This is a genomic window from Pseudomonas sp. SWRI77 (genome assembly GCF_014269105.1).
Classification (GTDB): Bacteria; Pseudomonadota; Gammaproteobacteria; order Pseudomonadales; family Pseudomonadaceae; genus Aquipseudomonas; species Aquipseudomonas capeferrum.
Genome location: NZ_JABWRV010000005.1, coordinates 1 through 52,155 on the forward strand (window position 1 = coordinate 1; position 52,155 = coordinate 52,155).

Here is a 52,155-nt window from a genome sequence, read left to right on the forward strand (position 1 = left end):
TCGGAAAGGGTAATGACGGTTGCTGGTCGGCCCATGTCGATGCCCTTGGAGAGTTGGCTTCCACAGAGCCTAGCTCAGATTTTCAGCGGTATTTGTGAAACACCACACTAGTTTCCCTGCGAATATTAGCCTCTTTCGTGAAATTTGGCTGAGACACAACGCATTGCGTAGCCGTCTGTTTGGCTTCACCCCTTACTATGTTCGGGGGATGACGGTCCCGTCCCGCGCTTGATGCCACGCGGCCCCATGATGCCCCAGATAGCCAGGCCGACGATGGGCAGTGCCAGTAGTAACAGCGCCCACAGCGCTTTGGTCGCATCGGCTTTGTCACTGCGAAAGACACTGACAATGGCCCACAGATCGACAAGTAGAATGATCACCGCCACGGCGATCCAGAAATACGTCACAGGCTCGGTCATGACCGCCTCTCCTATTCCAAATGACAGGCCACGAAAACCATGGCCTCGTATAAAAGGGAAGCCTGCGTGCCGTTCAAAGTTCAGGCAGCTTTATCCGGCGTAGATGAATGGACGCCACGCACACTGAACCAACTTTGCCCGCCACACGTCCATCGTAAAACAGCACTCGGATGGCCCACTATGTCTAAAGATCCAGTATTCGAGGCGCTTGACTACCTAAGGACCCACAATCTGGTCCTGACCACTGCCGAATCATGCACAGCTGGCGCCATGGTCTCATTGCTGGCGGCAGTACCGGGTACCGGCGAAGTACTTGAAAGCGGTTACGTCGTTTATTCGCCCAGCGCCAAAAGAAGGCTCCTAGGCGTTAGCCAACAAACCATTGAACGCTACGGGCTCACCAGCGAGGCAGTGGCCTGGGAAATGGCATTGGGTGCGTTGAAGGACGGCGACGCCACGGTTGCCATCGCCAGCACCGGTGTCGCAGGGCCAGAGCCGCAAGACGGCATTGCACCGGGCACTGTCTGCTTTGCCTGGGCATTCGCCGGCGAACCGCTTGCCGTTTTCACCCGGACGCAGCGTTTCTTTGGTGACCGCGCAGACACCATCCGCCAGGGAGCATTGTTCGGGTTGTCACACCTGGTGCACTACCACCAACGCTGGCTGCGCGGAGAGCGCGCCTGAGGGCTAAGGCCGTGCGCGAAGACGAGCTGATCTCAAGGCACCACCCGGTCGAGGAAGACATGCCCATGCAGCGCCGTGTATGGCGCTTCGAGCGGGTTGGATGGTACACGCTGGTGCTGATCGTGTTGCTTGCCCTGGCCGGATTGTTTGGCAATGGTCCGCTCAGTGACGCCCAGGCCGTGAGTAGCGACGGCCGTGTAAGGGTCGAGTATCAGCGGCTCAGCCGTACAGGCAGTACCGATAACATGCGAATCACAGTTCGCGGCGCCCCCGGGAAGCCGGTCATACTGCTGCTGGGCGGAACCTTGCTGCAGGAGGCCAGTATCGAGACCCTGCAGCCAGAGCCGCAGGTGTCGCGATCTCATGGCGAGGCACTGCTGCTGGAACTTGGCACCAGCGAAGACGGTGTGGCCACCCTCTACCTGACGCTGCGCAGCGACTATGTCGGCACCCTTGAAGGCAGTGTCAGGGCAGGCCCGAGCAGCGCGGTACATTTCACTACCTTCCTGTACCCCTAGGAGCGTGACATGGACTCCATCCTTCGTGCGGCAGGCATGTACGTTGTCCTGATGTTGCTGTTTCGTGTGGCTGGCAGGCGCTCGTTGGCCGACCTGACCACGTTCGACTTCGTGCTGTTATTGATCATTGGCGAAGCGACTCAGCAGGCTTTGTTGGGTGAAGACTTTTCCTTTACCAACGCTGTTCTGGTGATTGCCACGCTGATAGTGCTGGATGTTGGTCTGTCGTTGGCCAAGTTGAATTCCAGACCTTTGGCACGTCTGCTCGACGGCCATGCAACGCTGGTGGTGGAACACGGACGCTTTCTTCACCAACGCATGCGCCGGGCACGGCTGACCGAGGACGATATCCTCGAATCTGCACGCGACAGCCAAGGCATCGAGACCGTCGAGCAAATCAAATTTGCTATCGTCGAGAGAAACGGCAAGATCTCGATTATCCCCCAGAACTGACATCAGCTTTCGGCCGTAGCAGATATTTCGTCAGACAGCGGGGACAGGCTGTGATCCCCTCCACCAGCACCATCTCGAAACCATGGAAGTGTTCGATCGGGATATCAATACACCGAGACCTGGCAACGGTACCGGCTCTCGCACTAGGAATATCGGGCAATGGGAGGCGAGAGCGAGCGGAAGCCATCTTCACTCGAACATCCTCGAACGGCCGGCAGAGAAACGGCCTTCCGCGATAGTCGGATTTGAGATCCTGATGCAGCTTAGTCGGCCGAATGAACATAGGTCGCTGACGCTAGCGTCCGGCCAATAGTGGCAACAAGCTCGTCGATGGACCAAGGCTTGAAAAGGTAGCTGAAAGGGGGAGCGACTGTTGACGTATCAAGTTGAAAACCGGAAGTCAGGATGGCCGGCAGCCCTGGCCATTTTTCATGAACCATGGAGATAAACTCCATGCCCTTGATGCAGCCGGGCACACCATGGTCGACGATCATCAAGGAGCAGGCACCCTTTGATTCAAGAAGTCGAATCAGGGCGTCTTCGGCGTTGCCGAATGCAACACAGGTGGCCCCCATCTCAGCCAGGATTGCTACCAGCACTGTTCGAAGAGTCTCATCATCCTCGACAACTACTACAGTCATTCCTGACAAAGACGGACGATCCATGTCGAGTTTCATCAGACTCTCCAACCACGATCAGGCCATGAGTGTTTCAGCTTCAGAACAATGAGTCGATGGCGGCATTAGGCCACATCAAATTGTGGACGCCAGGGCGGATGTCGCCCTGGCAAACCACGTGCCGACTATGCACTTTAAGGAGAGGCGGAAAACTTCTTCATATCAACTGCAGGCGCCACAAATTCAGGGCCCTGCCCTGTAGGGCGCCACCGCACTTTGGAGATGCCATAGCGCTCAGCCATTGGGCGACTGACCTTCTTGATCTTGTGCTGACCGAACCTGGGAATGATGCCCACCCCAGCATCGCAGCTCGCCCAATGCCAAGCCTCAACGTTGTCCATTCGTTCCTGCCGGATGATGAAAGTACGGTAATCACCGTGAAGTTCATACTCAATTACGTAAAGTTTATGTTCTGCCATTGGACTCTCCTCCATAGAATCACCGTCAATGGAGCTACACAGTGGGTAAAAAATTCCGTTTTTTTGACCGTACGGTCACGCCCCTCCGCTCAACAGCTAAGATGGCGGTCGACGCCTTTACAGCGAGTCGTGCTCTCGCTCGCACTGCTGGCCAGCTATTTGGGCTCGGTCATAAGCTTTCGCCAATTCTCCCGCTCGAGCATCAGCCCGTGCGAACAGGTCGGAGAGCACCATGGCGGCGCGGGTGGCTGCCTGGCCTCGGGCGATAGCGGCGGTATCCGTGCCGGGGCAACTGACGGTGGCAGCGAGCTTGGCACCTTCGTCGCGCAGCCGCTGGCCAGCAGCATCGGCGCCAGCAGCGCCAGCATCAGCAATCGTTCTTTCTTCATGCGCTTTTACCCTCGCCTCTTGCTGCGCGTCTGCGCTCCGGTGTTCTTCCTGGCGTGCGGATCGTTCGCCGATTACCGCGGCCAAGCGGTCGCCACTGTCCCGTTGCGCTGATACCTGAGCGCCCTTCGCCCGCTCTACCGATATGCCGTGCTGGTACGCGCCCCAGTGGGACGCCAGAAGCACAAGCACAATGGCAGCCGTAGCAGGCCAAGCACTCATGACAGAGCCCGCCGAATACCCTCATCAATGATCATCGACGGGTAAGGGTTACCGCCGTTCTCGTGGATGATGATGCCTAGCACCATCTCGCGCAGTGTGGCCGGGTCTTTGATGTCGATAGGGTCCGTTACGCGAACGCCCAGGCGCTTGGACACGGCAGCGGCGTAGGTCTGGGTGTCGTTCTCGTTGCTCGGTGCCCAACGGTTGACGGTTTCGAGCACGGTGTCGATCCCCTTCCCGCCTACTCCCGGCATCCCGTCCTTGCCGCGGTAGTTGATCAGCAGCTTGCCCAAGGCGCGGATGCCATTCTCGGGATGGTCAAATCGGGCGAAGCGCGGGTTTGCTACACCCACCTCCAGGCCGAGCTGCCCCTGCCAGGCGTTGCGCGGGTTGTAATCGATGTTGCCGGGGTTCTTGTTGCGGACTCCGCGAGGTGTGGTCATAGGTTTCTCCAGGCACAAAAAAAGCCCGCACTAGGCGGGCTTGGGATGGTTGCAAGGGTTTAGGCAGCAGGTTCTTCAGGCGCCGGTGCGGTCTCGGGCTCTACCGGCGCCTTCGCGGTGATTGACACCTTGGCGCTGTACTCCTTCAGCACCTGGGCTGTGATCACCTGCGCGGTCGGGAACTGGTTCAGGATCGCACGAGCGCGGGCGTCGGCTTCCTCGGCAGTGGCAAAGCGGGTGTTGTTCTCAGCGTCGTAGGCGTTGCTGAGGTTGATGGCGATGTAAGGCATGGGGTTTCTCCAGGCAAAAAAATACCCGCCGAAGCAGGTGTATTGAGGTTTGGGTTGTTACTTCCACCGCCCCGTTGCGGTGAAAGACCAGCGTGTGGCATTGGCCGTTGCACTGCGATAGGAGTAGGAGTTGAGCGTGAACTGACTGGCGGTGACGTTTGTGTACGTACCGTTCATGTTCACCAAACCGACGTCGTTCTGCGCGCCGGTACCGGAGGCGCCATCACAGGAATACACCACGGTTGGCGGCGCAACGAATGGCGCAGCAAAGGGCTTGGTGTTTGATACGCCAATACTCAGGGCCTGAGCCGGAAGCGTGACGAAACCTGTGACCACCATTGTGCCATCTGGATATTTGACGTAGGAGCCGTTGGCATTCGCTCCGCTTTGAAACCCATCGACAAACTGATACAGCTCGTCGAAATTCGCATTGGCTTTGAGCCAGGCACTGCGGCGGTCATCGCCGCCCGCGCCGGTCGGAGCTGTCCCAAGACTGATAGTTTGTTTGGCCATGTGAGTCCTTGCTAAAGATTGGGTCGTGCTGCGAAGAGCGTTCGACCGTTTGGATCAACAGGATTGATGCCGTCATTGTTTTCCGTATAAGCCTGCAGCACATCCCGGCGACCGTTTAAGAAACCTCCTATTGTTGCTCGCCAGGGCCAAGCTGTGCCTGCGCCAGGAACATAGGTCGGTGTCAATAAGGCATTGCCTAAAAAATAGTCTGATGCATTGTTTGTCCAAGGCATCTGGCAACTTGTGGCGTAGTAGCCCACGTTGACAATCGGGGTGCCAGCGACAACAAAGGAATTGCTTGCCGGCTGATTATTCAGCTGAACAATGTTATTGGTTGACGTGAAGATCCTCACATTCGCTGAGTCACTCACCGTTGCGCCGTAGGAACCCGCAGGCACAGGGCTTGCGGAGTAACTTGCTACAAACCAATCTACCTTCATGGCCTCCATCCACACGGGGCCTAGATCAGGATGCGCGTACTTCGCCACTCGCCACCCGGTCCAATTTCCAGGCGTTCCCTGCACATAGAAATTCTGCAGCAGCAAATGCCCGGGACCATTGAAGAACACCAGGGGGCGCTCAACGGTCGTGATCGGCGTTGGGAAGTTAAACCCATTCAAGTACGGCTGATCGTCCCTCCACGCAGGAAAAGTAAACGACCCCTGGTACATCACATTCAGGACTCGGTTGACCGAATCAATCTGTGATTGAAAGCTGTTAGTCACCGAGCGAATGCCGTACTCACCCGACGCTGAGAATGGCGCACCACCACTGGATAGCACCAGCACCTGCCAGGTCTCATTGAAGCCGCGTCGAATGGTTAGCTGGCCAGCTGAATACCAGGCCTGGGGTGACCAATTGGTGGTGGGATCGGTCACTGGTGCCAACCGATCCACCACCACGAAAGAATCACTCTTGATCTCCGGCACCGAAAAGGTTTGCTCGAAGCTTCCATTGCATGTCACCTGCAGCATTTTCAGCGACCGGATCGGCGTAGTGCCGGTATCGAGAGTAATCCTTGCGGACGCATCCTTGGTCCGCAGCCCATAGATCGTCGCCATCAGGTCAACCTCCCCACTGCCACACGCTCGATCCCATTCACGTCATACACATACAAACCACCGTTATTCAGCAGCGTTGAACCAGCTGCATCCTGGCCGCGCAGCGTGAACGTCCCTGCGGCAAAGTTGATCTCCAATAGCGGCAAGCCTTGGGCGTTCAACGCCGAAGAGCGAATGCTCATCCCGGCGACAATCTCCTGGATGAATGCCTTGTTGATCACCGCCTGATTGATGAACACCTGCCCGTTCTGCACCACGAACGGCAGGATCGTCTGACCATTCACGCCATCGATGATCGCCAGCCGCTGAGCCATCAGCAGGATCTCGCCCTCCTCCCCGTTGCTGCCGATCGCGATGCCCGAGACGACCTTGCGGCCGTCCTGGTTCGTCTCGACCTTCAGCGTGGTCTGAGCCGACACCTTGCCGTCAACTCCTGCAAGGACCTCACTGACCTGCTGCACTGACGCATTGGTTTGGCCTACCTGGGCCTGCACCGTATCGACGCGCCTGCCCTGAGCGATATCACCCTCAACGCGAGCGGACTGCTCTGTCCAGACACCGACTAGGCTGCCCGTTGCGCCAGCTAGGCCGGAGGCATCGCCCTCAAGCTCGGGATTCACCTGGACATAGAGCCCGTCCAGGCGGGTGGCCTGAGCGGTGAGCGCCGTACCCTGCTGCTTCACCGTGGTATCCATCTGGCTGATGGCCGATGCCTGGGCGCTATTCACGCCTTCGGCATCGGTAACCCGGTTGGTCAGGCTGATCAGAGATTGCCCCTGGCTGGTCAACGCCGTGCCCTGCTGAGTAACGGTGCTGCTGAGGCTGCTGATCGCACTTGCGTTGGCAGCGTCGGCAGCCGTTACTCTGCGGGCCACCATGTTGCACCAGAGTGCCCGGCCCGTACCGTCAGCTGGCTGAATCCGAGTCAGGAAACGCGCTGATACCGCGGTGACCGGGGCGGTAATGCGACCAGAAAAGCTCTGGAAACCGCCACCGGCCGAGAACGTGAAGGCGTTGTAGTACCCGATAGACAACCCCGCCTTGTCGAAGAACTGCATCTGGAAGTTGCCGGTCTGCCCGGCAGTCATGTACCCCCGATAGATGTCGGCAGAGAGGTCGAACTGCTCACCTCCAGTGGTCAGCACGTTGGCACCGATGCCGCAGAAGCTGTTCGCCGTAAACGAAATCGCCTTGCCCGCCGAGGCATGGGCAGTCACGCCAGCAATCGTCGGGGCCGCCGTCCACGGTTCCGTCACACCGTCCTCGAAGCTGCCACGCAGCAGCAAGTTGTCAGGCTGTTGCGCGATTGACGCCTTGAGCTCGGTGAGAGCAGTACCCTGGCTGCTCAATGTGGAGCCCTGGTTGGTGACAGTCGACTGTAGTGTCTGCAGCGCCGATGCATCAGCCTTGGAAGCCAGTTGCGTCAGCGCTGACTGGGCTGCCGCCGCTGCGTCCGTGGCCACCTTGTCAGTCACCGCCACCCAGGCGCTGCCATTCCACCGTTTTGGTGTGTTGGCGTTACCTGCGGTGTCGATCCACAGATTCTCGGCCTGCCGGTCAGCAACCACCGGCGTGGCCGTCTGGTACAGCACCTTGCCCTTACTGCCCGCCAGGTCAGCAGCCGCCTGCGCCGCCTGTTGGGCGGTGCTGACGTTGCCATTCGTGGTTTGCAGGCCGTTGGTCAGGTTGGTGATGCTGCTGCCCTGACTCGACAAGGTGTTGCCCTGGTTCGTCACCGTGGTGCTGAGCGCCTGCAACGCCGAGGCATCCGCCTTGGTTTGAGCAACCGCCAAGGCGTTGGCCGCTGCCGCAGTAGCATCCGTGGCCGCCTTGTCACTGACCGCCACCCAGGTACTGCCGCTCCAGCGCTTCGGCGTATTCGCGTTGCCAGTCGTATCGATCCAGAGGTTCTGGGCCAGACGGTCGGCCACATCAGGCGCCGCCGCTTGCACGATCACTTTGCCCTTGCTGCCGGCCAGGTTCGACGCTGACTGCGCAGCCTGCTGCGCCGCAGTGACGTTCTGGTTGGTGGCCACCAGGCTGTTGCCCATGCTGGTAATCGAGCTGCTGGCCGAGGACAACCCGCTCTCGGTCTGCGTCACTCGGACATCCAGCGCCTGGTTGGCCGCCGCCAGGGCGCCAGTTGCACGCGCTGACGGCCCTGCCACGAACGGCGAAGGGACGTCACTCTCGCCCACCCGCTTCTCGACCATGATCGAGTCCACCACCATCGAGGCGCTGGCCGCGGCGTGGCGGTTCGGGTAGATCAGCAGGCCGACCTTGGTGCTGACCGTAATGGTGATCGGGAACGTAATACGCGTGCGTTCCGTGGTGTACGGCAGGGTCACCGATCGAGAGGTTACCCCGTCGTACAGGTTGGCCATCATCGAACCGGCCGTGCCGCCCTTCACATACATCGACACCAGGTAAACCCCGGGCTCGACCCGGATGTTGTAGCTGGCCTGGTTGTTGGCCGGGGCCATGACGATGTAAGAGAACAGGCTATCGGTATCAGCACGTAGGGAGTAGCCGAAACCGGAATCGGCTTCGGGCACGGACATACCCGTCTTGGTCAACAAGGCGCCGCCGGTCACCGGCAATGTGGTGGACGCCAACCAGCTGTACTCACTGTCGAGCAGGTTGGCGCCGTTGCCGGCCAGATTGCCGATCGAAGCCTGCAAACCGGTGAGCGCGTTGCCCTGGCTGGTCAGCGTATTGCCCTGACTGGTGACGGTGTTGCTCAGGGTCTGCAGCGCGGAGGCCTCGGCTTTCGTGGCCACCTGCGCCAAGGCGCTGGCTGCCGCTGCCGCTGCATCTGTTGCCGCCTTATCCGTCACTGCTACCCAGGCCGAGCCCGTCCAGCGTTTGGGGGTGTTTGCACCTCCTGTGGTGTCGATCCAAAGGTTTTGCGCCAGGCGCTTATCAGCCGCCGGCGCAGCGGTACCATAGATGACCTCGCCCTTGGCACCAGCTTTATCAGACGCCGCCTGGGCGGCCTGCTGCGCGGTCGTCACATTGCCGTTCGTGGTCTGGAGACCATTGTTCAGCTGGGTGATGCTCGCGCCCTGGCTGATCAAGGTGCTGCCCTGATTCGACACGGTGGTGCTCAGCGTCTGCAGAGCCGACGCGTCTGCCTTGGTCTGAGCGAGCGCCAGGGCAGCGGCTGCGGCGGCTGCCGCATCCGTTGCAGCCTTGTCGGTCACCGCGGCCCAGGCGGACCCGGTCCAGCGCTTAGGCGTATTTGCGTTGCCTGTTGTGTCGATCCACAGGTTCTGTGGAAGACGATCCGCTGTCGCTGGTGCCGCCGCCTGGATGATGACCTTACCCTTTCCTCCTGCAAGGGCGTTCGCAGCATCGGCGGCCTGCTGCGCCGCAGCAGCGTTGCCAGTGGTAATCGCTAGGTTGCTGTTCAGCTCGGTCAGGGCCTGGCTCTGACTAGTGAGCATGGCGCCCTGCTGGGCGACCGTGCTGGTGAGGTTGGACACCGCATCAGCGTTGGCGGTGTCGGCCGCCGTGACTCGACGAGCGATGATGTTGCACCACAGCGAACGCCCGGTACCGTCCGAAGGCTCTGTGCGGGTCACGAACCGGGCCGAGACCGCACCAGCCGGCGCCGTGATGCGCCCGGTGTTGGTCTTGAAACCTGTAGTCGATGCCGGTACCGCAAACGCGGTGAAGTAGCCCAAGCTGTTACCGGCCTTGTCCGCAAACTGCATCTGCAAACGAGTCGTCTGTCCCGCTGTCATGTAGTTCGGCCAGATGTCGGCTGATAAGTCGAACTGCTCGCCCCCGGTAGTCAGCACGCTATAGCCAATGCCGCAAAAGCTGTTGTTGAAGAACGCGATGCCTTTGCCGGCCGACGGATGGGCCGATATGTTGGTAATCACCGGCTCGGCGGACCAGGGATCGACTAAGCCATCCTCGAAGCTGCCCCGCAGGATCAGGTTGTCGGGCTGCTGGCCAATCGAGGCCTTGAGCTGGGTCAGCGCGGCGCCTTGACTGGTCAGGGTGGTGCCCTGGCTGGTCACGGTCGAGTTCAGCGCCTGGAGCGCAGAAGCATCGGCCTTGTTCGCCACCTGCGCCAGCGCGCTGGCAGCAGCTGCAGCAGCATCGGTTGCCACCTTATCGGTGACGGCCACCCAGGCACTGCCGTTCCAGCGCTTGGGCGTGTTGGCTGCACCGGTGGTGTCGATCCACAGGTTCTCGGCCTGGCGGTCGGCAACCGCCGGCGCCGCCGACTGATACAGCACCTTGCCCTTGCTACCGGCCAGACTGGCCGCTGCCTGCGCCGCCTGCTGAGCCGTGGCAACGTTACCGTTGGTGGTCTGCAGGCTGTTATTGAGCTCGGTGATGCTGCTGCCCTGGCTCGACAGCGTATTGCCGTGGTTGCTGACGGTCGTGCTGAGCGCCTGCAGTGCCGAAGCGTCGGCCTTGCCGGCCAGCTGCGACAATGCCGACTGAGCGGCCGCCGCGGCGTCGGTGGCTACCTTGTCCGTCACAGCCACCCAGGCAGTACCGTTCCACCGTTTCGGGGTGTTGGCGTTGCCGGTGGTGTCGATCCAGAGGTTCTGCGGAAGACGATCAGCAGCGGCCGGCGCAGTCGCCTGCACCAGCACCTTCCCTTTGCCACCCGCCAGCGTGGCCGCGTCCTGGGCGGCCTGCTGGGCGGCGGTGACGTTCTGGTTGGTAGTGGTCAGGCTGCTGCCCAGCGCGGTAACAGCCGAGGCGTTCGCCTCATCCCCACTGATCCGCGCGGTACGCTCATCCACGACCGAAGACACCGAGGCCGACGGCGCGATCTGGCCGACGGTAATCCAGTCGATCTCGAAAACATCCCCTGCGGTGCCGCTGATCCACAGGTAGAACCTGGTGATCGTACTGTCCGACCAGTCGCTGCCACCATTGGTGAGCTGCGACATGTCCCACTCGAGCACCATGGTCTGCCCGACTGCCAGACCAGGGTTCGGGATGATCTTGTTGTACGCGGTCGACGAGCCGTGCCCGGCCGTGGCGTAGGACACCTGGCCAGTCCAGCCGCTCCCCGCGCGCCGGGTGATCCGGCAACGGATACGGTCGTGATCCCGACCTTTGATCGAGACAACCGGAGCGTTGAGGTACGCGCCAGCGCCGTCGTTCGTGACGATCAAGCGGCCGTTTTCAACCACCAGCGTGCAGCGAGTACCAGACCAGCCCTCAGTGGTGGAGGCAAAACCGTAGTTCAACGTCGAGTCAAACCCTCCGGATTCGGCGCGCAGCGTGGCGATCTGGGAGGCCAGGGCCGAGTCAGCATTGGTCCGTGCCGTGGTCTCGTTGCCGATCGCGACCGAGTTCGACGCAGTGCTGGCCGCCACGGTGTCGATGCGTTGGCCGAGCGCATTGTCCGCATTGGTGCGAGCACTGATCTCGGTCTGAATGGCCGAGGCGTTGTTGCCAGTCGATGCGGTGACTGTATCGATGCGCTGACCCAATGCGTTGTCGGCCGACTGCCGAGTCTGCGCCTCACTGGTGATCGCCGCGCCGCGAGCCTGGGCTTCAGACAGCAGGCCCTGTGCGCGGGCTGTGGCTTCGTCGCCAATCGCCTGGGTGCGCGCTTGGGTTTCGACGGCAATCGCCTTGTTGCGGTCCACGACCTCAGCCGAGATGGCCTGGGTTCGAGCTTTCGTCTCTGCCGCAATGGCCTGGCCACGAGCGGTTGCCTCAGCTGCTATGGCCTGGCCGCGGGCCGCCGCTTCAGCGGCAAGACGTTGGGCGACAGACCCCGCCTGGGTCGGCGGGCCGGAGATCAGCGAAACCTCCTGGCGCAGCGCCGGCGCAAGCTGCCCCGCCTCGACCTTGTCCTTGAGCGCATCAAGCATGGTCTTCACGTCAGTCGACGTGGACGCCACCACCTTCAGGAAGGCGCTAACGCCATAGGCGTTCTTGGCGCGGATGAAGTAGGCGTAATTGGTGGCGAAGGCCAGGCCGGTATGGCTCAGCGTCAGGCCCTGGCCCAGGTATTCACCCTGGGTGGCCTGTGGGTTGCTCGAGTAGAAGTACTCGTAGGTGCCGCCGTTCAAGCCGTGCTGCGGGTTGCTCGGATAAAGCGTGATCGTGTCGATAGTGGCCTGTACCACGCACGCTTCCGGCACCGGTGGGCCATCGATGTTGACGGTGATGCTGGCTTCGCCCGAGCGGGTCAGCGGTCCCAGGGCGGCCACGCTCATGGTGTAGTTGCCAGATGGCAGCCCAGACAGGGGCAGTTTGAGCGTCGTCGCCGGCACCTGCTGCGCCTGCACTGCTGCCGTGCCCTGGCGCACCGTGATGGCATATGCGGTGACCACGCCATAAGGCGCGACCCATGCCAGGGTGCCTTGGACGACCTCGGCATTATCTTCGGTCGACCAGGTGACACCGGTGGGGCTGCCCAGGCCACCCGTTGGCAGGCTGATGAAGCCAATCGGGTTGTAGGGCTGGCCCACGGCGTCGTCGAAGATGGCCGGTTCGTTCTGCGCAACTGAGACACTGCAGCCGCTGTCGGCGCTCATCGACCAGTCGGTGACAATGAACTCGCCAATGATGTTCAGCGACGGCAGGTTGACCTTCACCGAACGGCCTGGACGGCAGTTGTAGCCCATGAAGTTCATGGGGATCGACAAGGTGCCGCCTGCGCGCCGACGGCGCAGCTCGATGTTGGCCAGGCGCTGGGCCTGGTAGGGATTGCTGACGTAGGAGAACGACAGGGTTTCTGCCGCTTCACCGCCGTCGGCAACCACCCACTCGTTGACCGACACCTCAGGATAATCAGTCTCGGCCCACGCCTGCGCCGGGTCCACGAAGGTACCGCGCACAGTATTGATCGCCGAGTCATTGGACGGCTCAGTGCTGCCGGTGACAGTGCCGATCACCATGTCCTCGGTGATCTCGAAGTCATACGGGCCGTAGTAGGCACCGACCTGCAGCATCCACCGGCCACCGGCACGGATCAGCTTGCCGCCGCATGCCGACTCCAGCTTCTGCATCACCTGGGTGCGCGACTCGTCCGCGCCGATGACGCAGCCGGAACGGTACCGCGCCGAGCTGCTGCCGTCTGCGTTGGCCAGCATCTCGTCGCACACGCTTGCACTGCTGGCAAAGCTCGGGAACACGATCTCATCATCCGGCACGCCGCAGCGATTACGCAGGAACCAGAGGATGTGCAGCGCGGTGTTTTCGCTGTAGCCAGTGGTGCGGGTGCGGGGATCGTAGATATCCCGGCGCCCGCGGAGCACGAAGCGCACATCCGGGATGCCGGACGGGTACTTCTCCGCGCTGTACTTGAACGACACCCGCACGAAGGACAGGCCACGGCCGATCTGCGTGTCGCGCCAGTCCGGGCTGTTGGCTTTCAGGAACGCATTCACCTGGCCCGGGTTGGTGACCAGTTCGTAGGACGCGAACTCGCCATAGGTCTGGATCTGCTCCTCGCCCAGGAAGATCTCCTCCAGGGCATCGATCTCCCCCTCCGACAGCACATAGACCATGTGCAGCCATTCGCCGTCGGTCTGATCGCCGGCCTGCTCCTGGCCCCAGGCCAAAACGCCGCCGGTGCTCACGCGCCCCAGCACATAGCGAGCGGCCGCCTTGGACGAGCGCAGGGTCTGGCTGGACGGTTCACCCGTGCGGAGTGAGCCGGTATCAAGCTGGTCCTGCTGCGAGGCGACGTAGAACGCCAGCGCAGCACCCGCCAGGGCGCCCAACGGGCCACCCTGTACGAAGCCAATCACCGCCCCGACGGCGATCTGGGCAACTTTACTGACTGCAGAACTCATTCAACTCTCCACACCGTCAACGGCTCACACTCGATACGGCACACCCCGTCAGGGGAAACCGACCAGAATTCATCTGCCCAGAACACCGCAACGCCTCGGCCATTGGGGCCGTCGTACAGGGCTATGTCGCCCCGCTGGATCAGGCCAGGCTGGATGCGGGCAAAGCAGGCGTCCCAGGCGCCCTCCAGTGAGCCGTGCAGCTTCCTCAGCAGGCGCTTGGCGCCAGCTTCGGATGCGTAGCGGTCCCGGTAGGCCTCGGCAGGATCGACGCCACACACCGCCAGGGCGCAGTCGGCGGCAAACAGGCAGCAGTCAAATTCGCCCCATGAAAAAGGCCGCTCGATGGCGGCCTTGATCGTGTTGGCAAGCTGTGTCGTCCAATCGCGCTTTCGCATGGTCACTTCTCGTAGGTGAATTTCGGCGCATCCTTGGAAGCGCCCCAATAGATGGGCCAGTCGGCGATCTGGGCGATCGCGAAGAAGAAGCGGTCGTCCTGCCGGCGCGCGCGGTGGTTCTCGTCGGTCCAGCGCTCGGTACCGGTTCGGTTCCACTCGGCCATGCGGTCGATCAGAGGCACGGTGATGCTGTTGCCCTCCTCGCCGTTGCCCGCGTAGGAGAACTTGGCGGCATCCATGCGCCCACTGAACAGAATGTCAGCGCCATAGGTGCCGTCCTGGTCGAACACGACGAACATCAACTTGCCGTTGCGCCCCCTGCATCCCTTAAGCGAAGTCTCGGTGATGATCTGGGCGTCTAGGCCGTTGAGCGTAAGGTCCACCGACATGGGCGATCCCGAGTTGCTGCTCTCCTGCGACTGCCCGACCGCGCCGAAGCTGCCGACGCCCTGATAGGTGATGCCGTCGATCACCAGGTCGCCGGTCCCGGTGTGCGCAAAGACCATCCCGTCGGGGAAGTCCAACTGGCAGGCGTAGACCGCCATGAAGTTGCCCTTGGCGATGATGTCGACAACTGTCTGGCTGAATGGGAAAACACCGGTGGCCATCAGAATGCCTCTCGAAATTGCAGGGTCGAGTTCGAGACCACCGGCTGGGTGGTCCATTCGTTGGTGTCGTCCATGCGGCGCATCTCGCAGTAGGGGTTCTTGTACTCAACCGCACTGCCGGCCGGGATCACCTTGCGAATCCGCTTGTTCACGCTGATCAGCGCCTTGCCAGCGGCGTCAGAAAATGCGTTCTCGACCACCTCAAACATCTCGCCTTTGATGGTGATGAGGTCGCCCCTACTGAACACTCGTCGGCTGGCCAGCATGCCCTGCAGCTGCATGACGCTGGCCTGAGCAATGGCCACAGCCACCGCTGGCGCGCCGATATTGTCTGTGCGCGTCCGGGTGAGATACGGGATGTGCACCGTGCCAAACATGCCGTGCAGGCGGCCAAGCAGCGATGTCAGCTGGCGTTCATCCTCTTCGTACAGGAAGCCAAAGGTCATGGTGCACTTCCAGTAGGATCCAGGCTGAGCCACGATCTGCTGGGCATTCGACAGCGAGGAAGTGAACCCCCGGTTGTTGTAGACGACGCCCCAGGTGACCTCAGTGGGCTCCAGGTCCTCGGGCCATTCCTCCGCCATTGGGTCACTCCAAAAAGAAAGCCCGCCGAAGCGGGCCGAGCCTATTTACCGCCGCTGCAGCATCTGCCGCCCGGCGCCGTTGGTCTTGAAATCTCGGAGCATCATCTCGTAGCCGCCCTTGGCGCCGTCCTGGGCAACCTGCCGGACCTCCTCCTTGGTCAGCGAGCCAGCACCTCCGCTGAAATGGAAGTGCTGCGTGATGCCGCCAAAGGAGATCGAGGACTCCCCGCCACCTCCTCCAGCGCCAGCGGCCATGACACCGAGAGAACCATCCGGCCCCCGGTGAAGAGGCAGGATTGCTTCAGGCCCGGCCTCTGCGAAGATGCCCGCGCCCTGGGCAAAGGCGAACACCTGCGGGCTGTCATACACCCCGCCGGAAAAGGCAGACAGGCTCGGAGAGTCGTACACGCCACCCTTGGCATTGGGAATGACTTCACTGAATCCGGTCATGGTTCCTTGGCCTAGCGCCGAGCTGCCGCCGCTGAGGAAGCTGAACGCCGAACTCAGGAAACCAGCAGCCGCCTGGCGCACCTGGATGCGGATCAGGTCTTCGATGATTGCGTCCGCGAAGTCCTTGAACGACGCCTTACCGGTCTTGATGAACTGGACAATGCCATCCTCAAGGTTGTTGAACGCATTGGTGAACAGATCTTCGGTCTGGCCCGCAACATCGGCAGCGCTGTCGAGGTAATTCTCAAAAGCTGCCGAGGCGCCATTACTCCAGTCAGACTGAGCAGCGTCGATCTTAGTGAAGGTGTCTTCCTGAACCTGCACCAGCTTCGCGCCATACTCCTGCCTCAAGGCGATCTGCTTTTCGAGCTCCTGTCGCTGTTTCTCGTTAGTGGCCGTGGCCAGTTCGTCGCGCAGCGCCAGGATCTTGTTGTTGTTTTCCTGCTCAAGCGCCAGGCGAGACTGAGCACGACTAGCCCGCTTGTCTCCCATTCCAACTGCAGCAGCGGCAGCGTCGCCCTGCTGCTGGGCGATCGCCAACTGACGCCCAAGGTCGGCCTGGTACTTCATCGCCCGCGACAGGCCGGTTGAGGCTTGGACCGCAGTGTTGAACTGCTCGGCGAGTGCTCCAATGGCTTTGCCGTATTCCTCAGTTGTGATTTTCTTCTGCGCCAGCAGTAGATCAAGGTTTTTGGTCTGTTTCTGAAACTCATCAGACGCAGCGCCTACAGGGTCGTAAGCCTTCTTCAACTGCTGATAAGCGGTCTCTGCTTCCTTCAGTTGCTGATTCAGCTTCGTCTGCGCAGAGGTGGCGTCTTTCGTTTCCTGCTTGGCGCCCTGGTTGGCCTTCTTCTGTGCCTCGATCGCGCTAGCTGCCGAAAGAATCGCCTGGCGGTCGGTCTCGGTGAGATCGGCGTTCTCGGCGATGTAGCGGTTGGCGATCTTCATCGCGTCGCCATTGTCCTGCAGGCCGGCCAGTTGCTTCTGCAGCGTTTCCAAATACGTCTGGCCCGCCGAACTCATACCGACCTTGGCGGCATTGTTCGCCTGGGTGGCCGAAGTGTTCGCATCGGTGACACCGGTGAGAACTCGCAGGGTTTCCGCGATCAGGCTCGATCGCTGATCGGCGTCGCTGACGGCTCCAGCCTGGGTGATCCACTGCTGCACCGTGCTGGCCGGCAGTTGAAGCCGTGTCGCTACCTCCTGCAGCACGGGCGATAAACCCTGTCCAGACGCACGCGCCTCATTGAGGCGGTCGATCAGGCCTTGGTATTCAGCCAACTGCCGGTTGTACTGGCCGCCAGAGTCGCGCGCCGGAGCCGTTACCACAGCCGACCGGATGGACTGGGCCAGGTTGCCATAGGCGTCCTTGACCTTGTCGGCGGCATTGACCTGTTCTTGCTGCCACTTCACCAGCGAGGCTTCGCGCTGGTCCTTGTTGAGCTTGGCGAACTCTTCTCGCAACTGAGCAACCGGCTTGTGCAGGTCGTCTAGGCTGACGCCCGCTTGGTCGGCGTTGTCGCTGAGTAACAGGAAGCTGGCCGCTGCGGTACCGGCGAGCAATGCCAATCCCATCGGGCCACCGAGTGCCGACAGCAAACCACCGGTGGCGGCACGTGTCAGGTTGGCCTGGGCAATGGTCAGCGCCTCGGTGGAAGCCGTGAGCGCCGCCTGTTTTGGCAAGAGCTGGGTCTGAACCAGATTGAGCCGTTGCAGGCCTGTCGCGGCAGCTACCGAGGCCTCCGCCTGCTGTACCTGCGCCTGGGCATAAATGCGCTGTGCTTCAGCGCCTCGCAGTGCTGCCTGGGCGTTCTGGACCTCCGCGATACGCTGGGCCAGGGCGGCCTTTAGCGCCATGCCAGCCTTGGCGACATAGAGGGTAAGAGCCGCAGCGCCCGCCCCCCCCATGGCGACCGCCACCAGATCAACGTTGTCGGCCAGGGCGATCAGCACGCTCGACAGGCCCGCGACTGCGCCGGTCCGCTCCTCCATGCCACCCAGAAAGGTCTGAGTGGCGTTGCTGATGTTCACCATCGCGTCCTGCACGCTGGTGGACATGTCAGCCGCAGCCTTGCGGTTGACCTCCACGGTGCGCAGTAAGCCGGTGTTGATGTCATCGAGCGACAGTTTGCCCTGGACACCGAGCTTGCGGATCTCTTCGGCACTCTTGTCGGTGGCGGTGGCGATCGCGGTGACGATGGTCGGCATGGCGTCCTGAATGGACACCCACCCATCGGCCTCAACTTTGCCGGTCTGCAGCGCCTTGGAATAGGCATCCAGCGCGGAGCCGGCCTTGTCGGCGGCCGCGGCGTTGGTCACCAGTAGAAAGCTGAAGCTGTCGGTAATGTCCAGCGTCTGCTGGGTGTTGAAGCCCAGGCTGCGCATGACGTCTGCAGTGCGGATGTACAACTCTTGCGCTTCAGCCAGTGGCCGGTAGGTTTCCTGAGCGGTGCGAAGCAAGTGCTCCTGCACGCTCTGGTACTCACCAGCGCTGCCAGCGGCGGCCTTCATGCGATCGGACATCTGCCCATAAGCATCGACCTGCTGAATGATGCCGCCAATCAGCCCAGCGCCAGCAACCGCAGCGAAGGCTCCACGCATTAGCGCGCCAGCGCTATCAGCCGCTGCACCCGCCCTGTCAAAAGCCGAATCGACAGTGGCCAAGTTGCGGTCGATCGCCTGCGTGCTGCGCGCCACCATCTGGTCAGCACTGGCCAACTCGCGGCGTAGCTGGGCGGTGGTCGCCTCGATCTGAACAAGCATCCCCTGGACTTGTTGGTCTGCCATGCTTTTCTCCGGGCAATAAAAAACCCGCCGAAGCGGGTGGTAAAACGGGAAAACTAACGACAGTGCGTCAACCAGGCTGCCTCAAAATCGCGTGGGCTCATGCGGCCATCATTTTCGAGAACTACCATTTCCTTGGTTGCTGCGATAAATCTCCTGAAACCAACGTAGCCCCCAAACGAATTCTTGGAATTCACCTCGCCACAAAGCCCGTGCTGATTACGAAACTCAGCGCTGCCTGGATCTTTTAAGACTCCGCCCACAAATTCTCTAGCAACGCGCTGGTTTCTTATCTCAGCCATTGCGGCTGCACTTTCTGCCTTCTTCGCATCCGATTGCCCGCATGCTGCCATCAGCAGAAAAGCAGGAAGCATCAGTATCATTTTCTGCATTGGTCATTCCCTCGCACTCGAACAGGGAAGACTAACAAAACGCTAATTGGCCCGTCTTCCCGTCAGCGCCTGCCGCAGCTTATCCGCCACATTAGAGGCCTTCGGCTTGCCCTGCTGGCCCGAGGCCTTACCGCTGCCGAACGGGTTGGTCATCTGCGCCCACTCGATCCTGGCATCCATCGCCATGAACAGCTCAGGGAGCGGCGTAGACCAGGCCACATCAGGCGCCCAGCCCAGCCAGCCGGTGGCGATCCCATACAGCCGGTCGACGTAGCTGCCGTCTTCGACAGCGCTTACGCCGTCCCGGCTTGGTCGTTTCCCGGGTCACCGCCTCGCGGATTGTAGAGAGCGCCAAGGTACCTAGTGACTGACGGTGTCAGCCCTGCCACGCCTTCCTGCCAGACCTTCTCGGGCAGTGCTTCGGCAGCCTTTCCTTCCAGGCCAGCACCAGCGGCAATGATGAAGGCCACTGCATCCACGCCTACTGCATGCAGGGCTCCAGATGCCCCGCGCAGGCCGCCAAAGCGGCCCTCGATTGCGCGAACGGCCTTGAGGGTGGGCTGCAGGGTGAATTCCTCGTCACCCAGTTTCACGGTGACGGTACCGTGCAACGTATTGTTCATGGAACAGATCCTGCGTTGCGGGGCAGAAGCCCCAGGCGATTATGGGGTGACCGGTGCTGGCAGCAGCTCGAGGATGTCCGAGTTGATGCCGATGGTAACGTTGCGACGGACCACGTTGTCAGCAGCGCCAGGCGCCACCGTGTTGTTCATCACCTTCCCGCGCATGTAGAACGTGGTCGGGCTGATCGCCGGGGAGGCATCCGGGTCGCCGTCGTTGAGGGTGATTTTGATGTTGTAATCGCCCTTGCTGCGATCCTTGTGCGCAGTCTTGATGGCATTCTGGCCAGCATCGCCGTTGTCCAGACCGACGGTCAGTGTCAGGTCGCCAGCGTCGGCAGTGCCCTTGTACTTCCGCACGCGGCCGTTTTTCAGTGACGTGAAGTTCACGCTGCTGAAGGTATCGCCGAACTCGCCCAGATCCTCGATCTCGCCCACTTCGACGTAGGTGTCGGTCTTGTACTTGGTTTCGGTGTCTGCGCCGGTCTTGCTGCCGATGAAGAAGCGGCAGCCGGCGGCTGTGTTGAGGTTGTCGTCGGCCATGGGGGTTCCTCCAAAGGCACATTGGATAAAAGCCGCGGCGCGGCCGGTGGGTGATTCAGTGGGTGGTGATCACGCGGACGGTGATCGAGCCCTGGTAAGTGATACCGTCCGCGTCGCGCTGGGCGTCGGACTGCTCAACCCGGACGGAGACCGCGCGGCCCACCTCCAGCGGCAGCCGGCGCTCGTCGAGGGCCGCGATGACCTCGCCATTGATGCGTTTGACCTCGGCCTGGCCCACGGCATCGGACCAGACCGACAAGTACAGCAGGCGCGTTTCGCGCTTGCGGCCCGAGATCGGGCTGCTGTTGACCGATACCTCGCGGTCAATGGATACGTACGGCATGTCAGCGTTCAGCGGTGCGCCGTCGTAGATCGGACAGCTGACTTCAGCCTGAAGCCTGGCGAAAATGGCCTCCTGCAGGGCCAGTGATGGATCAGCCATTCCCTACTCCCAGGCTTGCCTTGCGCAGTGTGCGGCGTACTGCAGCTTCGATGTCAGCCATGACGTACTCCCGATTGACCTGCATTGAGGGGCGCAGCCATGGGTGGGCTGGCCTGGCCGGAATCGCTGGGTACTTGCCGAAGAAGTGCGTACCGTCGCTCTTGTTGGTGGCACTGCGGTTGCGATTCCCAGCGCGCTTGCCGCCGAGGTAGCCCTTGGTCCCGTACTCGATGAAGCGCAGGTAGAAGAACTTCCTGTTGTCGCGCTTGCCGCGGATGCCGATTTGAGCATCCAGGCCGTTGGGCGAAACATAAACCCGCAACGCGGCGGCGGCCGCCCCGGTGTCCTCGGGGATCAGCTGCCGCTGGGTCTCCAAGATCCGGTTCGCCGCCTCCAGCATCGCTGGCTGCAGCTCGTTATCCATCGTCTTGTGGATATTGCGCAGCGTCCTGCGCAGCCGGATGTCGCCGCGAATGCTCGACCGGCGCGCCATACGCTACTCCTTGGCTGGGTCAGCCTTCGCTGGCTTCGCGGCCTTGTCGTTTACTGCTTCGGCGTAGCCCCGAGCAATCAGGCCTTCGCCATAGGCATTGTCGACCTCGAACTCTTCGCCCTTCTCCCGCTCACCCGATGCGCCCGTCAGCGGGCCCAGTGCTCGAATTTTCATTGTTCACCTCATGGATTTGGGACCGATGAGCAAAGGAGCCTCATCAGCGAATTGTCGTTGTCAGGCAGAACTGCTTCGACTTTGTAGGTGACCCCGCGCCTTGTGATCCGCCAGCCGGCAGCTATGTCGGGGCGCGGCCTGGCGATAATCTCGGCGGTAACTACAGACGCCAGCTTCTCAGCTACTGGTGCCACCCTTCCGGTGGGGGTGCGAATCTCAGCCCACATGATTGGAGGGGTCGCCGGCAGCCATGTCACCGTCGCACCGCCAGACTTGTTCCGCTCTTCATGAGGGAACGCCACCTGGCAGCGGTTACGCAGCGGACCGGCCCTCATACACCCCACCCGATGCGGTGCGGGGTCAGGAGTGCCTCGGAGCCTTTCGGCATTTCAGTAGCAATGGTCCCGGTCACAACATCCTCACGGTTCGCGTAAAGGTGGCCGAGAATCAGCAGGCAGGCAGCCTTGATCTGCTTGTTGATGACCATGGGGTAATCGCCAGCATCCCCGCCGGCGACAGCCTCATCCAACGCCTGCGGGTCGGCGTAGAAGCGACGATTCAGATAATCCATCGCCTGCCCTTCGGCCGCCTCGATCAGGAGTTCAAGGTAAGCGTCATCGTCGTCAGGATCCCGCAGGTGATGCCGGACGATGGTCATGCTGATGACCGGCATATCGCTACTCCCTCAGCGGCTCGAACGATGCTAGCTTCCGCTCCACCAACTCCTCTGCATGCCGACGCGGCACTACATAACCCGGGCCTCCGCGGCGACGTAGTTCGCCCTCATCCATGTAGGACCGCATCGGGTAGACCTGAAGAGTTGCTGGATTAGGGTTAGCCGCAACCTGTTCCTCGCCAACTGGCTGGGCGATATCGTCGCCACTCTCAGCCACCGCCTGCCCGTTCTGTCCTACGCCTTCCGATGCCCCCGCTTCAGAAGCGGAGGCTTCGGCACTGGTGCTCAGGTCGGTTGCTGAGACGTTCGATCCAGGCCCCGAGTTTTCCGGTGCTTCTGGCCGTGTCTGCTCTGTGCTATATCCCGAGCCCGGATCAGTTTCAGAAGCGCCCGATTCGCCAGGATTTGGCGACACTGCATCACCAGGTGAGAGGGTCAAAGCCCCATCTTCAGGCTGGCTGCCGCTCGTTTCAGCGGTCGAGGCAGTATCCTGCGGCTCAACCGTGGACTCTTGTTTTTCCTGTTTACGTGCCATATGAGTGCTCCAGTGGGGCGCTTTTACCGGCGCCTCATCGTGGGAGGTTTAGGGGGTGACGGTTGTAAGCGGGCCGGTCACGAAAGCCTCTTCGCGATAGATCGCAAAGGCCAGTCGCTCTTCTGCCCGAATGGTCGCCATGTTTTTCTCGAAGTCGTCACCGTTCTCGGTCGAGATCAGCACTTCGATTTCCATGCGGTCGAAGATCTGGGCGCCGAGTTTGAACGCACCGACGAGGAAGTCGTTCTGTGTCATGGCCTGGGTAGAAACCACAGGGCGATTCCAGAGTTTCGCGTTGGTGCCTTCCTGAGGCTGGCCGATGATGTAGCGGCCTTCCCCGTCCTTGGTCAGCTCAATGGTCGCCCAGTCAATCGGGTTGAGCACGATGCCGTCGGATGGAAACTCGGCCAGTTCGGCCTGCAGCAGCGCCAGGCGCAGGCGGTCAATGCGCTGCTCGCCCACTACAGCTACACCAGCCGGGGCGGCGTACAGTTGAGCAACGGTCATGAGGCCCTGCAGGTTCACGCCGGTGCCGTTGCCGTAAAGCAACTGAGCTTCTTCCGCCATGGTGAGGCCGTAGCGTGCACGACCGTCAATATAGCTCTGCAGTGCCTTGGCATCGTCCAGCATCTGGCGGCTGGCTTTGAACAAATGGGCGATGGTCCGCACGTTCGCAGTGGCCAGGCCGAAGGTCAGATCGGAGTACGGCTTGGCCGTGTTCTCCGCCACCGTACGGGCGTTGTTGGTGAAGCCGGTTTCACGGACGTACTCGATGGAGTTCGATTCAGTGGTTCCCGGAGCAACCAGGTCGCGGACGGTCAATCGGCGTTGAGGCGGGGCAATGATCCCCGGCAAGCGCTGAGTCTGCACCAGGTCACCACCGGTTGCGGTGGTGATGGCCGCGCGCGGCACGGAGACCCGACGAGAACCACGGAAGGACGAGTTCATATCCTTCATTTCTTCGCTTTCGATCACGAGAGCGCCGACCGATTTCTGGGGCTCTTCCTGATGGCTGCGATCCCGGCTTGCGTTGACAAGCTTCTGCTCGGCCTCGCCCAGGCGCGCCTGAAGCTCGCCTTGCTTGGTCAGCAATTCATCGACCTTGGCGCGGGTTTCGGTATTCATTTCACCGGAGGCTTTGATTTGCTTTTCGGTCGCCTCGGCCTGGCTTTTGATCTGATCGCCAATGCCCTTGAGGCTGGCGTTGAGTTCTTTGACTTGGGCTTCAAAGTCCATGGTCACTTTCCTTTCAGAGAATTGAGGAGGTTGGTTGCCGCGCTCAGAGAGGCGGAGAGGTCTGGCGCGACAGCGCGGGGCTTATCGGGCGGGGCAGCGTTATGCGTACCCCCGCCGGCAGCGCGAGGCATGCCGGACTTGAAACTGGCGAATAGTTCTCGGCGCTCGGAGCGAGGCATGCCGCCCTTGGCCAAGGCTACATCCATGGCCTTGAGTGCATTGGCTTGGGCGGCATCTTCGGTTTCGCGCTCGGTGACCTCGGTGGACGACAGCAGCCCAGTAGCCAGGCCAAGCTCCACGGCACGCTTGCCACGGATGTAGGTTTCGTCGTCCATCAGTTCGGCCATGTCCTCTGCCGACTGCCCGCTAGTCTCGGCATAGAGATCGGCCATCGCGGCATCGAACTCCTCCATGTCGGCGGCGATATCGCGCAGGTAGTTGCGATTTCCGGCGAGCCAGGTCCAGCAGTTGTGGATCATGAGAAAGGCGCTACTGGCCACCTCTCGCTTTTTGCCAGCCAGGAAGACAATCGAAGCAGCGCTGGCCGCCATGCCGAGCACCTTGGTGGTGACCTCATGACTGTGCTCTTGCAGGCGGTTGTATATAGCAATGCCTTCGAACATGTCGCCGCCGGGCGAATTGATGTAAACGGTGACGTCGCGCTCGCCGATAGCACGCAGCGCGGCATCGATTCGTTTCAGCGTGACCCCCTCGCCGTACCAGTCTTCACCGATCACTCCGTACACCGTGATGGTGTCCGATGTGTTCTCAACGGCCGCCTGGATCGCGGGATTCCACTTGTCGAGCGCGCGCGGGCTCATCTCGCTGCGCAGGCCGCGAGACTGGATCTTGTGTTTCATGGATTACTCCCGAGATTTGCTTTCCGGCTCTTGCAGCCAGTTCATCAGTGCGGCCCGTGCGGCCTGACCATCGTTTTGCTTGCCCAACTGGTCCAGCGGCACCAGGTTCGATTGCACGGTCAGTACATCGCCACCAGGCATGCTGGGAAGATTCTCTTTCCGCCGCCCCTCGTTTCGGGTCAGGTAGCCGTTCTGCCCCATCGTACTGAGATAGGCCGCACGGCCCGCGCTATCCGCACGCAGGAATGCTTCAAGCGAGTACTCGGCATAAAACTTGATCCGGTCAACCGCCGTCATGCACCACTTGTTCACGCACTGCTCGATTGGCGCTGTGAAGGACATGATGCAGTAGGTGAGAAACGCGATCTGCTGCTGCTCCAGTCCTGTGCCCCAGTTGCTGCCCTTGTCGGTCTTCATCACCATCCAAGGTGGGACCCCGAACCAGCGGCAAATTTCCTCGATGCTGTGCCCTCTCGACTCCAGCAGTTGCGCATCGGCGGGGTTGATGCCGATCATTTCCGGCTTCACACCCTGCTCGAGCACGGGGCTCTTGCCGGCATTCAATGCTCCGGAGATCGTCTTCACGTATTCACGAAACTCAACGCGCTGAGCGGGGTTCAGCGTCTTGTCCACCGAAAACGCGACAGTGGGCATCATGCCGTTGCGGAAGGTACTGTTAGCGGCATCGTCTGCCGACATCGCCGAACCGAACACATCCGCGCCGTATCGAATAGCTGAAAGGCCGACTCGGCCATCCAGGGTAAAGGCCGGAATGTGCAGCATGTCCTGCCGCTGGATTTCTCGGCGGGCGCCCTTTCGGGGCCTGAAGAAATACCTGAGTCGTCCATCATCGTCGAACTCGAGGTCGACTCTCGATGGCATCAGAAAATCCAGGGCGATGACGCGACCAGCAGAGCGGTGGATCTCGCAATAGGCGTTGCCCCAGAGCAGCATCGAAGCGACGACTGCCTGCCAAAAGTGGAAGGCGGCCATGTCTTCGTTGGGGCTGTTGTGCACCACGTCGTACAACGGGAAGTCGCGAGCGCTCTCTCGGCTGCCATCCGGCATGCGCCGGTAGATGCTCAGCGGCAAGCCAGCCACCGAGGTCGAAATGATGCGGACGCATGCCCACACCGTGGACAGACGCATGGCCTTATCGACGCTGACTGACTTTCCACTACTGGACTGGGCGCCGTTAAAAGCACTCCAGAAACCTCCATCGGACAGCTTGATAGTCTTGCCCAGCCATTCACTCATACTGGCTGAAGGCTTGGTGGCAGCAGCCCCCAACGCCTGCGATAGGGTTCTAATCACTGACAAGCCCTCTGCGGATGAAGCCGGCGATGCAGAAGAAGCTCAGTGATCCCGCCAGCAAAGCCCAGCCGGTACCGGCCAGCATCCAGACCCCGCCGCATGCCAGGCAGAAAGCGATCACTGCGCAGGCGATGAAAATATGAAATGCGTTCATGCGATCAGTGGATCCCGAATGCCTGCCATGAAATTGTCCATTCCGCCCCTGCCCTCTGGATTCAGGCTCAGCAGCGAAACGGCGTTGAATGTAGCCATCAGCGGGTCAATCTTTGCGGTGCCCGATGCTTGCTTGGTGATCAAGAAGGCGTTGGCTGAAGGCACGCCCTTGGCATTTCCGCAGGACCAGGCCATGAGCGGCTGACCACAATGGAGCAGCGTGCCCTCGGCAAGCTTGCGTTCCGTCGTTTTGATTGCGCCGGTGAGCTTCCAGCCTTGAGAGATCCCCACGATCTTGTCTTCCTCAACGCCTGCATCCGCAAGCGCGTCGAGTACTGCACCGATGCCGGCCGGGTCGAGACCGACTTTGTCGAGTAGCCCGGTGTCGTTGACGCGGGCCACGATGGCCGCGAATTGCTCAACGTCATCACCTATTCGATCCACAATGGTGATGTCGCCAGCCTTTTCTAGATCCCTCAAGCGCGGCGCTTCTGACTTGCGGCGCTCCAGCACCGAAGGGTGCGCCCAGGCGTGAGCCCAGTGGAACCACCTGCGGGTTCCCGCCTCCCGACCCATCACGGCAAGACCGAGCAGGTCATCAAGACCACCGCCGTCACCGCCAACATCAATGACCTCGCATCGCGTGAGGATTTCATCGAGATTGAGCCACGCTGAAGCTTGCGCCTCCCAAAACTCCGCCCCGACCCAAGCGTCGGACATCAGCGCAAGGCCGATCTCGATGTTGAGGTGTTTGGCCAAGAAGCCGCGCAGCTCAGCCTCGCCGTCCAGCTCAGCCTGCATAAACAGGCGCTCAAGCGTAGGCCGGTCAACGGAGTAATCGATGTTCGGATTGACCAGGTGGAAGTTCTCAGGCTTCCGCGCCTCGCCGCTCTTGATCATCTCCTGAGAGAACTCATAGATGATCGGCAAGAAGCGGTTGTCGTCGATCCGGCCATCACGCACGCCGCGTGCATAGTTGAGCTTGGAGCGGAACACACCGGCCGGCGGTTCGTTCGATTGGGTCGTCAGCCAGATGATGAAGCCTTCAGGTCGCGACAGCAGACCGCCAGTAGCCTCGCGAATCATGTCAGCGGCTTTCGGGTTCTTCCCGAACAGCCAGGCCTCATCGATCAGGACGCCGACCGCCTTCTTGCCGCCAACCACGTCGCTATCCGCAGCCACCACCTTCAAGGTGGCGCCGGTCTCGCGATGGGTGATCAACCGCAGGTGCGGCTGCACATGCAGCAGCGCTTTCAGCTCGTCATCGTTGTTGACCATGTCTTTGGCCGGGATGAACGAGTTGTCGGCAATCTCTTTGGTCGGCGCGAGGATGATGAACTCAGCAGAGAGGCGCCAGTTGCGGATCAGCGCCGTCAGCATGATCCCGGCGGCGATCGTCGATTTACTATTTTTCTTGGGGATGCAAAGCATCACCTCCCGAATCAGGCGCTCGCCGGTCTCGCTGTTGTAGCTGCCGAAGATGGCCCCGGCGAATGCCAAGACCCACGGTGCGCAGGCGGCCTCAATGGTGGGGCTGCCCGGGGCATCGACGATTTTCAGCCCCTTGAACACATCGAGGCCGGCTTCAGCTTCTTCTGGAAACAGCGGCTCAGGGATGATTGATTCGCCCGCAGCCAGGCACCTCCACCAATCCGGGCAGGCTGTTGTCCATTGCATAGGTCAATTCTTCACTACGGAGAGGGGTGGCTTGCCCTGGGAGTACTTGCCTTTACCGACCTGTTTGGCGGCCTCCGCCTTCTGCTCTTTCTTGCCCTGGTCGGCGACCTTGCCATGCACATAAGGCATCAGCGTCTTGGCCGCTTCCAGTCGCATACGCAGGTCGGCGCCTTCGGCGTTCATTAGCTCAGTCAGGAAGGCGCGCGGATCGTCGGTCTCGGTTAGCGACAGGTCATCAGCCTGCTGAACCTGCGGCTGTTCAGCTTTAACTTTTCGAGAGGGTTTAACCTCGGTGCTGGAAGCCTGCTTTTGCTTCAACCGGCGTCCGACTTCAGCAAGGACATCGGGGTCCTTCGCAAGCTTGGAGCCCGCTTGCGACGCGGTCTTCTCGGAATATTCAGCGGCGAGCGCCGCCTCGCGATTTGTGGCCCCCGACAGCAAAGCGTCAACAAACCGCCGCTTCTTGTCGGTTAAAGCCATGGTTAACTTTTCCTGAAACGGGAAAAAATGTGTACGTGGGGTCGGTGGCGGTCTAGCTAGATGAGAATCCCTAGCTTTTGCCCCCCCTACCCCTTTTGAAGCACGTCACTGACGTACCTCATGAGTCGCCCTGCCGCCTCGCGAGGATCCGCTGACGCCTCAGCCACCCAGGCCGGCAGCCTCCTCGGCCTGCTTGACCGAGTCGTGGCAGGGCTTACAGAGCGGCTGCCAGTTGGCCTGATTCCAGAAGAGATCCTTGTCGCCTCGGTGCGCCACGATGTGGTCGACGACGCTGGCCGCTGCCGTTCGCCCCTGCCGGGCGCAGTAAGCGCACAGCGGGTTATCACGCAGGTACTGCTCTCGCGCCTTCTGCCACCGGTAGTCGTAGCCACGTTGGGAGCTGGTCATGCCGCTCCGCCAGCTGCCAGGTGTGACCACCTTGACCCGCGACCCTGCGCTCTCCTTGATGCGCGATCCGAGCGTCTTGAGCCTGGCCATTACTGCGTCACTCGGTTCAGCGCTTCGTCAGCTTTGTCGGCTGCTTGAGTCGCGGTGGTTGCTGCCTTCGACGCCTTGGTAGCGGCGCTCTCGGCTTTGCTGGTCAGCTCATCCAGGCGCTTGTCGCGCTCGGTCATGGCAGCGTCGTAAGCTTGGCGAATCTCGTCGACCTGGCGTGCCTGAGTGCTCGCCATGGCCCAATAAGCCGACTGCCAACCCAGTACAGCGCCACCTGCGATAAGCAGTATGGCGATGACCCATACCTCAGCCCGTCGCCACCAGCGTCTGGCTATGAATTCCAATGCGCATTTGTCCATCACTCGGCACCTCCAAGCTGAGCGCGAAGTCGTGAGATCTCCTCGCTTTGGGTGGTGACCTTGTCGGTCAGCTGCTCAACCTGCCTGGTCAAGGCGAGGATATTGCCCTCCAGGCGACCGACCGATATCGCCAGATCATTGCGCTCCTTGGCGAACTGATCAGCGCGGGCTTCTGCCAGCTTGCGGGCTTCGCGCTCGGAGTCGAGCAGTTCATTCAAGCGGCGGACGGTGCCGATATCGGCATTGTCCATGGCGCGGTCTGCGGCATCTTTCGAGAGGAACTTCCTCAACCACAGGAAGCCGCCAAGCAATACAGTGCCCGTTCCGCCCAGCCAGGTGGCTGTGCCTGGGCCGAGGTCGGTCGGGTCCATTCAATACTCCAAGGAAATAAGATCGAATCCTGTGTCAGCTACGATGCAGCATCCCGCCAGGCTTCAGCTCGTCGCGGATGACTTGGCGAATGATGTTGGCCAGACCATCGTCAACACCAAAACGCTCAGCGCTCAGCAACTGCTCGCCCAGCTTCGAATCGTGGATCAGCCCGGCCATTACCTCCAGCCCGCTCTCCAGGGTGGCGGTTGGGATCGAGGTGAGTGCGCCGATGCAGCTGGCCAGCGCGACATCAGCCTCGGCCCGGGCTGACACCTCAGTTCGAATGGAGGCTGATTCGATGGCTGCTTCGTTGATGTACATCTGGGCCTGGACCCGAGTCGTATCGAGGGCAGTGTCTGCCGAAGCGGCCGCCTTGCGGCAATCGCATGGCGAATCGATCCTGCTCGTCAGGTTGCTGATCGCCTTCCCCTGAGCTGTGATCATCCCGCCTTGAGAAGTAATCGTGCCGCCCTGACTCCGGACGGTGCTCGACAGCGCCGTGACCGCAGTGCTATCCGCCTTGGTTGATAACTGGGCCTGCAATCCGCCAACCTCGGCACGTAGGCTGGCGATGGTGGTTTGTATAGCATCAAGCTTGGCGAGGATCTGCCCGGACATCTGCATGCTCCAGAAACAAAAAAGGCCCGCCGGAATGGCGAGCCCTTGGATACGTGGAATGGCGGCCCCGTGCTATCGTCGCAACCCCTACCACCGCGACACAGGATGGAACCATGGCAAACTTCATCATCACCTTTGAGTTCAAGTCTGATGAAACTCGGAAAGCGCGATATGACTCGTTCGTAAAGAAAATAAACGAGCTCACTGAGTACAAGCACTGGGATGAAACCACATCGTTCTACTGCCTCCAGCTTGATACGACAGCGGAAGATCTGTGCTCAGCCCTGTACTACGGCAGTGAGTTCAATGCCAACAAGGACAAAATGGTGGTGATTGACGTGAGCAATCGGAAAAAGGCAGTGAAAGGGCAACTCGAATACCCTGCCCTGCTTGAGAAGTACCTAGGCTTCTGACGGGAAGCTGACACCTGTAGCCATCTGCGTCTCAATCTCCGAAACCCTGGACTCATATCGCGCCAGAACCTCTCGATTGAGCCGCAGCGCATCAGCTAGCTGTTTCTCTCGATCAACGGCTTCGGCATGAAGCCTTGTCAACTCGCCCAGCTTCGCTTCTTGCGCAATCACCGACTCCACAGCTTGGCGGTACGAGCTCTTCATGCTGATCTCCAAGAACAAAAAAGCCCCGGCGGACGCCTAGGCTCGGAAAGGGTGCGGAGGGCCGGCGCTTCCCGGCTTGTTGGTCTGGCTCGCTGGGTCACGTACCCCAGACTCTCATCGCGTAGCCGATCAGGGAGCGCACGGCTTTGATCGACGCCACTACCGACTTAGCCCAGCTGCCTGGGCAGGTCATCCGCAGAAGCGAAAAACCCCGACGCAATGGCCGGGGTTCGTCTGTGTCGCGTTGCTTGCAAGCTGGACACGCTGCTATGAAAACAGGTGTTTATCCGCGCGGAAAGCTTTTTATGCAGCCTCGCGCAATTGCTCCAGGGCGCAATCGATCCAGGCCACTCCAGTGTTGATCAGCTCGCGCGCCTTAGCTTCGCTCATCTTGTGCTCGCGGGCGACCCGCAGTGCCGGCCACTTAGCACCGAAGTACAGCCAGACGAAACCACCCATCTGCGGGTTGCGCTTGTTCAGCCTGGCTACAGCGCCGTCCACCGCAAGCGCTAGATCGTCCGTGATCACGTATTGCTTGAGCCCGCCTTCCGCTGGGGCGTGTTCCTTCATAAGCGCATACAGCGGGCAGACATACTGAGGCACGCCCCTGCCATCCATGAGCCACCAGCCCCATTGCTCGAGCATGTACGCGGTGTCACCAAGGGCCTTGTCTACGTAGGTTCGTTTCTTCATGTCCTTCCCCCTCAATCCCCGGTGTAATTGGTGCCGCCGGCGCCGCGCCGGTTGCTTCCCTGATATGTAGCCTCAGGCCCGGATGCCTGAGGGTTCTTCAACTGCTCGATCTGCCGGAGCGCTGCCCGAAGCCTCATGCTGAGCTGGGTCACCAGTTCATCCAGGGCCAGAGCCTCGCCGGTTGCAGCCGCCACAAAGCCCGAGGCGTTGCAGTGGTCACATGGCAGTTCGTGAAACACACCCTGAGTGACCGCTCTCCCACGGCACAAAGGGCATTTACCCAACTCGATCACGGCCTTCTTGAAGGATGGGCCGTGGATTTTGCTCATTGGCCCTCCGGTCGATCAGTGAGGGTTTCGTGCCACTGCCGGTAGCAGGGGGTCTTCCGGGCCCAATTACAGCGTCCCTCTGTGCGCCTCCAGAAACCGAGCTTGCTTCGGCTGCTGTTCGCTTCAGGCTCGCTCTCAAACCAATGCCAGTCACCCTCTTCGTCTTGAGCCAGCCAGGCAGCCCAAGCCGGCGCGTCATCCCAATGCGGAGTAGCCATCATTTCGAATCCTCGCTAATTACAAATGCGGTAAGGTCGCTCGACGCCACGCCTGCTGTGGCCTGCGGCGAATTCTGCGAATTTTCAAATAAGGTCTTGGTAAGGCGGTGAATGGCCACGAAGCCAGCCTCATCAAGCCACGCGTGCCACTTCTCCAGCGCAACCCGACGCTGCTGCATGGCTTGGGTGTGGATGTAGGTGCTGGCGATCTTGCCCAGCGTGTGATTTAGCAGCATCTCGCCGATGTGCCCGTCGATACCGAGGTCGGTCCAGGTGCTGCGAGACACCTTGCGCAGGTCGTGGCTGGTCCACTCGCCCTGCCCCAGGCGGGTGAACACGGCACTGGCCTGGGTCTCGCTCAGCGACAGGCCGCGACGGTTCGGGAACAGGTACACACCCTCGTAGCCCTGACCCTGCTGAATCGCCCGGTACCTCACCAGCAGCGCCTCGACCTGGGCAGTCAATGGCAGGCGGTGCTCGGTGCGGGTCTTGGTGTTCGCTGCCGGGATGAACCACTCGGCCGCTGCCAGCGAGATCTCACTCCAGCGCGCCATTCGGGTCTCACCGATCCGGGTGCCGTGGGCCAGCATCATCAGGGCCAGCATGGCGTCGCCCGGGGCCGTTTCGAAGGCCTGGGCCAACTGCTGCATCAGCTCGGGCAGTTGCACGTCGCGCAGGCGGGCTGCCTTGGGCAGGATCTTGGCCTTGGTGAAGTCGTTGAAGCGCATCCCTGCCATCGGGTTGCGGTCGATCAGGCCAAGCTGCTGGGCCTGGCGGAAAGCGGTCAGCAGCAGCGCGAACATCTGCCGCAGGTAGGATAGAGACACTTCGGCCTGGCACGGCCACATCAGCTGCCTGTCCAACGCGTCGGCAGTCACCTCGGCCAAGGCTAGGTCATCGAGCCGCGGCTTCAGGTGCTGGGCGATGGCGGACCGTGCGCCGGCCTTGCGCTTCGCCGACAACGATCGGTCGCGGGCCATGCGGTTACCGTACCAGTCGAGCAGTTGCCCTACGGTGGCCATGCCCGAGGCAATCGGCGCGGTGGCCGGGTCGCGCATCAGGCGCTGACGCAGCGCGGGCAGCTCGGCCAGCACGGCCGCCACGGTCAGGTCGGGCCAACGGGCGATCGGTACCCACTTCTTGCCTCGCACCAGGTGCCAGGTGCCACGCTCTCGGTTGCTCCAGAAGCGAAGGTACAGGCCCGGGTGTCTCGGGTCGCGCAAGTCGCGCACCGACTTGTCTGCGGCCTGCCGGCGCACCTCGGCCTCGCTCAGCTTCACTTCACGGGTCGCGCTCATGCAGCCACCGTGGCGGGCAGCAGCAGATAGGCGCGGATGGCCTCGACGGCGTCGATGTTCCCGCGGCACACGATGGCCAGGTAGTTCTCGTTCGTCAGCAGCTGCAGGAAGGCATCCTGACTGGGCGACACCGGGGCATCGAAGGGCGGCTTGGCCTTGAACTCGATGTACAGCCCGAAGTACCCACCACGCGCCATCGGAAGCACCAGGTCGGGCACGCCAGCTTTGACGCCCTGCCCCTTGAGCTTGGCAGCCACGGCCTTGATTCGGTGCCCGCCGTTCGGCACGTGGTAGATCAGCTTGTACGCCTGCGGGTAGCGCAACTGGAGCTCTTTCATTAGCGCGGCCTGCTCCTGCCCTTCCCTGTCGACGGGCTTGGCGCGAGCCGGTTTGGCCTTGAACGGGCGAGGGGCGGGAGCATTCATGCGACCAGAACCCCCTCGTTGATCAGCGCCGCCTGGGTGCGCATGACACCCTCGGCGTGGTACTGGCGGGCAGTGTCGCGATCCACAGCCTTGCTGCGCCCGTCGCAGGCGTCATGGCAAGCGCTGCAGCACCAGGCGCCTTGCATGTCGTGCGGTTTCTTTCCCACACCGCAGGTGCCGGCCAGGCGGTAGTGAGCGAGGACGGTGGTCTCGGGATTGCCGTTGCACACTCCAGGGATGCGCACCTGGCATTCCCGTCCGCGCGCGGCCTTGGTCAACTTCGTTTGACGCATAGATCAAGCTCCTAGCGGATGGGTTCAACGGCCTGCAAGGCGGGCGCGCATGGCCGCCAGGGCGTTGTTGCCGACCTCTGGCGTCCGACTACCGGAAACCTCGGCGGGAAGTGCCAGCGGCATCTTCTGCAGCGGTTCTGCGGCCATGATTCGGCGGACGGCGATGGTGTAGTTGCGCTCGAACAGCTTCGAGGAGGCATCGGATGGCAGTTTGTTGAGGTTCTCGAAGCCGCACTCCTTGGCCGCGTGCCACACAGCATCGTGGCTCCAGCTCCCCTGGCCAGCCATCGCAGGATGGGCGTTTCGAGTAGCTTCGCGAAATGCGGCCGCCAAGGTTGGGAGGCCAAGCATCTCCGGCGATGGTTGACACCACTCGATGAACTTGCCGGGCGCAGGAATGAACTCACGTTCTGACTGGCGGCAGCGCATCAGGCCGAACTGCAGTTGCTCGGGGGTGTTAATACCTGCCTCGAGGAACGCCGTCAGCCACTGTTGCTTGGCGGCCTTGTACGTGCTCATGTCCGGCCAGGCCTGTTTCCACGCGCTGAAGATGGTGCGCAGATCACGGAACAGCCGATTGATCACTGCAGCAGTTTTGCGATCGAGCTCGGCCTTGATCTCGGCGGGAAGCGTATCCCCAGCAGGAATGTACTGGCCGGTTTGAACTTTGGCCCAAAGGCCATGGGTGATGGTGGCTACCTGATTCATTGGTCATTCCCCCCGTTGAGCCATGACGTGTCGTCATCATCGAAAGTGCTCGATTGCTGCGCGCTCGGTTTTCCGGTGGCGGATCGAGCTGCCCGGGCCAAGTCCAATTTCACCCAGTTGACCAAGGCGGCGAGCCATTGCTTCTCGGTCTGCGCCAAGCCCTTCGCGTCGTGGTGCAGCACGAATCCGGCGATTGCGTTGGAGCCGAAGTTGTCCAGGGTGAGCCCCGAACGGAGTGCATACGCTTTTAGCAGGTCCTGATCCGGCACCCACTCCAGGAACATCTCGAATGGCTCGCGCAGAGAGTGAGTAGATTGGTTAACTGACGTATTGGGTGCAGCTGCTGCACCCCGTTCTGCGTTTTCCTGCACCCCGTTATGCTGTGAAGTGCACCCCGTGCGGTTTGCTGCACCCCGTTCTCTACGAGGTGCAGCAGATGCACCTCGCTTAAGTTGAAGGTCGTACACCGTGGGACGGCGATCACGGCGGTCGATGTAAGCAGCCGCGATAGCCTGGTTTCCAGCGACGATCCAGCCAGCCGCTTCCAGCTCGTCGAGCTTTAGGCGGATGGTGCGCTCGGACAGGCCGGTGTCCTCGGATAGCGTGGCAGCCGACGGGAAGGCGCCGCGGCCATCGCTGCCGGCATAGTTGGCTAGGCAGAGCAGGACGTGACGAGCCGCAGGGTTCTCTAGAGAGGACTTCGGAATAGCCAGGGCCCAGGTCATGGCTTGTACGCTCACAGCGAACCCCCAGCCTTTAATTCAGCAAGACGCGCAAGCCCTTTCGGGGTCACCAGAGGATCAAACGCGGCGCGCTCGATACCTGTTTCAGGGTCAGGTTTCAGGGCTGTCACCTTGTGCTTCATAAGCCCCGAGGTGATGCGAGGCTGATAAGCGATCCATCGCTTCGAGCCCTTGCGGCGGAAGATCCAGCGATTCTGCTCCAGCCAGTCGAACAACTTCGACGGGGCAACCTGCAGCTGCTTGGCCGCATCAGTGATGCAGATGGCCCCGCAAGCAGAAGCCAAACGCTTGATGGCCGCGACTTTCGGGGCTTGTTTCTGGATGACCTGCTGCAGCTGAAGGTTCTGCTCTGCTTGATCGGCAGCCAGTCGCAGCGCCTCAGCGAAGGTTTGGGGGATTCGGACCTGGGCAACTACCCTCGCCTCAAGATCCTGCCACCGGTCGATAATCCTGGCACGCAGTTGGGAGTTGTAACCGGATACCAGCACCAAGGTATCGCGCTGACTCAGCAGGAACTCTGGATAGGATTGGCCGTTTTGTGGATGGGTGTATGGGGTCTCCTCAGATTTGAGGACACCCTCTGCGACCAGGCGTCGTGCATCACGAAGCACGTTGTCATGGCTCTTGCCAGTGAGTTGCGCGATCTCGCGGGTAGACATGAACTGATGCGCCAGTTTTGGCGAATCGCCAACAGCTGACGCAACAAGCTTGGTATTGCTGGCATCGATTGCGGAGTGCATAATCGACCTCGATGTTTGTTGTAGAGAAGCCGCCCTGCCAGGCGGTTTTTTTTCGCCTGCCTTTCCAGTACTGGATGGATCCGCAGGTGTTTCAGTCATCTACTGGCGCAATGCCAGTCCTGTCACACTTCTGGCATTGCTCGGCAGACGGCTTTGCATCAGCCATGAGCTTTCCGTCTGAGAGAACTTGGAGCTGGTACTGGCGAGAGATCGGAACGAGCTCCCCCCACATGGTCACTGCGCTTGGCTGAATACCTAGCGCGTCGGCGAGCTTTTTCTTGCTGCCGAAATGGTTAGCAGCGTCACGCGTTTTCATTGCGCTTCCTCGATGGTGCGTTCGTGAATTTCAGCATGCTGAAAGAACATAGTCAATGCGGCCATTCTGTGAACTGCATACTTAAATTCAGTTAACTTAAACTCAGCGCATGGAACGACACGAACGAATAGCCAAAGCCATTGCGGTCAGCGGCATGAGAAAAGGCGAAGTTGCAGCCGCTTGCGGCGTCGCAAACTCAGCCGTAACCCAGTGGATTACAGGCGAAAGCAAAAGCATCAGGCCTGAGAACCTCTTCGCCCTCGCCAAAGCGACTGGGTTCCGAGCGGAGTGGCTGGCGATCGGCGAGGGTCCCGAAGTCGAGGAGACCAATGTCGAGGCCATACCGCAACCCAAGATGTCGTTTCGTTACCCCGTAATAAGCTGGGTGGCAGCCGGCTCATGGGCCGAAGCTGTTGAGCCATTTCCCCCGGGGTTCTCGGACCGCTACGAAGTGTCCGACTACGACTCGAAAGGCGTTGCATTTTGGCTTGAGGTCAAAGGTGACTCAATGACCTCGCCGGTAGGCACCAGCATCACCGAAGGAATGATGATCCTGGTTGATACTGAGGTGGAAGCGATCTCAGGAAAGCTAGTCGTTGCAAAGCTCGCTGACAGCAATGAAGCAACGTTCAAGAAGTTAGTTGAGGATGGCGGAAGGCGATTCTTGAAGCCGCTGAATCCTGCGTATCCAGTCGAGATGTGTGCGGAAGGTTGTCGCATTGTCGGCGTCGTTGTTCGTGCGATGATGAAGCTCTAACCTCTCCTCCCCGCGAAAAGCCTGGCCTAGAGCCGGGCTTTTTTTTGTCCTGGCAGGCTGTACCTGTGCCAATTGTTTACACGTATAGGTGGATTACGCATTGAGGAGACTTGAAAAAATACACGCGGCAAGATAACTGTATGCACATACAGTACAAGGAGTTCCAATGATGCTGCCCCTCGCATTCTCACATTCGCCCTCTCGCTCCTATGAGCGCCTCGGATATCGAATACAGCAGGCCATTTCATCGCCACATGTGCAAAAGCGTCAGTTCGTTGAGCTTACGCCCGCGCCAGAAGAGTCAAGGGCAGATTGGGCCAGGATTCTCGCTGACATCGAGGAAACGACGGGGATAAGGGTTGAGCGCTTGGAATCAGGTGTGATCCGAATCGGGTGGTGTGAATTCACTGAGATTTGATGCCACGGGCCCGCTTTGAGCGGGTCTTTTTTTGCTTGCTAATTTCAGCTTACTGAAAATATTTACTCAGCATGCTTGACCTTGGAATTTCAGCTTGCTTAAATCCCCTCAACGCCGATCACCTCGGCGGGCAGCTCCGGCAGCCACCGCTCTTTACACAACCAGACGTGACCACCTCGACGCACCCAGGCCATTACCTGGGTCGGGACAAGCTAAGTCGTCGACCACGCAGCCTCTGGATAGCTGCCGGACTCCCCTCATGGGAGGACGCCAAACCATGCAAGCCAGTCGGGAAGAACACCGAACACGAAATGTGTGACCCGGCCAGGTGGGGATAGCCGCGGCAACAAGCATGGAACGGAAATGAGATTTCACTGGCTGGCCTTGGCGACAGGGCCAGACGGGAAATCACCTGCATGAGCCGACCAAGCTCGCAACTGAAAAAGCTGAACGGTTCGACGGCAACCGAGCCGCAGTCCGTACTGGGCTGACACCCTTCCCCCCTATCACCACCAGGAGAAGTGCCAATGACCGTAAACATCAACAACCTGACGATAACCACTCCCGTAGCTACTTCCTCCACCAATCCTGTAGCACTGGAGCTCAGTGGCGCCGAGGCGATCGCTCAGCTCCCCAGTGTCGTCACTGTCCTGTCCGACGGATCAGTACAGTTTTCAGCCCCAACGAAAGGTGCTTCGAGCAAAAGCACACACCGCACCCGCTGCGAGTGGAAAGAGCCGGTGTACTGGGCTCTGGCAAGCGCGGCCGAACACATCAACATGCAGGAGATGACACTCACGAAGGTCAACTCCGCGCAGAAAGTGGTGATCTCGCAACTGCACGTGAAGGACGATGACAGCCCGCCAGTGAAGGTCTTCTGGAGCAAAGGCAACATCACCTTGGGCTTCCGCGAAACGTTTGACCAGGCCACGCCGATCAATACCACCCTGCTCAAAGGCGTGCCTCTGGGTTCGAAGTTCACCGTCACTATCCGCGTGCTCGCCTCGGGCGCTTTGACCGTGACCGCCAGTTGCAATGGCAAGGCCGGGTCGTCCGGCAGTCTCCACATGGACAGTTCCTGGCGCTCATCGCTGCTGAACTTCCACGGCGGCGTCTACAACCAGGTCGATTACACGGATGCCACTCCGGCTGAAGATGGGTCGATCTGCATTATCAGCAGCCTCTCGTTGACGCATCGCTGACCCATTACAGCCGGAAAGACGGCCCGATGCCCTGCTCCCCATCGCAGGCTGCATCGGTGATCCACATTGAACGCGAGTTGATCGCCGCGAATTGTGAGCCTGGGTAGCGTCTCGCCCTTTGGTGAGGCGTCCGGTCACCCGGTTTGCCCCGGAATGTGGATCACCGATGCAGTTTTCATCGATTTAAAGCGCATCACCGTTGACCATATGCAAATTAAGGCTCACCGCAGTAAAGATTAATCGACGTACACGCAGGCGAATCCGGGGCCCACCCGGCCAGACCAGATGCATGTGAGGTAGCGCTCACCGCCTGCACCCTTTCCCTTCACATCGACCGCATTAGGCAGGCGCCAGGCCACCTTTCACGGTGGGTTTGGTCACCCGCGCTTGGCGCCTGACCAATGCGGTTGCTGAGGACAATCATGGAAACGATCACTTGCGGCTCATGGATTGGCCAGCTCGGCAAGGCGCTGGCTCCGCGCGAGCTTGAAGCATTGCTTTGGGTGGCCCAGGGCCTCACCACTAAGGAAATCGCCCGCCAGATGGCGGTAAGCCCCGGCACCGTGGCCAACCGCATCGAGGCCGCGCTGTTCAAGCTGGAAGCCGGCCGCCGCATCGAAGCAGTCACCAAGGCCATGCGCCAGCAAATCATCAGCCCGCTATGCATCGCCCTCGCCGGCCTCATCGCTATGCATGCGGTGATCAATGACAGCGACCCCATGCGCCGCGACCGTCGCGCACCGGAGCGCCGCACCGCCCAAGTTCGAATCGTTCGCAAGGCAGAAGCCTTGGAACTCCATGCCTGACCAACAAGGACCAACTCATGAACGCAGCCATCCGCAACAGCCGTGTGCAATACCAGCAGGTGCAGCAGCAGGCAGAAGCCGCAGCCGCCCATTTCCGCAGCAATTCCCGCTTCTTTGTCCAGCCGGGCGCGAACAACAGCTGGGCAATCGTGGGCTCCGACGACAACCGACTGTACGGCCAGCGCCGGCGCTACTTCGACGCGGTGACCTACGCCGAGAGCCTGGAGCGCGCGGTGAACGCAAAGTCGGTACCGGTGCTGAAGGTCAGTCCGCCTGACGACGCCCGCACTCGCTGGGCGGCCTTGTGGGCACTGGTGCTGATCGTCATGGCCGGAGCTTTTTCGTCATGAGCCGAGGGGTAAACAAGGTCATCCTGGTTGGCATGCTCGGCCAGGATCCGGAGGTGCGCTATCTGCCAAACGGCCAGGCGGTGACCAACCTCAGCCTGGCTACCAGCGAGCAGTGGACCGACAAGCAGTCCGGCCAAAAGGTCGAGCGCACCGAGTGGCACCGGGTGGTGATGTTCGGGAAAGTGGCGGAGATCGCCGGCGAGTACGCCCGAAAGGGCTCCCAGATCTACATCGAGGGCAAGCTACAGACTCGCGAGTGGGAGAAGGACGGCATCAAGCGATACGCCACGGAGGTGCACGTCGACATGCGCGGCACCATGCAGTTGCTCGGCGGCAAACCGCAGGGTCAGCAGCCAGGCCAGGCCCCCGACCGGCAGCCCCGGCAACATCGCCCCGCGCCCCAACAGCAAAACCAGCAGGCCGCGCCGCCTGACCACGACAGCTTCGACGACGACATACCGTTCGCGCCGATGCATCACCTCGCCGGGGCTTAGCCATGAAGCGCAGGCAGAGGGTCTACCCCATCGCGTACTACCTAGGCCGCGACTGCCGCGACAACAACAAGTCACGCGACGCCCAGCCCTATGCCTTGATGACGGTCAACTGCGGTTGGTGGCTTGCTGGCTGGCACGACCGAGACATGGAGCTTTCAGCTTGAAACGCATCACCGCGCGCGTCCGGCACGGCCGGCGCCAGCAGCACATCAATCTGCCGCCCAGCGGCATCGTTCACCAGGAGACGCAGCAATGTCCAAGCCCACTGACACCACCGAGTTCCTGCAGGAGCTCAATGGCGGCGCCTTCGCCAGCCAGATTGGCCACGCCCTCTCCGAGGTAGCCGCGGGCGTCGTCGATCACGGCAAAACCGGAAAGATCACCATCACCTTGGACTTCAGCCAGATCGGCGACTCCCACCAGGTAAAGATCAAGCACAAGCTCGACTACAAGGTGCCTACCAAGCGCGGCACGCGCAGCGAGAACACAAGCCTCGACACGCCGATGTACGTCGGTACCGGCGGCAACATCTCTCTGTTCCCCGAAAAGCACGACCAGCTCTTCACCCGTGACGAAGCACCTGTACACCCACGCTCGTAACTCACTGCACCCACAAGGAAAAGCGAATGTCCCTCAGCAAAGAAGCTCTCGAACTGATTCAAGAAAATGCCGTCGCCGCCGCTGGCATTCAGCTGCCAGCCCTCGGCCAGGTGGCCGTCCTCCCGCAGAACTTCAATGTGGTTGACCTGGAGCGCTTCCAGGCCGGTCGCAACCGCTTCCGCGGCACCTTCGCCACTCACTCGCTGGCTGACTACAGCGCCTACGTCGTCGAGCGCGCCGCGCCAGCAGCGCGAGGCTTCATTGATCAGGACAACATGAGCTGCATCGTGCTGTTCAACATCGGCACCGCCGAAGATCCAGGCCATGCCGATGACCGCGCCGTACTGAGCCTAAAGGCTTCCGCGGCGTTCGCCGCCGTTCAGGCGGTGTGCGGTCAGAGCCTGGTGCAGAAGACCATGAGCGACTGGATCGAAGACTGGAACCAGCACCTGGCGGCCACCGATGAAAACGGCCAGACCATGACCATCGCCAAAGCGATTGCCGCGGTTCGCACCATCACCGTGAAGGCATCGTCCGAGAGCGACCACGCCGTCGGTGAGACCCGCGCCAGTCGCAGCACCATGGACCAGATCGAGGCCAGCAGCAAAGAAACTCTGCCGGCTTGGCTCGACTTCAAGGTCATCCCGTTCGAAGGCCTGGGCGAGCAAGTGATCCGCCTGCGTGTGTCCGTCATCACCGGCGGCTCGCAACCCGTGCTGAAGCTGCGCTGGATCGGCGAGGAAGCCCAGCGAGAGGCCATCGCTCAGGAGTTCAAAGCCGTTCTCGACGACAAGGTCGGCACCGCTGCAAAGCTGTCCTTGGGCACGTTCGACGCGAAGTGATAAAACCTCTGCGCACGAAATCACGGTGTCACCGGCTGTGGCGCGGAGGCTTCAGCAGTTCAGCGCGGCACAAGCGCTTCGTCTTGGCCGCGAGCAAGCCTTACTCGGGGTCGATCACGAATAGGCAGTTGTTATTGCTGTCCATGACCATTGCGCTACCCGAACCGGTCTCGACTATCGCCCCCACATAATTGCCCTTCAGGTCATAGAACTCGTCACCGTCAACACGGTAGAGAAGATCTGGGCCTGAGAACGATCGCACGAACTCGTCTTCGTCAATTCTGCCAATCGGCAACTGTCCGGGAATGCGCCCCTTAAACACGTTATACCGCCCCTTGCTGAAATCGGTAGCCACAAGAACCTCCTTAGCTCGGCACATTGCCGGTGACTTCTAATACCGCATCCAAGTCAGCTAAGCCAGTCCGACCATTAACTCGAACAACCATGCCGCATCCGGCCACGGAGGGCGGCGCATGCATGGAGTACCGCAATGCAAGTCGAGACCTCGACAGTCACCAAGCTGCTGATCACCGGCGCCGAAGGCCTTGACCCGATCAGCGTCTACCTCGAAGACTTCGAGCCCTGCAAAGGCAAGATCACCGTCAGTTGCTACGACAAGACCTGGCACGCCTACTGGGGTGGCATGTGGGATGGTCTGAACATCGGCCAGTTCTTCTGCAAGCTGCACGACGCCTACATCATCGGCTACTTCGACCGAGCCCTGAGCTCTCGCCGGTTCAGTGCTGAAGCGCTGGCCGACAAAGCGCGGAAGGTGATCGTGCAAATGCGGCGTGATCGGGATCTGGACGCAGAAGACGCCCGGAGCCTGATCGACGAGGCCGAGGATGTTCGCCACACCAGCTCGCTAGATGAGTGCGGCGGCGCCCACCGCGAGTTCATGCATCGCGTGTTCGGTGACGACTGGTGGAACCTGCCGGCCGATGCCATGGAGCGAAACCCTGACTGGGACTACCTCTGCCGCATCATCGCGGCAGTTCAGCAGGCCTTGGCGAAACAGTACCCCGTCGCCGCATGATCCCGCGCTGCCCGCCAGCGCCTTCCCCTATTCAACGATAACGCCTCCCCGGCGAGGATCGCCCATGAACATCTATCGCCACACATTCACCGCGGTCTGCCCGAACGACGCCGAGGTGATCGTCTACAGCCTGGAGATCCGTAGCCCGCAGATGATCCTCGTCGAGCACATCAAGACGGCCATCGCGCTCATCAAAAAAGGCTATCAGGAGCAGATCGCCGACGAGCTAGCCGAGCGCTTCGACGGTGACTTGGTGATCAAGGCACTGCACCAGGGCGTCGAGATCGAATCGGTGAGGCTGAGCGGATGATCCATTACCACGGCACGCCCATCGGCGGATCACGGCAGGACGCGGCGCGGTTGCTTGCCGGCAGGCACGCCTTGGTGCCATTCCCTCGACAGGATGACATGGGCATCGTCGCCGAGGCCTGCCAATCCTTCGTCTTCGACAACGGCGCGTTCACAGTCTGGAAGAAGGGCGGCCAGGTCGACGTGCACGGCTACACCCGCTGGGTGGATGACTGGCACCGGCACCCCGGCTTCGACTGGGCATTGATCCCTGATGTTATTGATGGGGACGAAGACACCAACGATAGGCTGCTCGAGCAATGGCCTGGCCAACTGCCCGGGGTGCCGGTCTGGCACATGCATGAGTCGATAGAGCGCCTGCAGCGCTTGGCCAAGGCCTGGCGCATGGTTGCCCTAGGCAGTTCCGGACAATGGCGCTCATCGGGCACAGCCGCGTGGTGGAAGCGCATGGGCGCCGCAATGGACGCCATTTGCGATGACCAAGGCCGGCCACTCTGTCGCCTGCACGGGCTGCGAATGCTTGATCCAGCAATCTTCCAAGGCCTGCCGCTGGCATCGGCTGACAGCACGAACGCCGCGGTGAACGGCGGCAGCATCAGCCGGTTCGGCATGTACACCCCGCCATCGGCTGGGCAGCGCGCCAGCGTGATCGCAGACCGAATCGAGGCTCACAATAGCGCGCCGATCTGGCAGCGAAATTCCCAGGCGGAAATGGCGTTGTAAGCCCACGCCTCGCGGGCCTCGATCATTCCCGCAGAGCGTCGTTAAGCACTCAACGGATATCCATCGTGGTCTTTGCAACTACCACGTCAGAATCGTCGAACCAGACAACGCACCACTTCGTTTGGTCCATGAAGTAGAAGCTCTTTTGTCTTTCGGGCCTACCCATGAGTCCGCGCTTCCCCCAACCTCCAAGCGCTTCTTCGCCAACAATTTCCGTAACCTCATCAAGAGTCATGCCGACCTTGATCATGCTGTCACTCAAGTTGTAACGCACCAGCTTCTCCTTAATACGGCTCCATGCCGTGTCACACGAATAACCCACTTCAACGAATCACGCCACCCCGGCGAGGGCGGCGCCTGCACGCAAGGACAACGACATGACCGAACAACAGCACGACGAAAGCAAGCTCGAGCGGGTCATCCGCAAGATCAAGCGCTGCCTGGCCCTCTCCAAAAGCTCGAATGAGAACGAGGCAGCTACGGCCATGCGCCAAGCCCAGTCGCTGATGCGCGAGTATCGCCTCACTGAAATGGACGTGCGACTCAGTGGTGTTGGAGAGGTGGAGTCGGAAAAGAGCAGGGCCAACCGGAGACCGACATGGGACCGTCACCTCGGCGCCATTATCGCTGAGGCCTTCGGGGTACGGCCACTGTCCCGTAGGCACTGGTGCGACGCCACTAGCCGTGTAGTCGAACGTGCAATATTCGTTGGTGTAACCCCGGCACCGCAGATCGCGATGTACGCCTACGAAACACTGCTGAACCAGTTGACCATTGCACGGCGCGCCTATGTATCGCAGGTTCGCACCGGCAAGCGTAGGAGCGCCTACTCACCGGATACCGCTGGGGATCACTTTGCGCTGGCCTGGGTTTCGGCAGTCCACGGCAAGATTCACGAGCTGGTCCCGCGGGGTGAAGAGGATCCTGCAATCAGCCAGCACTCCAACGGGCGGGATCTGGTAGCAGTTGAATCGCATGACAAAGCGTTGATCGAGCAGTTCTTGGCAGATCGCGAGATCGGAAAAGCCCGAAAGGTTAGAGAACTTGACCTCGATCTGAATGCACAAATCGCCGGCCTGCTGGCCGGTCAGCGCGTTGAACTGAATCCCGGCCTGGCTACAGGCGGGGAAGCCCAGCTCCAACTGGCCAGAGCATGAGGATTACATGACCACAGCAATCGACCTGTTTGCCGGCCTCGGCGGATGGAGCACCGGCGCGCGCGCCGCGGGCGTCCAGGTTCTCTGGGCGGCAAACCACTGGCCGGTGGCCGTTGAATGGCACAGCGCCAACCACCCCGGCACGCAGCACGTCTGCCAAGATCTGCACCAGGCGCGCTGGGAGCAGGTACCGGCGCACGACATCCTACTCGCCTCGCCCTGCTGCCAGGGCCACGCCAAAGCACGCGGCAAGAAGTCGGGTAACCCTGAGCATGACGCATCGCGCTCGACGGCCTGGGCCCCGGTATCGGCGCTGGAGTTTCACCGGCCGGAGGCGGCAGTGATTGAGAACGTGCCGGAGTTCACCGACTGGGTGCTGTACCCGGCTTGGCTGCAGGCTGTACAGGCGCTTGGGTATCAGGCCGCGCCGCACATTGTGGACTGCGCCGACCTTGGCGTGCCGCAGCACAGGGTGCGCCTGTTCATGGTGCTGACGCGCAGCAAGGCCCCGCTGATGTTGCAACTGGCGCAGGAACGACATGTACCAGCCGCCAGCTTCCTCGACTTCGAAGCCGGGCGCTGGTCGCAGATCGAAAAGCCAGGCCGGGCCCAGGCCACGCTTGACCGGGTGAGCAACGGGCGCCAGCGCTTTGGCGACCGATTCATCATGCCCTACTACGGCAAGGGTTCTGGCACCACCGGCCGCGACATCAATCGGCCAATCGGCACCATCACCACCCTGGACCGCTGGGCACTGGTCGACGGTTGCCGCATGCGGATGCTCAGCGCCAGCGAGGCCCTGGCCGCCATGTCGTTCCCTGCCGACACCCTGCGCCCGAACAGCCACCGGCTGACCATGCACATGGCCGGCAACACGGGGTACCACCGCTGGCTGGCCAGCGCGTAATCGAAGCCCTTTTGAAAGCCGCTTGAGCCGATCACAGCAGCCAAATACGCAAGAGCCAGTAGAGAGCTCGCAGAAAGGCAGCAATGAAATTGAAAAGGTTGGTGAGTCGATTCATGGCGTGACGCCTCTGATATGGAAGAGCGCCAATCTTCTTGTCACGACACTTTTCATAGCGACGGGTGAAAGCTGTAGGAAGCGTTCCTACAGGGAAAAACTCTCTCGCAGCCCCTACCCCCTTGACAGCCATTTCGGTCCTGATGACCGTGAGGTATCCCCATGCCCACAGAAAACCGATCCGGCAGTACTGAAATAGCCAAATGCGAAAGCGCCATTCCCAGCTATCAGGCAATCCCCCCAGGTGGCAATGCAAGACGCTCAATCCTCCGACCTAGCATCCGCGATTAGGGATTTGCTCGGGATTATTGCGGTAAAGCTACCGGTGAAACTGTGCCTTAGCTCCCTCGGCATCTCAAAAGAGAAATGGACAAGCCACGAGCCATCACCAAGTTCGAGCGTATCCGTGCGGTACCGCTCCACTTGAGCTTCATCAATACCCACTTCCTCGGCGACTTCTTGATTTGTCGGCACGGGATCCATTGGTTTACGTCTCCTTGCTGTGGATCGGGGTTTAATGAGCTCAAGCGTGCAAAGCGTTTCCAGCAGGATTACGTCCCTCGCCCTGGCGAAACAACAGAGGATAGTCGGCTGGTTAGCCGGAGCACTGTTGTACTCCCTCTAGACTCAGGAAACTTTTATTCGCACTGCGAGCGCGAAGACACGGCACCAACCGCACGATTCAAAACTGCGATTGTCCCGGGGGTTTGGTAAGGATCAATCCACTGCCAGCTATTGCTGGCCAAAAGACCGCCTATAGCGATCAACCTCAGGTTTTCCGGATCCAAACCTAGTTGGTCTGCTGCAGCAAGCACTGAAAGCAATGCTTGCTCCAATTGAATTTCCAATTCGTTAACTGAAGACATGGGTCTGTCCTCCAAACGTTTCAGCCCTCACCTACCACTTACGGCGGCTGATCTCGGTTTGGTAGCAGGGTTTCCATAAGCCAAGCGACGAGCGCGTCCAACGCCCCAAGCCAAAGCCCTAGTCATCGACTCGCCAGGCCTGGAGTTGAAGGCTTCTTCGTGCAGCACAGTACCAGATGGCGCATAGACACCTATGAACATCTGCGTGCTACCAGTGCGAGATAACCTGACTTGCACATCGATCTGAGTGCCATCATCAAGAATCTCGTCATGGGTTCGATGGTGAAGGCTGAGGTCTGCCCAATCCCAAAACAGTTGTCCTCGATTTCTCATAATTCCTCCTGAAACTTCGGTGCGTTCTCCTTGGTAGTAGAAATCAAAAATAGCGAACCTATCCCGCTAGACAACCACATTTTGCGTATCTGAGTACTAAATCTGACAACCGGCTAAAACTTATACATTTTTCCTATCCTGTATAGCTTTCGTAGGAGCTTCTACAACTCTTCACTGATAGTCATAGCGAATTTCATCCACTCCTCGAAGCTTTTGAGCTGATTTGCAAGCTCCTCCTCCCAAGAGAGGCTACCTGATGAGCTGTATGCCACTCGGTTCATCAATGAAGAAGTCGACCTATCGAGTTCTCTGAGGAGCTGGTACGCACGGTATCTCTGGTCGGAATCAAGCATTTCTTTTCTCTCACAGCTCTCCGAACTCTCACAGCCCCACTACCGGTTAGCGGGGCTAGCTGGCCGTATGCCATGTAGACAATCCACACCCAATTTCATTCCCGATGAAAGCTGAAAAACAACGGCTTTAAGGAGAAACCATGCCGGCAAAAATCAAGCTCATCCAATCTGTGGCCGTCGAGCGCGACGAGAACGGGTGGTGGCACCATCCCGGAATTCCCGACTTTTGCGGTATTGAAGACCCGGCCCCGTACAAGGCCTGGACCGCCGAGCAAGGCCTGGAACTGAAAACCTGGGACATGGATGCAGACCTGGACTACCACCCCTACTTCGACGGCGAGGCCCACTGCAACGGATGGGAACCAGAGTCGCCTGGGCCTGAGTGGTTCCTGATGGGCATCTTCGACACAGAGGACGGCCCGCATGTGCAGTGGGCGCGGCGTAAGACGCCAGAGCAGTGCGGCGCCTGCGGCGGCTGCAGCAATGGCTGCCAACTCGATAAAGACAGCCCGGTGGCGCAGCCATGACCCGCCTTGCCCTCTGCCTCCTGCTGCTGGCCACCGGCGCCAGCGCAACCGAGAACGTCATCGACGTGCAGCACGACAGCCAGCGCGGCGTCACCTGCTACCTGCTGAACGGGGTCGGCATCAGTTGCATCCCCGACAGCCAGCTCCAGGCCGGCAACGAGCGCCAACTCTCCCCGCACGAAACCCAACCCGAACCTACACCCGCTCTAGCGCCTGGGCGCTGGATAGATGAGAGGTATCAGCTGTGAGCAAGTATCGCAAAGGCCAGCTTTACACCCGTCGCATGCGCCCGTCTGACGATAGCGACAGTTGGCGCCTGGCAATGCGCCTGGCGTTCTACACAACCATGCTGCGCAGCGGCGATTACAAGAGTGCATACGTGCTCTGCCGCCACGGAGTGAAAGGCGTAATGGAGGTTGGCCGGAGCCGCAAGGACCTGACCTCCACGCTGTTCATGTCCGGTTGCCGCAATTTCAAAGATATCCAGCGAAAGAGCAAGTTCGGCAACATCGAGCGCTCTAGGGCCGCCAAGGCCAAGCAGGTTGCGTCATGACCGACCTGATCGAAGTGGAGACGGCAGACCTGGTCGGCGAGCAACTGGCCTGGGCGGTGGGCAAGGCTGAGGGCCTGGAGGTTCTCCTTGCGCCTCCAATCTACGGCAACCCGTGGCGGGTGTTCGTCCGCTACACCGGCGAGGTCACCGTGCGCGATATCCGGTATGCCCCGCACGAAAACTGGGCTGTTGGTGGGCCGCTGCTCCCCAAACACCGCATCGGATTCGGGCTTTATCCGAATGCCTATTTTGCCTGCACCGGGGTGAATGACAACGCAGGTGACGCAAGCGGACCGACTCATCTGGTCGCCGCCTGTCGCGCCGTCGTCGCAGCCAAGCTCGGCGGTACCGTCCAGGTACCGAAGGAGCTGATGCCGTGAGTGCCGCGACCAAAGTGCTCGATCCCTGTAGCGCCAGCCGCATGATGTGGTTCGACAAGCAGGACCAACGCGCCCTGTTCGGTGACATCCGCGACGAGGAGCACCTGCTCTGCGATGGCCGGGTGTTAAAGATTGAGCCCGATGTGCTGATGGACTTTCGCCGACTGCCATTCGAGTCCTCCACCTTCCGCCTGGTCGTATTCGACCCGCCTCACCTAACCCGGGCCGGCGTGGACAGCTGGATGCGTGCTAAGTACGGAGTGCTCACCAGCGACTGGCGGGAGGACATCCGCCAGGGCTTTGCCGAGTGCTTCCGCGTGCTGGAGCCGGAGGGAATCCTGATCTTCAAATGGAACGAAACCCAGGTGATGGTCAGCGAGCTGCTGGCCCTGACCGAAGAGAAACCCCTGTTTGGCCACAAGTCCGGTAAACGCGAAAAGACGCACTGGATCACCTTCATGAAACGCTTCGCCGCCTAACCCCCTTCCCTACAACTCAAGCCCGCCGACGGGTCGTCCAGAAGTGCGTCGCGGCTAGCAACACCCCAGGTATAGCCATGCCCAGGCCGCTGTAGATGAATGCAGGCTGATCTGACAGCAGTCCTCCCATAACGAACCCGATGCCCGTGGGTATGAGCGTGACCGCTAAGTAGCCAAACGGCTTTCTGGCTTCCTTTGCCATTTCAATGCTCCTTGTTTTGGGGGCACTATTTAAACATGCGTGCCCGCCCCTGTGTGCGGGCGAGGAACCTCTATGTCTGAACGCAAAACGATGTGCATCTACCACGGCAACTGCGCTGACGGCTTCGGCGGCGCCTGGGTCGTCCGTAAGGCCTTGGGCGACCAGGTTGAGTTCGTTGCCGGCGTGCACGGCCAGGAACCGCCTGACGTTGAAGGCAAGGACGTCATCATTGTGGACTTCAGCTACAAGTACGAAGTGATGGCCAGGCTGAGCTGGAAGGCTCACAGCATCATCATTCTGGATCATCACAAGTCGGCGGCCGAGGACCTGGGTAAGTTCCCGCCCTTCCACGCTGGCGTTCGGCACGATGGCCGGCACGCCGACGGCACGGTCGCGCTGGGCTGGGAAAGCGCGCACATCTTCATGAATTCGCAGAACTCCCCGGCTATCGCCTGCTGCTTCGACATGAACCGCAGCGGCGCCATGCTGGCCTGGGACCACTTCTTCCCCGGGCAGGAGCCGCCAATGCTACTGCGCCACATCGAGGACAGGGACCTGTGGCTGTTCCAGTTGGATGGGACCCGCGAGATTCAGGCCAACCTATTTAGCTATCCCTACGACTTCGAAGTCTGGGACACGCTCATGGCGACTGATGTGCAGACCCTCCGCGCGGACGGCGCCGCGATTGAGCGAAAGCACCAGAAGGACGTTGCCGAGCTGGTGGCTGTGACCAAGCGCCGCCTGGTCATCGCCGGTCACGATGTGCCGGTGGCCAGCCTGCCCTACACGCTCACCAGCGACGCCGGCCACCTGATGTCGCAAGGCGAGCCGTTCGCAGCCTGCTACTGGGATACACCGGAAGGCCGAGTCTTCAGCCTGCGCAGCAATGATGATGGCCTAGACGTCTCGGAAATCGCTAAGCAGTACGGCGGTGGTGGCCACCTCAATGCCTCAGGTTTCCGAGTGCCATTTGGCCACGAACTGACCAAGTAACTCCCCCTCCTTCAACAAACCCCGGCGGCAACGGCTGCCGGGCGAGGATGACCTATGTCTGCAATAAACCGATTCCACGAAGTCGCCAATGATGCACTGGTAAAAATCAGCAACCACCTGACGGCCGAAGCCAAGCTGTCACTAGTGATCTACACCCCGGGTGAGCCAGAGCAAGACATCCTCCTCAAGGGACCCGGCGTCGATACAGACGAGGTCTTGAACACCATACGCCGGCGGGGCGGCCTTAGCCTTGATGGTGACAACGCCTACAAGCGCGGGATATGCGATGTAGCCGTAGGCGCCATGGCTGCCGGGAAACAGAGCATCAACCAGCCGCCCGAGGGGCATTGGGGTCAGCGGTTCTGGGATATCGGCCGGGCTGAGAGGGCACTGCAGGAAGAGCTGATTCAGGCGCTCCGACTGGTCCGCAAAGAACTGGACGCCTGCCAGCGGGTGATCCACTACGCCGGTGGCTTCGATCCGGCTTACGTCGATGATGCCCAAGTCGCTCTCAAGGCTACTGACGCAGTATTGGCCAAAGCCCCTCTCTGACCACCTACCTGCCGCCACAGGCGGCGTGGAGACCATCATGCAAGACGAAGAACGCCAGCCGGTGGCCTATGTATCCGACAAGGTACCGGAAGAGAAGATGGCCGAACTGGTCGGAACGACTAAGCGGGCGTTGGAAGGCAAACGCAGCCGTGGCGTGATCCCTGAGGGGGTTTGGAAAAAGATCGACGGCCGGATTTTTTACAGCATCAGGAGATACGAAGCGTGGCTGGAAGGAAGCTGGGGTTACCCACTGGAGTCGAGTTCATCGGCAAATCAATCCGGATCCGTTTTACTTGCAACGGTGAGCGTCGGTCCGAAACTCTCTCGTATCCCCAAACAGCCAAGGGGATCAAAGCGGCAGCCGATCTACGCGCTCAAGTAATCAGCCTGGCCAACCACGGCGTGTTAGACGAAAAGCGGTACGCCGAGCTATTTCCGGCATCCAGCTATACGGCGCCAGCCTACGAGCTGATGTTTGGCGAGTACGCTCAAACCTGGCTGAACAGCCTGGAAGTGGTGCACGACACGCGGGTCAATTACAAGGGGTTGATGAACAACTACTGGATGCCACATCTGGCGACGCTGCCTATCAAGGCGGTCACGCCGATGGCGCTGAGGGAGGTAGTCGCGAAGACCGAGTGGAAGAGCTCGACAGTCAAACGCGCCGCTATTGCCAGGGTCAAGGCGATGTTCAGGGCGGCGGTGTATGACGAGGTGGTAGAAAGGAA

The 52,155-nt window shown here is 60.7% G+C and carries 74 protein-coding genes and 1 pseudogene (1 of these 75 only partly in view); 27 read left to right on the forward strand and 48 right to left on the reverse strand.

Annotated features, from left to right (window positions below; translation table 11 throughout):
- Positions 1-185: 185 nt before the first annotated feature.
- Entirely contained in the window at positions 186-419 is a 234-nt protein-coding gene (locus HU766_RS06645) for a PLDc N-terminal domain-containing protein (RefSeq protein ID WP_064492737.1), read from the reverse strand.
- 180 nt (positions 420-599) lie between these two features.
- On the opposite strand from HU766_RS06645, the gene HU766_RS06650 reads away from it, so the two are divergent.
- The 3 genes from HU766_RS06650 (at position 600) to HU766_RS06660 (ending at position 2,074) form a co-directional block, all read left to right on the forward strand.
- A complete protein-coding gene (locus HU766_RS06650; RefSeq protein WP_186655238.1) occupies positions 600-1,103 on the forward strand; it encodes a CinA family protein in 504 nt (167 codons plus the stop codon).
- 65 nt (positions 1,104-1,168) lie between these two features.
- Positions 1,169-1,621, forward strand: a complete 453-nt coding sequence (locus tag HU766_RS06655; RefSeq protein ID WP_186655241.1) for a hypothetical protein — start codon at positions 1,169-1,171, stop codon at positions 1,619-1,621.
- Between the two features lie 9 nt (positions 1,622-1,630).
- Positions 1,631-2,074, forward strand: coding sequence for a YetF domain-containing protein (locus HU766_RS06660; protein WP_186654692.1), 444 nt, complete (start codon positions 1,631-1,633; stop codon positions 2,072-2,074).
- Positions 2,075-2,337: 263 nt separating this feature from the next.
- Here the strand turns inward: HU766_RS06660 and HU766_RS06665 are convergent, their stop codons facing one another.
- The 32 genes from HU766_RS06665 to HU766_RS06820 form a co-directional block, all read right to left on the reverse strand.
- A complete protein-coding gene (locus HU766_RS06665; RefSeq protein ID WP_186654704.1) occupies positions 2,338-2,751 on the reverse strand; it encodes a response regulator in 414 nt (137 codons plus the stop codon).
- Between the two features lie 134 nt (positions 2,752-2,885).
- Positions 2,886-3,170, reverse strand: a complete 285-nt coding sequence (locus HU766_RS06670; protein WP_186654706.1) for a DUF6555 family protein — start codon at positions 3,168-3,170, stop codon at positions 2,886-2,888.
- Between the two features lie 117 nt (positions 3,171-3,287).
- Positions 3,288-3,779, reverse strand: a complete 492-nt coding sequence (locus tag HU766_RS06675; RefSeq protein ID WP_186654708.1) for a DUF2514 domain-containing protein — start codon at positions 3,777-3,779, stop codon at positions 3,288-3,290.
- A complete protein-coding gene (locus HU766_RS06680) occupies positions 3,776-4,222 on the reverse strand; it encodes a structural protein P5 (protein ID WP_186654710.1) in 447 nt (148 codons plus the stop codon). Before HU766_RS06680 ends, HU766_RS06675 begins: the two co-directional genes overlap by 4 nt.
- Positions 4,223-4,281: 59 nt before the next feature.
- On the reverse strand, positions 4,282-4,512 hold the full coding sequence (locus HU766_RS06685; RefSeq protein WP_186654712.1) for a hypothetical protein: 231 nt from the start codon (positions 4,510-4,512) through the stop codon (positions 4,282-4,284).
- Positions 4,513-4,569: 57 nt separating this feature from the next.
- Positions 4,570-5,025, reverse strand: a complete 456-nt coding sequence (locus HU766_RS26150) for a hypothetical protein (RefSeq protein WP_238338570.1) — start codon at positions 5,023-5,025, stop codon at positions 4,570-4,572.
- Positions 5,026-5,036: 11 nt separating this feature from the next.
- Positions 5,037-6,086 carry a hypothetical protein gene (locus HU766_RS06695; RefSeq protein ID WP_186654714.1) on the reverse strand — a complete coding sequence of 350 codons (1,050 nt, stop codon included), beginning with the start codon at positions 6,084-6,086 and terminating at the stop codon, positions 5,037-5,039.
- The gene (locus HU766_RS26100) at positions 6,086-13,873 is read right to left on the reverse strand and encodes a DUF1983 domain-containing protein (protein ID WP_202883657.1); all 7,788 of its coding nucleotides are present in this window, start codon (positions 13,871-13,873) and stop codon (positions 6,086-6,088) included. Before HU766_RS26100 ends, HU766_RS06695 begins: the two co-directional genes overlap by 1 nt.
- Positions 13,870-14,268, reverse strand: a complete 399-nt coding sequence (locus HU766_RS06705; protein WP_095064311.1) for a hypothetical protein — start codon at positions 14,266-14,268, stop codon at positions 13,870-13,872. Before HU766_RS06705 ends, HU766_RS26100 begins: the two co-directional genes overlap by 4 nt.
- A 2-nt stretch (positions 14,269-14,270) precedes the next feature.
- Positions 14,271-14,876 (reverse strand): hypothetical protein, encoded by a 606-nt coding sequence (locus HU766_RS06710; protein WP_095064312.1) that lies wholly within the window; start codon positions 14,874-14,876, stop codon positions 14,271-14,273.
- Complete coding sequence (locus HU766_RS06715; protein WP_095064313.1) at positions 14,876-15,460, reverse strand: hypothetical protein; 585 nt, start codon at positions 15,458-15,460, stop codon at positions 14,876-14,878. Before HU766_RS06715 ends, HU766_RS06710 begins: the two co-directional genes overlap by 1 nt.
- A gap of 45 nt (positions 15,461-15,505) precedes the next feature.
- Positions 15,506-18,697, reverse strand: a complete 3,192-nt coding sequence (locus HU766_RS06720; RefSeq protein ID WP_186654716.1) for a phage tail tape measure protein — start codon at positions 18,695-18,697, stop codon at positions 15,506-15,508.
- 53 nt (positions 18,698-18,750) lie between these two features.
- Positions 18,751-19,086: a hypothetical protein gene (locus tag HU766_RS06725; protein WP_095064315.1), complete on the reverse strand. Its 336-nt coding sequence runs from the start codon at positions 19,084-19,086 to the stop codon at positions 18,751-18,753.
- Between the two features lie 42 nt (positions 19,087-19,128).
- Entirely contained in the window at positions 19,129-19,338 is a 210-nt protein-coding gene (locus HU766_RS06730; protein ID WP_084296803.1) for a hypothetical protein, read from the reverse strand.
- A 41-nt stretch (positions 19,339-19,379) separates the two neighbouring features.
- Positions 19,380-19,709, reverse strand: coding sequence for a hypothetical protein (locus HU766_RS06735; RefSeq protein ID WP_095064316.1), 330 nt, complete (start codon positions 19,707-19,709; stop codon positions 19,380-19,382).
- A gap of 39 nt (positions 19,710-19,748) precedes the next feature.
- Complete coding sequence (locus tag HU766_RS06740) at positions 19,749-20,249, reverse strand: hypothetical protein (protein WP_095064317.1); 501 nt, start codon at positions 20,247-20,249, stop codon at positions 19,749-19,751.
- 55 nt (positions 20,250-20,304) lie between these two features.
- Positions 20,305-20,691 (reverse strand): DUF3168 domain-containing protein, encoded by a 387-nt coding sequence (locus tag HU766_RS06745; RefSeq protein ID WP_095064318.1) that lies wholly within the window; start codon positions 20,689-20,691, stop codon positions 20,305-20,307.
- Positions 20,684-21,184, reverse strand: coding sequence for an HK97-gp10 family putative phage morphogenesis protein (locus HU766_RS06750; RefSeq protein WP_095064319.1), 501 nt, complete (start codon positions 21,182-21,184; stop codon positions 20,684-20,686). Before HU766_RS06750 ends, HU766_RS06745 begins: the two co-directional genes overlap by 8 nt.
- A gap of 3 nt (positions 21,185-21,187) precedes the next feature.
- Positions 21,188-21,358, reverse strand: coding sequence for a hypothetical protein (locus tag HU766_RS06755; RefSeq protein ID WP_177447945.1), 171 nt, complete (start codon positions 21,356-21,358; stop codon positions 21,188-21,190).
- An 8-nt stretch (positions 21,359-21,366) separates the two neighbouring features.
- Positions 21,367-21,693 carry a phage head closure protein gene (locus tag HU766_RS06760; RefSeq protein WP_095064320.1) on the reverse strand — a complete coding sequence of 109 codons (327 nt, stop codon included), beginning with the start codon at positions 21,691-21,693 and terminating at the stop codon, positions 21,367-21,369.
- Positions 21,690-22,031 carry a head-tail connector protein gene (locus HU766_RS06765; RefSeq protein ID WP_095064321.1) on the reverse strand — a complete coding sequence of 114 codons (342 nt, stop codon included), beginning with the start codon at positions 22,029-22,031 and terminating at the stop codon, positions 21,690-21,692. Before HU766_RS06765 ends, HU766_RS06760 begins: the two co-directional genes overlap by 4 nt.
- Before the next feature lie 4 nt (positions 22,032-22,035).
- A complete protein-coding gene (locus HU766_RS06770; protein WP_143500741.1) occupies positions 22,036-22,569 on the reverse strand; it encodes a hypothetical protein in 534 nt (177 codons plus the stop codon).
- A gap of 48 nt (positions 22,570-22,617) precedes the next feature.
- Entirely contained in the window at positions 22,618-23,805 is a 1,188-nt protein-coding gene (locus tag HU766_RS06775; RefSeq protein ID WP_186654718.1) for a phage major capsid protein, read from the reverse strand.
- Positions 23,806-23,807: 2 nt separating this feature from the next.
- Positions 23,808-24,665 carry a head maturation protease, ClpP-related gene (locus HU766_RS06780; protein ID WP_095064323.1) on the reverse strand — a complete coding sequence of 286 codons (858 nt, stop codon included), beginning with the start codon at positions 24,663-24,665 and terminating at the stop codon, positions 23,808-23,810.
- 3 nt (positions 24,666-24,668) lie between these two features.
- Positions 24,669-25,979: a phage portal protein gene (locus HU766_RS06785; RefSeq protein WP_095064324.1), complete on the reverse strand. Its 1,311-nt coding sequence runs from the start codon at positions 25,977-25,979 to the stop codon at positions 24,669-24,671.
- The gene (locus HU766_RS06790; protein WP_085983377.1) at positions 25,972-26,133 is read right to left on the reverse strand and encodes a hypothetical protein; all 162 of its coding nucleotides are present in this window, start codon (positions 26,131-26,133) and stop codon (positions 25,972-25,974) included. The genes HU766_RS06785 and HU766_RS06790 overlap by 8 nt, the downstream gene beginning before the upstream one ends.
- Positions 26,130-27,809: a terminase large subunit gene (locus HU766_RS06795; RefSeq protein ID WP_095064325.1), complete on the reverse strand. Its 1,680-nt coding sequence runs from the start codon at positions 27,807-27,809 to the stop codon at positions 26,130-26,132. Before HU766_RS06795 ends, HU766_RS06790 begins: the two co-directional genes overlap by 4 nt.
- Positions 27,810-27,812: 3 nt before the next feature.
- A complete protein-coding gene (locus tag HU766_RS06800; RefSeq protein WP_095064326.1) occupies positions 27,813-28,289 on the reverse strand; it encodes a terminase small subunit in 477 nt (158 codons plus the stop codon).
- A gap of 159 nt (positions 28,290-28,448) precedes the next feature.
- Positions 28,449-28,787: an HNH endonuclease gene (locus HU766_RS06805; RefSeq protein WP_186654720.1), complete on the reverse strand. Its 339-nt coding sequence runs from the start codon at positions 28,785-28,787 to the stop codon at positions 28,449-28,451.
- Entirely contained in the window at positions 28,787-29,104 is a 318-nt protein-coding gene (locus HU766_RS06810; RefSeq protein WP_186654722.1) for a hypothetical protein, read from the reverse strand. Before HU766_RS06810 ends, HU766_RS06805 begins: the two co-directional genes overlap by 1 nt.
- A complete protein-coding gene (locus HU766_RS06815; RefSeq protein ID WP_186654725.1) occupies positions 29,104-29,475 on the reverse strand; it encodes a chemotaxis protein in 372 nt (123 codons plus the stop codon). The genes HU766_RS06810 and HU766_RS06815 overlap by 1 nt, the downstream gene beginning before the upstream one ends.
- A 34-nt stretch (positions 29,476-29,509) precedes the next feature.
- Positions 29,510-30,094, reverse strand: coding sequence for a hypothetical protein (locus HU766_RS06820; protein WP_186654727.1), 585 nt, complete (start codon positions 30,092-30,094; stop codon positions 29,510-29,512).
- Positions 30,095-30,207: 113 nt separating this feature from the next.
- Between HU766_RS06820 and HU766_RS06825 the strand changes: the two genes are divergently transcribed.
- Entirely contained in the window at positions 30,208-30,507 is a 300-nt protein-coding gene (locus HU766_RS06825; RefSeq protein WP_186654729.1) for a hypothetical protein, read from the forward strand.
- Here the strand turns inward: HU766_RS06825 and HU766_RS06830 are convergent.
- The 10 genes from HU766_RS06830 to HU766_RS06875 all read right to left on the reverse strand — a co-directional run bounded on the left by HU766_RS06830 (position 30,496) and on the right by HU766_RS06875 (position 36,474).
- Positions 30,496-30,711, reverse strand: coding sequence for a hypothetical protein (locus HU766_RS06830; RefSeq protein ID WP_186654732.1), 216 nt, complete (start codon positions 30,709-30,711; stop codon positions 30,496-30,498). The genes HU766_RS06825 and HU766_RS06830 overlap by 12 nt on opposite strands.
- Positions 30,712-31,014: 303 nt before the next feature.
- The gene (locus tag HU766_RS06835; RefSeq protein ID WP_186654734.1) at positions 31,015-31,404 is read right to left on the reverse strand and encodes an antiterminator Q family protein; all 390 of its coding nucleotides are present in this window, start codon (positions 31,402-31,404) and stop codon (positions 31,015-31,017) included.
- A gap of 11 nt (positions 31,405-31,415) precedes the next feature.
- Positions 31,416-31,733 carry a hypothetical protein gene (locus HU766_RS06840; RefSeq protein WP_186654736.1) on the reverse strand — a complete coding sequence of 106 codons (318 nt, stop codon included), beginning with the start codon at positions 31,731-31,733 and terminating at the stop codon, positions 31,416-31,418.
- A gap of 217 nt (positions 31,734-31,950) precedes the next feature.
- The gene (locus HU766_RS06845; RefSeq protein ID WP_186654739.1) at positions 31,951-33,249 is read right to left on the reverse strand and encodes a site-specific integrase; all 1,299 of its coding nucleotides are present in this window, start codon (positions 33,247-33,249) and stop codon (positions 31,951-31,953) included.
- Positions 33,246-33,674, reverse strand: coding sequence for a VRR-NUC domain-containing protein (locus HU766_RS06850; protein ID WP_186654741.1), 429 nt, complete (start codon positions 33,672-33,674; stop codon positions 33,246-33,248). The genes HU766_RS06845 and HU766_RS06850 overlap by 4 nt, the downstream gene beginning before the upstream one ends.
- Positions 33,671-33,967, reverse strand: coding sequence for a DUF1364 domain-containing protein (locus HU766_RS06855; protein WP_186654743.1), 297 nt, complete (start codon positions 33,965-33,967; stop codon positions 33,671-33,673). The genes HU766_RS06850 and HU766_RS06855 overlap by 4 nt, the downstream gene beginning before the upstream one ends.
- Before the next feature lie 24 nt (positions 33,968-33,991).
- Positions 33,992-34,675, reverse strand: a complete 684-nt coding sequence (locus HU766_RS06860) for a replication protein P (RefSeq protein ID WP_186654746.1) — start codon at positions 34,673-34,675, stop codon at positions 33,992-33,994.
- Entirely contained in the window at positions 34,672-35,400 is a 729-nt protein-coding gene (locus tag HU766_RS06865; protein WP_186654748.1) for a helix-turn-helix domain-containing protein, read from the reverse strand. Before HU766_RS06865 ends, HU766_RS06860 begins: the two co-directional genes overlap by 4 nt.
- Positions 35,401-35,411: 11 nt before the next feature.
- A complete protein-coding gene (locus tag HU766_RS06870) occupies positions 35,412-36,077 on the reverse strand; it encodes a phage regulatory protein/antirepressor Ant (protein ID WP_186655247.1) in 666 nt (221 codons plus the stop codon).
- Positions 36,078-36,249: 172 nt separating this feature from the next.
- The gene (locus HU766_RS06875) at positions 36,250-36,474 is read right to left on the reverse strand and encodes a Cro/CI family transcriptional regulator (protein WP_186654751.1); all 225 of its coding nucleotides are present in this window, start codon (positions 36,472-36,474) and stop codon (positions 36,250-36,252) included.
- Between the two features lie 109 nt (positions 36,475-36,583).
- Here HU766_RS06875 and HU766_RS06880 point away from each other — a divergent pair, with 109 nt between their 5' ends.
- The 9 genes from HU766_RS06880 to HU766_RS06920 all read left to right on the forward strand — a co-directional run bounded on the left by HU766_RS06880 (position 36,584) and on the right by HU766_RS06920 (position 41,943).
- Positions 36,584-37,231, forward strand: coding sequence for an XRE family transcriptional regulator (locus tag HU766_RS06880; protein WP_186654753.1), 648 nt, complete (start codon positions 36,584-36,586; stop codon positions 37,229-37,231).
- Between the two features lie 169 nt (positions 37,232-37,400).
- On the forward strand, positions 37,401-37,649 hold the full coding sequence (locus HU766_RS06885) for a DUF1654 domain-containing protein (RefSeq protein ID WP_186655250.1): 249 nt from the start codon (positions 37,401-37,403) through the stop codon (positions 37,647-37,649).
- A 527-nt stretch (positions 37,650-38,176) separates the two neighbouring features.
- The gene (locus tag HU766_RS06890; protein WP_186654755.1) at positions 38,177-38,851 is read left to right on the forward strand and encodes a polysaccharide lyase family 7 protein; all 675 of its coding nucleotides are present in this window, start codon (positions 38,177-38,179) and stop codon (positions 38,849-38,851) included.
- Between the two features lie 422 nt (positions 38,852-39,273).
- Complete coding sequence (locus HU766_RS06895; protein ID WP_186654758.1) at positions 39,274-39,657, forward strand: helix-turn-helix transcriptional regulator; 384 nt, start codon at positions 39,274-39,276, stop codon at positions 39,655-39,657.
- Between the two features lie 17 nt (positions 39,658-39,674).
- Positions 39,675-40,007, forward strand: coding sequence for a hypothetical protein (locus HU766_RS06900; RefSeq protein ID WP_186654760.1), 333 nt, complete (start codon positions 39,675-39,677; stop codon positions 40,005-40,007).
- A complete protein-coding gene (gene ssb / locus HU766_RS06905; protein WP_186654762.1) occupies positions 40,004-40,501 on the forward strand; it encodes a single-stranded DNA-binding protein in 498 nt (165 codons plus the stop codon). The genes HU766_RS06900 and ssb overlap by 4 nt, the downstream gene beginning before the upstream one ends.
- A gap of 2 nt (positions 40,502-40,503) precedes the next feature.
- Positions 40,504-40,665 carry a hypothetical protein gene (locus HU766_RS06910; protein WP_186654765.1) on the forward strand — a complete coding sequence of 54 codons (162 nt, stop codon included), beginning with the start codon at positions 40,504-40,506 and terminating at the stop codon, positions 40,663-40,665.
- An 88-nt stretch (positions 40,666-40,753) separates the two neighbouring features.
- Positions 40,754-41,101, forward strand: coding sequence for a hypothetical protein (locus tag HU766_RS06915; protein WP_014591200.1), 348 nt, complete (start codon positions 40,754-40,756; stop codon positions 41,099-41,101).
- Between the two features lie 26 nt (positions 41,102-41,127).
- Positions 41,128-41,943, forward strand: coding sequence for a DUF2303 family protein (locus HU766_RS06920; protein ID WP_186654767.1), 816 nt, complete (start codon positions 41,128-41,130; stop codon positions 41,941-41,943).
- Between the two features lie 100 nt (positions 41,944-42,043).
- Here the strand turns inward: HU766_RS06920 and HU766_RS06925 are convergent, their stop codons facing one another.
- Positions 42,044-42,298 carry a hypothetical protein gene (locus HU766_RS06925; protein WP_186654772.1) on the reverse strand — a complete coding sequence of 85 codons (255 nt, stop codon included), beginning with the start codon at positions 42,296-42,298 and terminating at the stop codon, positions 42,044-42,046.
- A 135-nt stretch (positions 42,299-42,433) separates the two neighbouring features.
- Between HU766_RS06925 and HU766_RS06930 the strand changes: the two genes are divergently transcribed.
- The 3 genes from HU766_RS06930 to HU766_RS06940 all read left to right on the forward strand — a co-directional run bounded on the left by HU766_RS06930 (position 42,434) and on the right by HU766_RS06940 (position 44,011).
- Complete coding sequence (locus tag HU766_RS06930) at positions 42,434-42,979, forward strand: hypothetical protein (protein ID WP_186654774.1); 546 nt, start codon at positions 42,434-42,436, stop codon at positions 42,977-42,979.
- Positions 42,980-43,043: 64 nt separating this feature from the next.
- Positions 43,044-43,289, forward strand: coding sequence for a hypothetical protein (locus HU766_RS06935; protein WP_186654776.1), 246 nt, complete (start codon positions 43,044-43,046; stop codon positions 43,287-43,289).
- A complete protein-coding gene (locus tag HU766_RS06940; RefSeq protein ID WP_186654778.1) occupies positions 43,286-44,011 on the forward strand; it encodes a hypothetical protein in 726 nt (241 codons plus the stop codon). The genes HU766_RS06935 and HU766_RS06940 overlap by 4 nt, the downstream gene beginning before the upstream one ends.
- 49 nt (positions 44,012-44,060) lie before the next feature.
- Here the strand turns inward: HU766_RS06940 and HU766_RS06945 are convergent, their stop codons facing one another.
- A complete protein-coding gene (locus HU766_RS06945) occupies positions 44,061-44,285 on the reverse strand; it encodes a hypothetical protein (protein ID WP_110160040.1) in 225 nt (74 codons plus the stop codon).
- Between the two features lie 103 nt (positions 44,286-44,388).
- Here HU766_RS06945 and HU766_RS06950 point away from each other — a divergent pair, with 103 nt between their 5' ends.
- On the forward strand, positions 44,389-45,168 hold the full coding sequence (locus HU766_RS06950) for a DUF2786 domain-containing protein (protein WP_186654781.1): 780 nt from the start codon (positions 44,389-44,391) through the stop codon (positions 45,166-45,168).
- 7 nt (positions 45,169-45,175) lie between these two features.
- A pseudogene (locus tag HU766_RS06955) lies at positions 45,176-46,101 on the forward strand (DNA cytosine methyltransferase).
- Positions 46,102-46,827: 726 nt separating this feature from the next.
- Here HU766_RS06955 and HU766_RS06960 read toward each other — a convergent pair.
- The gene (locus tag HU766_RS06960) at positions 46,828-47,055 is read right to left on the reverse strand and encodes a hypothetical protein (RefSeq protein ID WP_186654785.1); all 228 of its coding nucleotides are present in this window, start codon (positions 47,053-47,055) and stop codon (positions 46,828-46,830) included.
- A gap of 27 nt (positions 47,056-47,082) precedes the next feature.
- Positions 47,083-47,388: a hypothetical protein gene (locus tag HU766_RS26155; protein ID WP_238338571.1), complete on the reverse strand. Its 306-nt coding sequence runs from the start codon at positions 47,386-47,388 to the stop codon at positions 47,083-47,085.
- 493 nt (positions 47,389-47,881) lie between these two features.
- Here HU766_RS26155 and HU766_RS06965 point away from each other — a divergent pair, with 493 nt between their 5' ends.
- The 5 genes from HU766_RS06965 to HU766_RS06985 are packed head-to-tail and all read left to right on the forward strand — an operon-like array spanning position 47,882 to position 49,680.
- Positions 47,882-48,268 (forward strand): hypothetical protein, encoded by a 387-nt coding sequence (locus tag HU766_RS06965; protein ID WP_238338572.1) that lies wholly within the window; start codon positions 47,882-47,884, stop codon positions 48,266-48,268.
- A complete protein-coding gene (locus tag HU766_RS06970) occupies positions 48,265-48,516 on the forward strand; it encodes a hypothetical protein (protein WP_024086938.1) in 252 nt (83 codons plus the stop codon). Before HU766_RS06965 ends, HU766_RS06970 begins: the two co-directional genes overlap by 4 nt.
- Positions 48,513-48,821: a hypothetical protein gene (locus tag HU766_RS06975; RefSeq protein ID WP_186654789.1), complete on the forward strand. Its 309-nt coding sequence runs from the start codon at positions 48,513-48,515 to the stop codon at positions 48,819-48,821. Before HU766_RS06970 ends, HU766_RS06975 begins: the two co-directional genes overlap by 4 nt.
- Positions 48,818-49,201: a phage protein NinX family protein gene (locus HU766_RS06980; RefSeq protein WP_186654792.1), complete on the forward strand. Its 384-nt coding sequence runs from the start codon at positions 48,818-48,820 to the stop codon at positions 49,199-49,201. Before HU766_RS06975 ends, HU766_RS06980 begins: the two co-directional genes overlap by 4 nt.
- The gene (locus tag HU766_RS06985; protein ID WP_186654796.1) at positions 49,198-49,680 is read left to right on the forward strand and encodes a class I SAM-dependent methyltransferase; all 483 of its coding nucleotides are present in this window, start codon (positions 49,198-49,200) and stop codon (positions 49,678-49,680) included. Before HU766_RS06980 ends, HU766_RS06985 begins: the two co-directional genes overlap by 4 nt.
- Before the next feature lie 16 nt (positions 49,681-49,696).
- Here HU766_RS06985 and HU766_RS06990 read toward each other — a convergent pair whose 3' ends face one another.
- Complete coding sequence (locus HU766_RS06990; protein WP_186654798.1) at positions 49,697-49,882, reverse strand: hypothetical protein; 186 nt, start codon at positions 49,880-49,882, stop codon at positions 49,697-49,699.
- A gap of 72 nt (positions 49,883-49,954) precedes the next feature.
- Here HU766_RS06990 and HU766_RS06995 point away from each other — a divergent pair, with 72 nt between their 5' ends.
- The 4 genes in view from HU766_RS06995 to HU766_RS07005 are tightly spaced (at most 54 nt apart) and all read left to right on the forward strand, a layout consistent with a single transcriptional unit that may run on beyond the window.
- Positions 49,955-50,875, forward strand: coding sequence for a phosphohydrolase (locus HU766_RS06995; protein WP_238338573.1), 921 nt, complete (start codon positions 49,955-49,957; stop codon positions 50,873-50,875).
- A 54-nt stretch (positions 50,876-50,929) separates the two neighbouring features.
- A complete protein-coding gene (locus tag HU766_RS07000; protein WP_186654802.1) occupies positions 50,930-51,427 on the forward strand; it encodes a hypothetical protein in 498 nt (165 codons plus the stop codon).
- Positions 51,428-51,464: 37 nt separating this feature from the next.
- Positions 51,465-51,809: a hypothetical protein gene (locus HU766_RS26555; protein WP_346656652.1), complete on the forward strand. Its 345-nt coding sequence runs from the start codon at positions 51,465-51,467 to the stop codon at positions 51,807-51,809.
- Positions 51,710-52,155 carry the start of a tyrosine-type recombinase/integrase gene (locus HU766_RS07005; RefSeq protein ID WP_346656654.1) on the forward strand. 688 nt of this gene lie beyond the right edge of the window, so the window shows 446 of its 1,134 coding nt (coding positions 1-446); its start codon is at positions 51,710-51,712; its stop codon lies off the right edge, out of view. The genes HU766_RS26555 and HU766_RS07005 overlap by 100 nt, the downstream gene beginning before the upstream one ends.

Bases quoted from the DNA above. Each gene is read 5' to 3' on its own strand.
- HU766_RS06645 (WP_064492737.1), bottom strand. From the start codon at position 419: ATGACCGAGCCTGTGACGTATTTCTGGATCGCCGTGGCGGTGATCATT.
- HU766_RS06650 (WP_186655238.1), top strand. From the start codon at position 600: ATGTCTAAAGATCCAGTATTCGAGGCGCTTGACTACCTAAGGACCCAC.
- HU766_RS06655 (WP_186655241.1), top strand. From the start codon at position 1,169: ATGCAGCGCCGTGTATGGCGCTTCGAGCGGGTTGGATGGTACACGCTG.
- HU766_RS06660 (WP_186654692.1), top strand. From the start codon at position 1,631: ATGGACTCCATCCTTCGTGCGGCAGGCATGTACGTTGTCCTGATGTTG.
- HU766_RS06665 (WP_186654704.1), bottom strand. From the start codon at position 2,751: ATGAAACTCGACATGGATCGTCCGTCTTTGTCAGGAATGACTGTAGTA.
- HU766_RS06670 (WP_186654706.1), bottom strand. From the start codon at position 3,170: ATGGCAGAACATAAACTTTACGTAATTGAGTATGAACTTCACGGTGAT.
- HU766_RS06675 (WP_186654708.1), bottom strand. From the start codon at position 3,779: ATGAGTGCTTGGCCTGCTACGGCTGCCATTGTGCTTGTGCTTCTGGCG.
- HU766_RS06680 (WP_186654710.1), bottom strand. From the start codon at position 4,222: ATGACCACACCTCGCGGAGTCCGCAACAAGAACCCCGGCAACATCGAT.
- HU766_RS06685 (WP_186654712.1), bottom strand. From the start codon at position 4,512: ATGCCTTACATCGCCATCAACCTCAGCAACGCCTACGACGCTGAGAAC.
- HU766_RS26150 (WP_238338570.1), bottom strand. From the start codon at position 5,025: ATGGCCAAACAAACTATCAGTCTTGGGACAGCTCCGACCGGCGCGGGC.
- HU766_RS06695 (WP_186654714.1), bottom strand. From the start codon at position 6,086: ATGGCGACGATCTATGGGCTGCGGACCAAGGATGCGTCCGCAAGGATT.
- HU766_RS26100 (WP_202883657.1), bottom strand. From the start codon at position 13,873: ATGAGTTCTGCAGTCAGTAAAGTTGCCCAGATCGCCGTCGGGGCGGTG.
- HU766_RS06705 (WP_095064311.1), bottom strand. From the start codon at position 14,268: ATGCGAAAGCGCGATTGGACGACACAGCTTGCCAACACGATCAAGGCC.
- HU766_RS06710 (WP_095064312.1), bottom strand. From the start codon at position 14,876: ATGGCCACCGGTGTTTTCCCATTCAGCCAGACAGTTGTCGACATCATC.
- HU766_RS06715 (WP_095064313.1), bottom strand. From the start codon at position 15,460: ATGGCGGAGGAATGGCCCGAGGACCTGGAGCCCACTGAGGTCACCTGG.
- HU766_RS06720 (WP_186654716.1), bottom strand. From the start codon at position 18,697: ATGGCAGACCAACAAGTCCAGGGGATGCTTGTTCAGATCGAGGCGACC.
- HU766_RS06725 (WP_095064315.1), bottom strand. From the start codon at position 19,086: ATGCAGAAAATGATACTGATGCTTCCTGCTTTTCTGCTGATGGCAGCA.
- HU766_RS06735 (WP_095064316.1), bottom strand. From the start codon at position 19,709: ATGAACAATACGTTGCACGGTACCGTCACCGTGAAACTGGGTGACGAG.
- HU766_RS06740 (WP_095064317.1), bottom strand. From the start codon at position 20,249: ATGGCCGACGACAACCTCAACACAGCCGCCGGCTGCCGCTTCTTCATC.
- HU766_RS06745 (WP_095064318.1), bottom strand. From the start codon at position 20,691: ATGGCTGATCCATCACTGGCCCTGCAGGAGGCCATTTTCGCCAGGCTT.
- HU766_RS06750 (WP_095064319.1), bottom strand. From the start codon at position 21,184: ATGGCGCGCCGGTCGAGCATTCGCGGCGACATCCGGCTGCGCAGGACG.
- HU766_RS06755 (WP_177447945.1), bottom strand. From the start codon at position 21,358: ATGAAAATTCGAGCACTGGGCCCGCTGACGGGCGCATCGGGTGAGCGG.
- HU766_RS06760 (WP_095064320.1), bottom strand. From the start codon at position 21,693: ATGAGGGCCGGTCCGCTGCGTAACCGCTGCCAGGTGGCGTTCCCTCAT.
- HU766_RS06765 (WP_095064321.1), bottom strand. From the start codon at position 22,031: ATGCCGGTCATCAGCATGACCATCGTCCGGCATCACCTGCGGGATCCT.
- HU766_RS06770 (WP_143500741.1), bottom strand. From the start codon at position 22,569: ATGGCACGTAAACAGGAAAAACAAGAGTCCACGGTTGAGCCGCAGGAT.
- HU766_RS06775 (WP_186654718.1), bottom strand. From the start codon at position 23,805: ATGGACTTTGAAGCCCAAGTCAAAGAACTCAACGCCAGCCTCAAGGGC.
- HU766_RS06780 (WP_095064323.1), bottom strand. From the start codon at position 24,665: ATGAAACACAAGATCCAGTCTCGCGGCCTGCGCAGCGAGATGAGCCCG.
- HU766_RS06790 (WP_085983377.1), bottom strand. From the start codon at position 26,133: ATGAACGCATTTCATATTTTCATCGCCTGCGCAGTGATCGCTTTCTGC.
- HU766_RS06795 (WP_095064325.1), bottom strand. From the start codon at position 27,809: ATGCAATGGACAACAGCCTGCCCGGATTGGTGGAGGTGCCTGGCTGCG.
- HU766_RS06800 (WP_095064326.1), bottom strand. From the start codon at position 28,289: ATGGCTTTAACCGACAAGAAGCGGCGGTTTGTTGACGCTTTGCTGTCG.
- HU766_RS06805 (WP_186654720.1), bottom strand. From the start codon at position 28,787: ATGGCCAGGCTCAAGACGCTCGGATCGCGCATCAAGGAGAGCGCAGGG.
- HU766_RS06810 (WP_186654722.1), bottom strand. From the start codon at position 29,104: ATGGACAAATGCGCATTGGAATTCATAGCCAGACGCTGGTGGCGACGG.
- HU766_RS06815 (WP_186654725.1), bottom strand. From the start codon at position 29,475: ATGGACCCGACCGACCTCGGCCCAGGCACAGCCACCTGGCTGGGCGGA.
- HU766_RS06820 (WP_186654727.1), bottom strand. From the start codon at position 30,094: ATGTCCGGGCAGATCCTCGCCAAGCTTGATGCTATACAAACCACCATC.
- HU766_RS06825 (WP_186654729.1), top strand. From the start codon at position 30,208: ATGGCAAACTTCATCATCACCTTTGAGTTCAAGTCTGATGAAACTCGG.
- HU766_RS06830 (WP_186654732.1), bottom strand. From the start codon at position 30,711: ATGAAGAGCTCGTACCGCCAAGCTGTGGAGTCGGTGATTGCGCAAGAA.
- HU766_RS06835 (WP_186654734.1), bottom strand. From the start codon at position 31,404: ATGAAGAAACGAACCTACGTAGACAAGGCCCTTGGTGACACCGCGTAC.
- HU766_RS06840 (WP_186654736.1), bottom strand. From the start codon at position 31,733: ATGAGCAAAATCCACGGCCCATCCTTCAAGAAGGCCGTGATCGAGTTG.
- HU766_RS06845 (WP_186654739.1), bottom strand. From the start codon at position 33,249: ATGAGCGCGACCCGTGAAGTGAAGCTGAGCGAGGCCGAGGTGCGCCGG.
- HU766_RS06850 (WP_186654741.1), bottom strand. From the start codon at position 33,674: ATGAATGCTCCCGCCCCTCGCCCGTTCAAGGCCAAACCGGCTCGCGCC.
- HU766_RS06855 (WP_186654743.1), bottom strand. From the start codon at position 33,967: ATGCGTCAAACGAAGTTGACCAAGGCCGCGCGCGGACGGGAATGCCAG.
- HU766_RS06860 (WP_186654746.1), bottom strand. From the start codon at position 34,675: ATGAATCAGGTAGCCACCATCACCCATGGCCTTTGGGCCAAAGTTCAA.
- HU766_RS06865 (WP_186654748.1), bottom strand. From the start codon at position 35,400: ATGACCTGGGCCCTGGCTATTCCGAAGTCCTCTCTAGAGAACCCTGCG.
- HU766_RS06870 (WP_186655247.1), bottom strand. From the start codon at position 36,077: ATGTCTACCCGCGAGATCGCGCAACTCACTGGCAAGAGCCATGACAAC.
- HU766_RS06875 (WP_186654751.1), bottom strand. From the start codon at position 36,474: ATGAAAACGCGTGACGCTGCTAACCATTTCGGCAGCAAGAAAAAGCTC.
- HU766_RS06880 (WP_186654753.1), top strand. From the start codon at position 36,584: ATGGAACGACACGAACGAATAGCCAAAGCCATTGCGGTCAGCGGCATG.
- HU766_RS06885 (WP_186655250.1), top strand. From the start codon at position 37,401: ATGCTGCCCCTCGCATTCTCACATTCGCCCTCTCGCTCCTATGAGCGC.
- HU766_RS06890 (WP_186654755.1), top strand. From the start codon at position 38,177: ATGACCGTAAACATCAACAACCTGACGATAACCACTCCCGTAGCTACT.
- HU766_RS06895 (WP_186654758.1), top strand. From the start codon at position 39,274: ATGGAAACGATCACTTGCGGCTCATGGATTGGCCAGCTCGGCAAGGCG.
- HU766_RS06900 (WP_186654760.1), top strand. From the start codon at position 39,675: ATGAACGCAGCCATCCGCAACAGCCGTGTGCAATACCAGCAGGTGCAG.
- ssb (WP_186654762.1), top strand. From the start codon at position 40,004: ATGAGCCGAGGGGTAAACAAGGTCATCCTGGTTGGCATGCTCGGCCAG.
- HU766_RS06910 (WP_186654765.1), top strand. From the start codon at position 40,504: ATGAAGCGCAGGCAGAGGGTCTACCCCATCGCGTACTACCTAGGCCGC.
- HU766_RS06915 (WP_014591200.1), top strand. From the start codon at position 40,754: ATGTCCAAGCCCACTGACACCACCGAGTTCCTGCAGGAGCTCAATGGC.
- HU766_RS06920 (WP_186654767.1), top strand. From the start codon at position 41,128: ATGTCCCTCAGCAAAGAAGCTCTCGAACTGATTCAAGAAAATGCCGTC.
- HU766_RS06930 (WP_186654774.1), top strand. From the start codon at position 42,434: ATGCAAGTCGAGACCTCGACAGTCACCAAGCTGCTGATCACCGGCGCC.
- HU766_RS06935 (WP_186654776.1), top strand. From the start codon at position 43,044: ATGAACATCTATCGCCACACATTCACCGCGGTCTGCCCGAACGACGCC.
- HU766_RS06940 (WP_186654778.1), top strand. From the start codon at position 43,286: ATGATCCATTACCACGGCACGCCCATCGGCGGATCACGGCAGGACGCG.
- HU766_RS06950 (WP_186654781.1), top strand. From the start codon at position 44,389: ATGACCGAACAACAGCACGACGAAAGCAAGCTCGAGCGGGTCATCCGC.
- HU766_RS06960 (WP_186654785.1), bottom strand. From the start codon at position 47,055: ATGTCTTCAGTTAACGAATTGGAAATTCAATTGGAGCAAGCATTGCTT.
- HU766_RS26155 (WP_238338571.1), bottom strand. From the start codon at position 47,388: ATGAGAAATCGAGGACAACTGTTTTGGGATTGGGCAGACCTCAGCCTT.
- HU766_RS06965 (WP_238338572.1), top strand. From the start codon at position 47,882: ATGCCGGCAAAAATCAAGCTCATCCAATCTGTGGCCGTCGAGCGCGAC.
- HU766_RS06970 (WP_024086938.1), top strand. From the start codon at position 48,265: ATGACCCGCCTTGCCCTCTGCCTCCTGCTGCTGGCCACCGGCGCCAGC.
- HU766_RS06980 (WP_186654792.1), top strand. From the start codon at position 48,818: ATGACCGACCTGATCGAAGTGGAGACGGCAGACCTGGTCGGCGAGCAA.
- HU766_RS06990 (WP_186654798.1), bottom strand. From the start codon at position 49,882: ATGGCAAAGGAAGCCAGAAAGCCGTTTGGCTACTTAGCGGTCACGCTC.
- HU766_RS06995 (WP_238338573.1), top strand. From the start codon at position 49,955: ATGTCTGAACGCAAAACGATGTGCATCTACCACGGCAACTGCGCTGAC.
- HU766_RS07000 (WP_186654802.1), top strand. From the start codon at position 50,930: ATGTCTGCAATAAACCGATTCCACGAAGTCGCCAATGATGCACTGGTA.
- HU766_RS26555 (WP_346656652.1), top strand. From the start codon at position 51,465: ATGCAAGACGAAGAACGCCAGCCGGTGGCCTATGTATCCGACAAGGTA.